This window comes from Bifidobacterium sp. W8103, assembly GCF_016100775.1.
Taxonomy (GTDB): domain Bacteria; phylum Actinomycetota; class Actinomycetes; order Actinomycetales; family Bifidobacteriaceae; genus Bombiscardovia; species Bombiscardovia choladohabitans.
The window spans coordinates 1,659,434-1,717,104 of the sequence record NZ_JACFRV010000001.1; the positions used below are offsets into that span (position 1 = coordinate 1,659,434).

Genomic DNA, 57,671 nt, shown 5'->3' on the forward strand with positions numbered 1-57,671 from the left:
AGGTGCCCTGCCTGGCGTGAGCATGGTCCGCTACCGTGACGAGGCGGATAAGGCCACTGCCCAAGAGGTGGCCAACGTGCTGGGCATCGCACAGGTGGAGCAATCCTCTGTGGCCTCCACTCCGGTGGAAGCCATCCTCATGCAGTGAGGCTCGGCCAACCTGGCAGCGGAAGAAAACGACGGCAAAACATTCAGAGTTTCGGCTCGGCGTTTTGCAATTGCCCCATAAATGGGCCTAAACTGACCTTGCCGACCAGGCAGATGCGGTCAGTCTCGTATCTGTTGTGACGCGGCACCTATGTTAAGGAAGTTAGTTATGGCACAAGGCACTGTGAAATTCTTCAGCGCTGGCAAGGGTTACGGATTCATCAATCCCGACGATGGCGGCGAGGACGTGTTCGTGCACTACTCGGCCATTCAGTCAGATGGCTTCAAGACCCTTGATGAGGGAGATAAGGTCGAATATCAGGTGGAGCAGGGCCCCAAGGGTCTGCAGGCAACCAAGGTCACCAAGCTCTGATTGTCATCTTCTGTATTCGTCATGGGGGCCCCGGTCATTCCGGGGTCCTTTTTTATGGCATCTTGCCTACATCCGGATGCTGAGCCAGGACTGTGCAGTGTGCGGATTATCCGTCGCCGCTACCGACATGTCAGGGCAAACATGACATACAGCCTGCAGCGTATTTTCCCTTCGGGTTGGCACTCGGCCCCATCGAGTGCTAATCTGCTGAATTAGCACTCGAGGTGCGGGAGTGATAACACGACAGCTGACGGTCGGGTTCCGTTCCACGCCGACGGTGGGTCATGAAACCTCAAGCCATGACGGAGGAAGCAACAATGGCAAAAATCATCGAGTATGACGAGGAAGCTCGTCAGGGCATGCTTGCCGGCCTGGACAAGCTGGCCGACACAGTCAAGGTCACGCTGGGCCCCAAGGGTCGCAATGTCGTGCTGGACAAGTCCTACGGCGCACCGACCATCACCAACGACGGCGTCTCCATCGCCAAGGAGATCGATCTGGAGGATCCCTACGAGCGCATTGGCGCCGAGCTGGTCAAGGAAGTCGCCAAGAAGACTGACGACGTCGCCGGAGACGGCACCACCACCGCCACCGTGCTGGCCCAGTCCCTGGTGCATGAGGGACTGAAGAACGTGGCCGCCGGTTCCAACCCCATCGCCCTGCGCCGCGGCATCGAGAAGGCTGCTGACGCCATCGTCAAGGAGCTTGTGGCCCAGTCCAAGGAAGTCGAGACCAAGGATCAGATCGCAGCCACCGCCACCATTTCTGCAGGCGACCCCGAGATCGGCAATGAGATCGCCGAGGCTCTGGACAAGGTCGGCCAGGACGGTGTGGTCACCGTCGAGGACAACAACCGCTTCGGACTGGACCTGGAGTTCACCGAGGGCATGCGCTTCGACAAGGGCTACATCGCTCCCTACTTCGTCACCAACAATGATGACCAGACCGCGGTTCTGGATGATCCTTACATTCTGCTGACCTCGGGCAAGGTCTCCAGCCAGCAGGACGTGGTCCACATCGCCGAACTGGTCATGAAGACCGGCAAGCCCCTGCTGATCGTGGCCGAGGATGTGGACGGCGAGGCGCTGCCCACCCTGATCCTCAACAAGATCCGCGGTACCTTCAACTCCTGCGCCGTCAAGGCTCCTGGCTTTGGTGACCGCCGCAAGGCCATGCTGCAGGATATGGCCATTCTGACCGGTGCACAGGTGGTCTCCGATGAGCTCGGTCTCAAGCTGGACTCCATCGACATGAGCGTGCTGGGCACCGCCAAGAAGGTCATCGTCTCCAAGGATGAGACCACCATCGTCTCCGGTGGCGGTTCCAAGGATGAGGTCTCCGCCCGCGTGGGCCAGATCCGCACCGAGATCGAGAACACCGACTCCGACTACGACCGCGAGAAGCTGCAGGAGCGGCTGGCCAAGCTGGCCGGTGGCGTGGCCGTCATCAAGGTCGGCGCAGCCACCGAGGTCGAGGCCAAGGAGCGCAAGCACCGTATCGAGGATGCTGTCCGTAACGCCAAGGCCGCCATTGAGGAGGGTCTGCTGCCCGGAGGCGGCGTGGCCCTGGTTCAGGCCGCTGCCAAGGCCGAGAAGGATGTCAAGCTGGATGGCGACGAGTCCACCGGCGCCTCCATTGTCTTCCGCGCCATCGAGGCCCCCATCAAGCAGATCGCCGAGAACAGCGGCGTCTCCGGTGACGTGGTCATCAACAAGGTCCGTTCGCTGCCTGCCGGCCAGGGCTTCAACGCCGCCAACAACGAGTACCAGGACCTGCTGGAGGCCGGCGTGGCCGACCCCGTCAAGGTGACCCGTTCCGCCCTGCAGAACGCTGCCTCCATCGCCGGGCTCTTCCTGACCACCGAGGCCGTCGTGGCCAACAAGCCCGAGCCGCCGGCACCTGCCGCAGCTCAGCCTCAGGGCGACATGGGCTACTGATCCCTTGAGGTTCGGCCGCATTCTCGGCTGAACCGGGTGATCGCCAAAGGCGGGGGCCTGCGCATCGGACAATGGTGCGCAGGCCCCTGCCTTTGTTATGTTCGGTCTTTCCATATGCCTGTCAGGTCTGGATCCGATAAGCAATGGACATGCCTTGGTCGAACGGATTCGAGCTGCCTGCATGTATCAGCCAGGCGTTCAGGCTCCGGCGAAGAGGCGGGTGGCCTGGGCCTCGGTGTCCGCGTAGAGAGCCGAGGCCTGGGTCAGGGCTGCCTGGATGCCTTCAAGCGCCTGCTCCATCTGGGCCTGCGAAGCGCGCCACTGCTGGGCCACCGTGGCGAATTGGCTGGCTGCCGAGCCCTGCCAGACGCTTTGGAGATTGTCCAGGTTGGTGTACATCCCCGCCACGGCATCTCTGATGGCCCCTATCGAGCCGCTGACCGCGCCGGAGGCCGTCTGTATCTGATCCGAATCAACTTGGAACCTTGTCATGGTTGTCCTTTCCGTGAATGGCGGTGATGGTGGGGGAGTCCGATGCCGTCAACCGCTACTGTGGACACTATGACAGTGTTCACGCAGTTGCCCCGTCCGCGGACCCATGTGGTCGAACGAGTTCCCCTCCACAGGACGAGTCGGTTCAGCTTTCCTGCCATGCAGCGGGTTCTGGCTCTCCTGCTCTTGATGGTTTTGGCGATCAGCGGCCTTGGATCGACCAGGGCTTTTGCCGATGAACCTCAAAACGGGGCAGGAACCATGACAGATACGATCACCGATCCGCAGAATCTGCTGGGTTCTGATGTGGGCTCCGTCAAGGATGCAATCAAGGAGACTGCAGAGCAAACCGGAGTATCGGTCCGACTGCTCTACCTGCCGCATTTCTATGAGGGCGTCAAGCCGGAGACCTGGGCATCCCGGGTGCTCGAATCGATGAAGCCCGCCCACGACACGGTCATGCTGGCCGTGGCCTCTCAGGACGGCAAATTGGTTGTGGCGGTCTCCAGCAACTCGCAGTCCTGGCTCAAGGACCAGTCCAGCGTGGATCAGCTCTCGCAGGCCGCTCTGGAGCCGGTCACCAAGGGCCGCAATCCCGACTGGGTGGGCTCGGCCAGGGCCATGATGGCCCAAGTGGAGACCCTGAAACAAAACCAGCGACATCATCGGATCATGATTGTCGCTCTTTCGGTGACGGTTGTGGTCCTGGTCATTCTGGTCGTGGTCGTGGCGATCTGGTGGCGTCGCAGCAGCCGAACAGGGGCTCATCATCGCAAGTCCAGCGCAGCGAAGAAGGAACCAAAGTAGACAGAGACGGTCAGCGAACTTTCAGACAATACCCAGAAAGAGGCGGCAAGCTGAAGCCATGAGCAAACCGACGCAAGCACAACTGGTCGTGGTCGACGACGAACCGTCCATCAGGGATCTGCTGGTGGCCTCCCTGCACTTCGCGGGCTTTGCTGTCGAGACCGCGGCATCCGGCTCCGAGGCCATCCAGGTCATCGAACGCATCCAGCCGGATCTGATCGTCTTGGATGTCATGCTGCCTGACATCGATGGGTTTACGGTCACCTCCCGCATCCGTCAGGAGGGAATCGATGCGCCGGTGCTCTTTCTGACGGCCAGGGATGATACCCAGGACAAGGTCATGGGGCTGACTGTGGGCGGCGACGATTATGTGACCAAGCCCTTCAGCCTGGAGGAGGTCGTGGCCAGAATCAAGGCCATACTGCGCAGGACCCGCGAGCACCAGGAGGATGACCCGATCATCCGCGTGGGCGATCTGGAGATCAACGAGGATTCCCATGACGTCACCAGGGCCGGCCGACCCATCGACCTGAGCCCGACCGAATACAAGCTGCTGCGCTACCTGATGGACAATGAGGGTCGCGTGCTCAGCAAAGCCCAGATCCTGGACCACGTCTGGCAGTACGACTGGGGCGGCGATGCGGCCATTGTGGAATCCTACATCTCCTACCTGCGCAAGAAGGTGGATGGCATCACCGTCAGCGACGGACACGGCGGGGAGCGCAAGGTCACCCCGCTGATCGAGACCAAGCGCGGCATCGGCTACATGATCAGGGCTCCCAGGCAGAACGCATCGGATGGCGGCGATGGTGACTAGTCCCCAGGGTCCGGCCCCCAAGACGGAGCCGTCGGCCGCTCCCGACCCGAGGGCGGCTGACGGGTCCAGGTCCTTCATGGGATCGGACTCCGGCAAGACAGCCGGCTCCGTCAAGCCGAGGGGTCGCTCCATGCCTAGGTCGCCTCTGGCTGCCATCCCCCTAAGCACCAAACTTGTGGCCAGCATGCTCATCCTGCTCATCGTGGGCACGGTGGGCGTCTCTGTAGCCATCTGCCAGATGGCCGACGACTATCTGATGAAGCGCACGGACACGCAATTAATCCGCCAGGCCAACCTGGGAATTCGCAACGCCACCCTTCTTCGCCAGGAGGACCTGAGCAAGAACGGCCTGGGTCCAACCGATTACTTCCTGCAGATCCGCGACAACGACCTGCACATCATTTCGGACGATCTGAATCCCATGCAGGTCAACGGGGTCATCTCCCGCCCGCGCCTGCCCGCCGATGGCAGCCTGGGATCGATACCCCTGGGCCAGCCGACCACGGTACCAGCCTACGTGCGCATCTCCAAGCAGGCCTCGCCCGACCGGGACACCATGAAGCGGGCCCGGGCCTCCTGGCGGGTGGTGGCCATGCAGTGGAAGCTGCGGAACGAACTGGACGATTCCGAGATCAGCGGCGTGCTCTTCATCGGCCTGTCCATGAGCGATCAGGACGAGGCTGTGCATGATCTGACGGCTTTCTGCATGATCATCTCCGTCGTGGTGGTCCTTCTGGGAGGAGTCATCTCGGTCCTGCTGATCCAGTCCACCCTGGTTCCACTCAAACGCATCGAGAAGACCGCTGCAAAGATAGCGGCCGGCGACCTTTCCCAACGCATTCCCAGCTTCCCGGAGAATACCGAGGTGGGTTCCCTGGCAGCATCCCTGAATGCCATGCTGACGCGAATCGAGCATTCCTTCGAAGAGCAGCGCCAGACCACCGAGAAGATGAAACAGTTCGTTTCGGATGCCAGTCATGAGCTGCGCACACCGCTGGCCGCCATCCATGGCTATGCAGAGCTCTACAGGATGCAGCGCGACTATCCAGGGGCTCTGGAGCGGGCCGACAAATCCATTCAGCACATCGAGGACTCTTCCACCAGGATGACGGTCCTGGTCACGGATCTGCTCTCGCTTGCACGCCTGGATGAGGGCAGGGGAATCGACACGACCCTGCCGGTCGATCTGACCGGACTGGTGGGTGACGGGGTGGACGACTTGCATGCCCTGGATCCGGGAAGGGATGTGGCTACAGGAAAGGTTTGCCTGGACACCGAGGATCAGCCAGCCCCCCAGGAGGTCCCGGTCGCAGCCAACAAGGGTCTGCCGGGCCTCAAGGCACGCAGCAAGGAGAAAATCACCGTGGGTGGGCACCTTGGTCCATCCGTCAGCCTGGACATCCAGGAGGGCCCCCTGCCCCCGGTACAGGTGACTGGCGACCCCAGCCGCCTGCGTCAGGTGATCACCAATATCGTGGGCAATATCCACCGCTACACTCCGTCTGATTCGCCGGTTCAGGTGGGATTGGGCCTGGTCAAGGCGACCATTGCTCCAGCGGATCTGACCAGGCTGGAGGCCACCGAATCCTCTCTGGGACACCTTACCGAGGCGATCCAGGTGGCTGAGAACAGCCATGTGGGCACTGACTACGCCATCATCCGGGTGGTCGACCACGGGCCAGGCGTCCCGGAGGAGTCCAGGTCCAGGCTCTTCGAGCGCTTCTATACGGCCGACCCGTCCAGGGCTCGGGAGAAGGGCGGCACGGGGCTGGGCCTGGCCATTGTGCAATCGATCGTCAAGGCTCATCAGGGGTTCATCTGCGCCTCGCAGACCCCGGGAGGCGGTTTGACCTTCACCATCGTCATACCCCAGGGCGTCAGGCGGAATCAGGGCGGCGTTGAGGGTTAGGCCAATCCTGCCACCAACCGCCCCGTACGCCTATGACAAGATGGGTCGTCCTGCCCGTCCTGTTCAGGTAAACTGATTTCGGATATACCTGTTCAAGAAGCAACGTAAGGAAGTGGCAGAGCATGCCCAGCGGGAGAGTACGGTGGTACGACGCCAAGCGGGGGTTCGGGTTCATCACGGATGAACAAGGTGGGGATGTCTTCCTGCCCTCGTCAGCCCTGCCTGCCGGGGTATCCACCATACGCAAGGGATCCCGGGTGGAGTTCTCGGTGGCTGAGGGCCGCAAGGGCCCCCAGGCCCTTGATCTGAAGCTGGTGGGGCCGACCCCTTCCATTCTGCGTGCCAAGCGACCCGATCCGGACGATATGGCCGCCATCGTGGAGGATCTGATCAAGCTGTTGGATTCGGCTGGCAACGGCCTGCGTCGGCACCACTATCCGGGTCGGGCCGAATCCGCCAAGCTGGCCATCCTCCTGAGGGCTGTGGCCGATGACTTTGACGTGCCGGACTGAGTGGACGGCGAGAAGAATCCGACGTGGATCGGTTGATCCGGTCCCACTGATGATGAAGGTGTGATAGATGGTTCAAGAGGACCTGGATCCTGAGGAACTGGCCAGGCAGGTGGCTCTGAGCGTGGCTGCCGACAGCGATGAGGTCGGTGCGCTGGTCGGCCGCACCCTGATCGGGGATGGAGTCTGGGACTACCGGTTTGCCTCGGCCATCAAGGGCTACGAGGGCTGGCAGTGGTCGGTCACCCTCTACCGTGATGAGGATGCCGATACCTGGACTGTGGATGAATCGTCTCTGGTGCCCACCGATGCGGCCCTGCAACCCCCGGCATGGGTTCCCTGGAAGGATCGCCTGCTGCCCTCGGATCTGAGCGTGACCGATGCCATGGGAACCGACCCCGACGACCCCAGGCTGACGGCCGGATACAGGCCTGCGCAGGCTGAGCCTAGGAATCCTGAAGTACAGCAGACCCCGGAGGACAATGAAGAGGGCCGGAAAGCATCAGCCTCGGTTGATGCTGACGGTACTGATGGCACTGATGCGGAGACCGACGGTGCGATCTTCCGCCTGGTGGACCGCTCAGGTGACGAAAAAGACGTTCACGGGCAGGAACCGAACGAACAGGTCTCCTTCGATGCCCAGACCTCTTCCGACGACCTGGATGAGGCCGTCGACCGCTTCGCTCTGACTCGTCGGCACCTGATGACCGCCGAGGCCAGGTCCGCCACTGCCAAGCGCTGGTACGAGGGGCAGCACGGCCCCAAGTCCCTGTCGACCCGGACGGCCAAGGGCAAGGCCTGCGAGACCTGCGGCTTCATGATTTCCCTGGCAGGTGATCTGGGGACCATGTTCGGTGTCTGTGCCAATCGTTGGAGCCCGGACGACGGGCGTGTGGTCTCCCTGGATCACGGCTGCGGCGAGCATTCTGAGATCGAGCCCCAGGAGGAGTCCCATCTCTGGGTCCAGTCCGAGCCGGCCTATGATGATCTTCATATCGATGTGGTCAGGCAGAAGCCCCGCGAGGAGCGCCCTGAGGTGGAACTCATGGAGCAGATGCAGTCGGAAGACGGCCCAGAGGACTGATTCCAAGGCCCCGTTGCGTTCAGAGCGCAATCCCCGGTGGGCCGAGAATAAACGTCACCGTAAATCTGTAGAGTGAATTACGGATCAAAGGGAAGGACAAGTATGTTCGAACGGTTTACCGACCGTGCGCGGCGGGTGATTGTGCTGGCGCAGGAAGAGGCCCGCACTCTGCAGCACAATTACATCGGCACCGAGCACCTCCTCCTGGGCCTGATCAGGGAAGGTGACGGTGTCGCCGCCAAGGCCCTGGCCTCCAAGGGCGTGGAACTGGATGCCACCCGCAAACAGGTCGAGGAGATGATCGGTAAGGGCAATGCGGTTCCCAATGGGCACATCCCATTTACGCCGCACGCCCGTCAGGTCCTGGAGCTGTCGCTGCGTGAGGCGCTTCAGCTGGGTCACTCTTACATTGGCACTGAGCACATTCTGCTGGGACTCATCCGCGAGGGTGAGGGTGTCGGCACCCAGGTGCTGATCAAGATGGGTGTGGACCTGGGCGATCTGCGGACCGCCACCATTGACATGATTCGTGGCAACCACGAGGGCGGCGACGCCGGCAAGGGAGATCTGGCCAATGCCGGTGGTGTTGCCAACAAGGGCGGACAGACCGGTTCGGCCATTCTGGACCAGTTCGGCAGGAACCTGACCCAGGAGGCCGCTGAAGGCAAGCTGGACCCCGTCATCGGCCGGGCCAACGAGATTGAGCGGGTCATGGTCGTCCTGTCCAGGAGGACCAAGAACAACCCGGTGTTGATCGGCGAGCCCGGTGTAGGCAAGACCGCCGTGGTCGAGGGCCTGGCGCAGAAGATCCACGAGGGCGACGTGCCCGAGACCCTCAAGGGCAAGCAGGTCTACTCGCTGGATCTGGGCTCCATGGTGGCCGGTTCACGCTACCGGGGCGACTTCGAGGAGCGTCTGAAGAAGGTGCTCAAGGAGATCAAGACCCGGGGCGACATCATTCTCTTCATCGACGAGATCCACACCATCGTCGGCGCAGGTTCTGCCGACGGGGCCTTGGGAGCCTCTGACATGCTCAAGCCTCTGCTGGCCCGTGGCGAGCTGCAGACCATCGGAGCGACCACCACCGACGAGTACCGCAAGTACATCGAGAAGGACGCAGCCCTTGAGCGGCGCTTCCAGCCCATTCAGGTTTCCGAGCCCACCATCGCCCAGACCATCGAGATCCTCAAGGGTCTGCGCGGCCGCTACGAGCATCACCACCATGTCACGATCACCGACAAGGCCCTGCAGTCGGCGGCCGAGCTTTCTGCACGTTACATCCAGGACAGGAACCTGCCTGACAAGGCTATCGACCTGATTGATGAGGCCGGCGCACGTCTGCGCATCAAGCGGCTGACCGCCCCGCCGGAGCTCAAGGAGCTGGATGCCAAGGTGGATCGCATCTCCGCTCAGAAGGACCAGGCCATCAAGGACCAGGACTTCGAGAAGGCAGCTCAGCTGCGCGACAGCCAGGAGAAGCTGGAGGCCGAGCGCAAGGAGAAGGAGCAGGCCTGGCATGAGGGCGAGTCCGATGTCAAGATGGTTGTCGACGAGGATGTGATTGCCGAGGTGGTCTCCTCGACCACCGGCATCCCGGTCTTCAAGCTGACCCAGGCCGAGTCCAAGAAGCTCCTGGGTATGGAGAAGGAGCTGCACAAGCGGATCATCGGCCAGGATGAGGCCGTGTCCGCCCTGTCCCGCTCCATCCGCCGCACCCGTGTGGGCCTCAAGGATCCAAAGCGTCCCGCAGGTTCCTTCATCTTCGCCGGTCCCACCGGCGTGGGCAAGACCGAGCTGGCCAAGGCTCTGGCCCAGTTCCTCTTTGACGATGAGGATGCCCTGATCCGGGTGGATATGTCCGAGTTCTCGGAGAAGTACTCCACCTCTCGTCTCTTCGGCGCCCCTCCGGGGTACGTGGGATACGAAGAGGGTGGCGAGTTGACCGAGAAGGTCAGGCGCAAGCCGTTCTCCGTGGTCCTCTTCGACGAGATCGAGAAGGCTCATCCGGACATCTTCAACACCCTTCTGCAGGTGCTGGACGACGGTCACCTGACTGATGGACAGGGTCGCATGGTGGACTTCAAGAACACCATCATCATCCTGACCACCAACCTGGGAACCCGCGACATCGCCAAGGCGGCCAATACCGGCTTCAACGTGAGTGGCAACACCGAGACCTCCTATCAGAGGATGAAGGACCAGGTGACCAGCGAGCTCAAGCAGCAGTTCAGGCCCGAGTTCCTGAACCGCCTGGATGACATCATCGTCTTCCAGCAGCTGACCGAGCCCCAGGTCCGTCAGATCGTCGATCTGGACATCGCTCAGCTCAACGACCGTCTCTTCGAGCGCCACATGTCCCTGGACCTGACCGACAAGGCCAAGGATCTGCTGGCCGAGAAGGGCTTCGATCCGCTCCTGGGTGCCCGGCCTCTGCGTCGCGTCATCCAGCGGGACATCGAGGATGCCGTCTCCGAGAAGATCCTCATGGGCGACCTTACGGACAATGAGTCCGTCCAGGTCGACGCCGAAGGCGAGGGCATCCTGGGTGAATTCACCTTCACCGGCAAGCCCTTTGAGGGACCCCGGCATGCGGCCAGCTCCGCTGATGGGCAGGACCAGAAGTCTGAACTGGTCGGAGCTTCGGTTGGTTCCACCGACGCTGATGTTCCGCCAGTAGGCGAGGCTGACAGCCGGAGCCAGGATGGTCATGGTCCTGAGCAGTCCGGCCAGAGTTCGCCTGCCAGTGATTGAGACAGAGGGTTAAGTCCTGACGCAGCTTACTGAAGAGGGACTGGAGCACTGTAATGCGCTCCAGTCCCTCTTATTCTGTACTGCTGAGCATTTGCGTTGATTGCTGCGATGTCGTTCCTGGAGCCTCGTTGGGGTATATGGCATCTATTGGCAGAATGAGCTCGCATTCGCTTTTGCCTTACGAGTCCACCGAAGGGCTCGATCATTTCCTTATATGAATCTCAAGTCTGAGATGCAATCGACAGTAAGTGACGCTAGTGTTCCCGAGTCAGCATTCCATTCATAACGGTTCCTTTGCCCGAACAGCCGACAACTCAGCAAGTTGCGTGATTGAGCACTTAGCTAGGCGTGAAGAAGGCCTAGCCGACTGAAAGGACTGCGGGCTAAGCGCTTGGTGCAGCCTTTTTGCTCAGAACAAGGGATGCAGCAGCAGGGCCAGCAGGTAGAAGGCCATGAGAGCGATGAACAGGATGTCCATCCTGCCCAGTCGCAGCAATCGGTAGTGGGTGCGCTCTTGACGGCTGCCTTCATAGCAGCGGGCGTCCAGGGCCCGGCTCAGGTTGTCAGCGTGTCGTAGGGCTCCAGCGAAGACGGGGACCGTGATGGCTATGGCTGCATGAAGGCGTTGTGAGAGCGATCCCGACTCGATGGATCCGCCGCGGGCGGCCTGGGCTTCCACGATGGCCTGAACTTCACGTCCCAGGGTGGGGATGAAACGCAGGGCCAATGAGAGGACCAGGGCAATCTCGTTGGTGTGAATGCCCAGCTTGGACAGTGGGCTCAGCAGGGATTCGCAGGCATCGGTCATCTGTGTTGGGGTGGTGGTCTCCACCAGGAGCGCCCCCAAAAAGATGATCAGCATGAAGCGGCAGGCATAGAGCACAGCCACCCAAATTCCTCCTGTAGTCAGCACAAATGGACCCCAGGCGGCCAGCCTGCGGCCGGTCTGCGTGACCAAAAGATTGAACAGGGCCAGCAGAAGCATGAGGACCAGAAAGCCTTTGACCGAGTTCATAATGGAACGCAGTGGGGCTCGGGCGGCGGCAAAGAGGCCGACAGTGACCACCAGCGCGAGAACGAGCTGCGTCGGCGTGGAAATGGCGAAGGCGGTGAACATGGCTAGGAGGAAGGTCACCAGCTTGGCTCGCGGGTCAAGTCTTGCCAGCAAGGATGGAGGTTTCTGGTCGGTCTGAGCTTGATTCACTTCCTGCTTCGCTGTATCTGTAGTGAGTAGCTGGTGGTAACGTTCCACGACTTCGGCAGTCGGCCCATAGTCCAGCGTTTCCCCATGCTCCAGGAGTAGCGTCTGGTCGGCCAGATCCAGGGCCTCGCGATCGGCGTGGGTGCTCATGACGATGGTGACCCCGCGCTGATGGAGTACACGAAGCAGCCTCATGATGCGTGCGCAGGCCTGGGGGTCGAGACTGGCGGTGGCCTCGTCCAAAACGAGCAGTTGTGGGCTGCAGGCCACAACTCCGGCGATGGCCACCAGCCGCCGCTGACCCCCCGACAGGTCGAAGGGGGAGCGATCAGCAAGATCACTGATGCCCAGCAGTTTCATGGCCTCATCCACCCGTTGCTGCACCTGCTCGGACCCATAGCCCAGGTTGTGCGGGCCATAGGCGATGTCCTGGGCAACGGTATCCGCAAAAAGCTGATGTTCCGGGTATTGCATGACATAGCCGACCTTTTGGCGCAGAAGCTTCAGATTCTGGCGCCGCAGATGCTTGGCCTTGGGTCGGTCGGGCCCGGCCAGGGGCAGGCCGGCCACCTGGATGGAACCGCTGTCTGGGGCGGCCAGGGCACAGATGAGCCTGGCCAGTGTGGACTTGCCGGATCCGTTGCGCCCGATGATGGCCAGGGTCTGTCCTGCCGCCAGCTCCAGATTCACCTGGCTGAGGGCTTTGCTTCCAGCATCCGGAAAACTGTAAGAGACATCCGACAACTTGACCATGGGACTAGTGTGGTTGCCGACTGCGGTTTTGGCGTCCGTATCTGATGTCCTGCTTTGTGTCAGTGGATTTTGGTCAGGTTCGCCAACAAGGGCAAATAGATCCTGACTGTTCAGGATCTGATCAGGTCTTCCGGAGGCCACGATGCGTCCATGGTCAAGTACGAGGACCCGATCGGCCTGTCTGGCCTGCTCGAGCAGGTGGGTGATATGGACGACAGCCGTGCCCTGGGCTGTCAGCCGGCAGAGGATTGATTGGATCTCCTGTCGGCCGGCTGCATCGAGCATGGCACCAGGTTCGTCCAGCACCATCATGCCTGGATTCATGGCCAGGCTGCCGGCCAGGGCCAGTCGTTGCTGCTGTCCGCCAGACATGCGGGTGGGATCATCATTCATCCGCGTCTGCAGATCCACCTGCCTCAGGGCCGCTGGCACGCAGGAGAGCATTCTCTGACGGGGCAGGCCCAGATTCTCGGGTCCGAAGGCCACGTCGTCCTGGACGACAGTGGTCACGATCTGGTCCTCGGGGTTCTGAAAGACCATGCCGATGCTCCGTCGCGCCTGCCGGTAGGCCTCAGTGTCGATCCGGCGGCCCTGGTCCGAGGTATCGGAGCAGACCACCCGGCCCATAAGCTCGACCTGGCCTCGGTCAGGTGCCGTCGCACCCGAGAGTATGCTTCCCAGGGTGGATTTGCCGGAACCATTTGCTCCCAGGATGCACAGGTGCTCGCCTGCATGCACCTCCATGGTCAAGTTGTCCAAGGCCCAGGTCTGGCCTCCGTCATAGGAGAAGGAGACCTGATTCAGGCGGGCGACCGTTGTCTTCGAAACCGCAGAATCCGAGCCTGCGGATTGGGTCATGGATGCTGCCATGACGTTCCGAACCGCCGAGGCTTACTTGTTGATCAGCGTGGAGATGGGCTTGTAGATCAGGAAGGTGACCACGCCGTGGATGGCGAACTTCATCAGGTTGAAGGGCAGGAGGATGGGCACGATCATGGCGACCACCTTGGCCATGGACATGTGCGCATAGAAGGGGGTGATCACCACGTTGCACAGGATGGCTGCGATCACGCCCAGAATGGCGCCGGTGAGGATTCCGATGACCGCTCCCTTGCGGCTGTGCATCCTGCGGTAGACCAAGGCTGCCGGCACACTCAGGGCCAGGGCCACAATCATCGAGATCAGAGCGCCGAACGGGTTGGTGAACAGGTGCGGTACGAATCCCAGGATGGAGATGATGGCTGCAGCCGCCGGTCCGAAGGCGAAGCCGCAAACCAGCACGACGATGCCTGAAGGGTCGTATTTGAGCCAAGGGGCGGCAGGAAAGATCGGGAAGGAGAAGAAGCTCAGAACCATGGCCAGGGCTACGAAAAGCGCGTAGACCGCGATTCGCTTGGTCGACCAGCGTCCTGAACCGCCTGCACCTGTGGAGTGGACATCGTTGAAGCGCGTGTCCTTGTTTGTAGTGGTGTGTGAATGAGAATTGGGCATGCTCATAGAGGGCCTCGTTTCTTCCATCCGGACTGTAACCGTTGGCTTCGGATTTTGACCGATATCCACCGCTTGCGCGGGTCGCGGGCTCCCGGCATTCAGCCGGATACCGCCAGTAAGGACTTTCACCTTCCCTGAAACTGACGCTTTCAATATAGCTGCGCTCCTTGGAATGGTCAATTCCCTCTTGCTGCCGGTGCATTTGCAGACACGCCAGGAAGAAAGTAAAACCATTAAAAATCTAATGGCCGAAGAAGTGCAGCGCGCTTGAAAGTTCCGCCCGCTACTTGTCCTGACTCCCTGCCTGGAAATACTCCATCGAGCTGACCGGGCCCGCCAAGCGGAAGCCGTCATCCCCATAAATCACCTTGGTGACTGCGGTGTTGTCCATGTCAGGGATGGGACAGTGGTCATCGATGGCCACCAGGAACTGTTGCAGGCACATGCCCGAGGAGACCACCAGGACGGGCCCGCCGCCCTCTTCGAGGGCAGACTGGGCGATGCGCGTCAGTGCGCCGATCATTCTGCTACGGACCTGGGCCGTGGTCTCAGCCCGATCCTCTTTCTCCAGTCCTGCGGACAGGACGTCCTGGGCATCCAGCCGATGGAAGGTATCCTGCATATGGACGGGAATGTCCCTGCCGTAGGTTGCCTTGGCTGCGGCGAAGTCCTTGAACCCCATGGCGGCGCAGACCTGGTCCAGAGTGGTGCGCTCGTCCCGGCCCTCGAAACTGCCGAAGTTGTCCTCGCGCAGGTCAGGGTCCACGCCCACACGCAGATCTCCATTGCCGGACATGTCAAGGGCCAGGCGGGCCGTTTCATACTGTCGGCTCAGATTGCCGCTCCAGGCCGCACGGAAACGAATGGGGCGCAGTCCCCGGCCGAACTGGCATACATCCTCACGACCTCGCCTGGTCAGGGGGAAATCGGACCAGCCCTGCATCAGATGCATGACGTTGGCCGTCGTCCTGCCGTGCCGGGTCAGGTAAAGGGTTGTCGAACCTGCTTCAGCGCCCGGTTCGGCGACGGATTGTGATGAAGATGCTCCATTGTTCATAGTTCATCACCCTACACGGCCCCCTTGCCGGGTCACCGGGGTACAGCTATGGTCAGGACCTGATGAAACGGCCCCCGTCGCCCCAGGTCCAGGTGCCGCCGCCGGCTCCGATCTGGAAGTTCATTTTGGCTATGCCCAGGTCGACTGCGGACCCGTAGGAGACCGAGGGGTCCAGGGTGGCGATCGCATCGCCTGAATCCTTGTCCAAGGCGAAAACCACCGGCTGTCCGTTCATGGCCGAAGGAGCCTTGGCGGCGGCAGCCACGCCGGCCTTGAACCATTCCGGAGCATCCCGGCGGTCCTGCGCGCTCATGGCTGAGGTCAACTCCTCATAGCTCTTGGAGGGTCGATGCTCGCTCTGTCGTTGGCAAAGCTTGTCGAAGTCCTGGTTGCCGTAGCCGATCTGGTCAGCCGGATAGCCGATGGTGACCACCAGATAGAGCGACTGGCTGGGGGTTATCCGACAGTGGCGCTCGGCCGCCTTACGATCCCAGCTGCCCGACACCCATCCTGTCCCCAGTCCGTACAGGGTGGCGGCCAGAACCATGCGCTCACCATAGAAGCCGGCTTTTTCCAGGCTTTCCCCTTCATCTTTGGGTCCGACCAGGGCCAGGTAGTTGGCCGCATTGGCCAGGTGACCGGAAGCGTTGTCGGCCGCAAAGGCGTCGGGTTTGCCCAGGACCAGCTGCATGTCCAGGCCACTCAGCGTATTCAGGGCGTTCAGGGTGCTGCCCAGCTGTCTGGCCAGGTCGGGATCGATGGGTTTGGGGTCGTATTCTCTGGTGGTGATGCGCACGTTGACTGCGTCAATAAGCTGTGTATGTTCGGTCATAACCTCATTATCCCACCCAATTCCGCTTCCTGCAGGTGGTGGCACAAAGGCCGGCGGAAGAGTCCACGCCTGGTCCGGTTTGTGCCGCTGCCAGGGGTCGCAGAGGCATGGCTTGGGGTACAATCGCTACCGTGCCGGTTCGGACCCTCATCTTTGATCAGCTAAGGAGCAGCAATGATTGAAACAGCGCAGGCTTTCGGAGTGGATATCGGTGGATCCGGTATCAAGGCTGCCCCTGTTGACCTGACGATCGGCGATTTTGCAGAGCCTCGCAAGAAAATTCTGACTCCCGAGCACTCCACGCCAGAGGCTGTGGGGGTTGTGGTCAAGGAGCTCTTGGATCGATTCGAGGTTTCCTCGGATGTGCCTGTAGGCATCGCTTTCCCGGCTCCTGTCAAGCCTGACAAGCCGCTCGATTTCATGGCCAACCTGGACCAGGCCTGGGTGGGTACCAATGTTCAGGAGGTCCTTTCCAAGGCCTGCGGCAGGCCCGTCAGTGTCGTCAACGACGCGGACGCAGCTGGTCTGGCCGAGGTGCAGTATGGGGCGGCCAAGGGACAGAAGGGTCTGGTCATCGCCACGACACTGGGCACCGGCATCGGCACGGCTCTGATATACAACGGCGTGCTGATTCCCAACAGTGAGCTGGGCCACCTGACGCTGGACGGCAAGGATGCGGAAAAGTACGCAGCCTCTTCGGTGCGCGACCGCAAGAAGCTGAGTTATAAGAAGTGGGCCAACCGTCTGACCAAGTACTACCGACTGCTTGAGCACTACTTCAATCCCGATTTCTTCGTCGTCGGCGGCGGTGTCAGTCGGATGAGCGAGAAGTTCCTGCCTCACATCGACATCAAGACTCCCATCGTTGCTGCCAAGTTGCGCAATCAGGCCGGCATCGTTGGCGCCGCCTATCTTGCTGATCTACGGCAAAAGCATCTGGGGTGAGGCAGGGCTTTTTCTGCGACTGTCCTGTATTGGGCGTTCTGGCGACTGCCGGATCGGAGGAGGAGCTGAAGAATCGTGCATTTTTCTCACCGTACCGGGTCCGACCACCCCAATCGCATTGCTCTGGCCGAGTCGGAGGCACGTTCCCAGGGTCTCAAGCTGGGCAGGTTGAATGATTCCAACCCCACGCACTTCGGGCTGGCCCCCTCATTCCTGTCCCAGGTATATGAGGCGGAACCGAGAGGACCTCGTAAGGCCCGACAGGCCCTAGCCGAGTTTCTGACCGGGCGTCAGGAATTGAGCCAGAGCGAGGACGGTGCGGCGGTCGATCCTGATGACCTCTACCTGCTCTCATCCACATCACAGGCTTATTCATGGCTGATGAAGCTCCTCTGCGACCCGGATGACGCCATTCTGGAGCCCAGGCCCGGATATCCCTTGATCGAATCCATTGCCGGCCTGGAATGCATCCGAACAATCCCATACCGCCTGGCCTACGACGGGTCCTGGGTCCTTGACCTGGCCACGGTCAGGCAGGCCCTGGAGGGACCCGGAGGCGATCGCATCCGTGCTCTGGTCCTTATCAACCCCAACAACCCTACCGGTTCCTACATTCATCCGGAAGAACGCCAGTCACTGATGGAACTCTGTCGACGGCAGGGGGTGGCCATCATAGCGGATGAGGTCTTTTTCGATTACCCTCTGGATCCTCTGCCGGGTCGTGCCCGGTTGGCTGGTGAGGATCGGGTGCTGACTTTTGCCCTGGACGGGTTCTCGAAGAGCCTGGCAGCTCCTCACGCCAAGGTGGGCTGGATCCAGGTTTCCGGGCCGGCCAACCAGGTTGCCGCCGCCAAGCGCCATCTTGACCTGATAGCCGACGATTACCTGCCCATGAGCCTTCTGATCACCAAGGATATGGAAGCCATGCTCTCGGATATCCCTGGCCAGACCAGTCGGGTGGGGGAGCGTGTCAGGGGCAATCTCGAAATCCTCAGACAGACACTGGACCAAAAGCAGTCCTGCGTCTCCCTGCTCAGGCCTGAGGGCGGCTGGAACGTTCTGCTGCGTTTTCCCGAGGTCATCGACGAGGAGGATCTGGTCCTTCGCCTGATTGGGTCATACGGGTTGACCGGCCAGCCGGGATACTTTTTCGACATGCCAGGCAACGGATATCTGGCCCTGTCGCTCCTGCCGGAATCCTCGGAATTCCGCCGAAATGTGAACTCAGTTGTCTCAGCTATAGAAAAAATATTGTGATTATAACCCTCCTCTTGCCTGGTTTGCTCCGATAATAAGTTCTGAACAATTGTCGGTTATGGAAGGGGGAGATTGGCACGGCTCAATGATGAGCCACTGATTGCAAGGCTGCACACGAAGGAGTGATAACGATGATAGACGAGAATAAGGATCGAAGGGGAAATCCAGCCGAGGGGGTTGGTGCTCGAGTCGGGGAAGACATCAAGGCCATGGCCTCTGTAGATGAGACCGGAGGTGCTGTGGCGAATCAAGGCGTGGATCCAAGCCTGGCTCCGGATACGGGCAGAAGGCTCAACAATGCGGAGAAGGTCCGCTTTGCCATTGGCTTCGTCCTGGTATCCCTGCTCTGGGCCGCGCCCTTTACCATGGGGTCCGGGGTCCTCCTGCCTCAGATTTTCAATTCCCTGCATGGAGTCAGCGCTGAAGCGGCTCTGGGGACAATGAATTCGATTGGCTGTGTGTTCGCCCTGGTGGCCAATGTTGTTTTTGGCGCTCTCTCGGATATGTCCAGGTTCCGGGTCGGCAAGCGCACCCCCTGGATCGTGCTGGGCGGCATCATCGGCGCTCTTGGCTTCCTGCTGGTCATCCAGTCCCATACACTTCCCATGATCATCTTCGGCTGGTGCATTGTTCAGGTGGGCATCAACTGCCTGATAGCCCCGGCCGTGGCGGTCCTCTCCGACAGGATTCCCGAGTCGACCAGGGGAACCTATTCGGCACTCTATGGGGCCAGCCAGGTCATCGGCCAGCAATTGGGAACCATCATCGGCAGCTCGTTCATGGCCAACATCCACACCGGCCTGGTGGTCGCCATGATCATCTTCCTCTTTTCTGGTATTCTCACCGTGTTGATCTGGCCCCGGGAGAAATCGGCTGCCAACACGGTCGTGGAACGAACCTGGGCGGATGTCGGCCGGTCCTTCATACCGCCCACCAAAAACAGCCGCGACTTCTACCTGGCGCTTCTGGGCAGGTTCACCTTCGTCGTCGGCTGCTTCATGATTCAGGGCTACCAGCTTTACATACTGCAGAAGTACTGCCACCTGAGCGATGCCCAGGCCGCATCCACACTCAAGGTCATGGCCTTGATTTCGGTGGTGACAACCATCCTGGCGTCCGTGGTCTCGGGTCCCCTCTCGGACTTCCTGCACAGGCGGAAGGTGATCGTAGCCACTAGCTGTCTGATTCTCGCCGTCGGCATACTCTTCCCCTTCCTGATGCCAACCGCCACGGGCATGTACTTCTATGCCGCCCTGGCCGGAATCGGCAACGGCTGCTACATGTCAGTCGACCAGGCGCTGAACGTCGATGTGCTGCCAAACGCCAAGGAGGCCGGCAAGGACCTGGGCATCCTCAACCTGGCCAATACGATCGGCCAGGTGATCGCCCCCGGGTGCACCACGCTGGTTATTGGCCTCTTCGGCGGCTACAGGATGATCTTCCCAGTCGCCATCGCCTGCCTGCTGGTGGGAACCGTCTTCATCATGATGATTCGCAAGGTCAAGTGAGTCTGAAAACCTGTAATCCGGACCTGTGCTGAGCAGTGGCCCGGCTAATCGAACCCGAAAGGAAAAAGACATGACAGAAGAATCGCATACCAAAGCCAAGGATCTGAATCTGCAAGAGGAGGCCTCGCTGACCTCGGGAGCCGACTCCTGGCACCTGCAGGGGCTGCCCGACAAGGGCTATGAAGGCTATATGATCACCGACGGCCCCTACGGACTGCGCAAGGCCACTGGCTCCGATGTCTATGGCTCGGTCCCGGCTACCTGCTTCCCCCCGACCGCTGGACTGGCCTCTTCATGGAACCCAGATCTGACCTACCAGGTGGGCCAGGCCATGGGCGAGGAGTGCATCCAGGAGAAGGTGGCCGTCATTCTGGGCCCCGGCATCAACATCAAGCGTAGCCCGCTGGGCGGCCGAAACTTCGAGTTTTACTCGGAGGATCCTGTACTGGCCGGGCATGAAGCTGCAGGTCTGGTCGAGGGGGTTCAGTCCAAGGGGGTGGGCACCTCTCTGAAGCACTTTGCAGCCAACAATCAGGAGACCGACCGGCTCAGGGTCAGCTCTGACGTGGACGCGCGCACCCTGCGCGAGATCTACCTGCCGGCCTTCGAATATGTGGTCAGGAATGCCAAGCCCTGGACCATCATGTGCGCCTACAACAAGATCAACGGGGTCTTCAGCTCGGAAAACCGCTGGCTGCTGACAGACGTTCTGCGCGGGGAGTGGGGCTACCAGGGCATGGTCATGTCCGACTGGGGTGCCGTCCACAACAGGGTCCATGCCCTGCAGGCCGGGCTCAACCTGGAGATGCCGCCCTCCCGCACTGACGACCAGGTGGTCCAGGCCGTACAGGCTGGCAAGCTGGACAAGGAACAGCTGGACCGGATGGCCCAGGGGATCCTGGACCTGATCGACAAGGCCCGTCCGGCCATGTCCCAGCAGGGTTATCGCTACGATGTCCAGGAACACAACAACATGGCCCGTCGCGCGGCCCAGGAGTCCATCGTCCTCTTGCGCAACGAGGACCGGATCCTGCCTCTTGATCCGAAGGAGAAGGTCGCCGTCATCGGCGAATTCGCCCGGACTCCCCGCTACCAAGGTGGCGGTTCTTCGCACATCACGCCCACTGAGGTCTCCTCGGCCCTGGATGGCTTCAAAGAGGCTGGCATAAATGTGGACTTCGCTCCCGGGTTCACACTGGACGAGAAGGAGCAGGATCCTGCCCTGACCCAGCAGGCGCTTGATGTTGCGCGTGGAGCCGACACCGTGGTGCTCTTCCTGGGTCTGCCTGAATACGCCGAGTCCGAGGGTTTCGACCGCACCAGCATGGATCTTCCCGACAAGCAGGTGGCTTTGCTCAAGGCCGTGTCCGAGGTCAATGACCGGGTGGTCGCCGTCCTCTCCAATGGAGCCGTGGTGACTGTTGCCGACTGGATGGAGAAGACCAAGGGTCTGCTGGAGACCTGGCTGCTGGGACAGGAGGGAGGACGCGCCGTGGTGGATGTGCTGACCGGTGCCGCCGACCCCTCGGGCCATCTGCCTGAAACCATTCCTGTTTGGTTGGAGGACAACCCCACCATCACCTCCTTCCCCGGCGAGGAGGGTCACTCCCGTTACGGTGAGGGCGTCTACGTGGGCTACCGCTACTACGACACCTTCCAGCGTCCGGTGGCCTTCCCCTTCGGATTCGGCCTGTCCTATGCCGACTTCGACTTGGATCAGGTCGTGGTGACCAAGACCGGAGCCAACTCGGCTCGGGTGGAGGTGACCGTGACCAACACCTCGCAGGTGGATGGCGCTCAGACCGTGCAGGTCTATGTGGCCCCCTGCGCCAGCCGGGTGAATCGGCCTAGCCATGAGCTCAAGGCCTTCACCAAGGTCTTCCTGAAGGCGGGACAGTCCAGCCGGGTGAGCATGGACCTGACCGAGCGCGACTTCGCTTACTGGTCGACGGCCATGGATGCCTGGCATGTGGAGGCGGGCACCTACCGCATCCAGGTGGGTACTTCCAGCCGCGATCTGGTTGCAGAAGAGAACCTGCAGGTGGATGGCGACGGCCGGTTCATGCCACTGAATGCCGAATCGACCATGGCCGAGTGGCGCGAGAATTCGATTGGCGGACCTATCCTGCGCGATCGTATCGATCAGGATGGCATACCGCTGCCCGACGATCCCAACACAGCTCAGCTTTTCGACACCATGCCACTGGCCTCGGTCATCACCTTATCGGGTGGCGATGGCAATGGCATCGTGGCTGACATGGTCGACCGGTATCACCAGGCCCTCAAGCAACAGGGTCTGGACTCCTGACATCACTGTCGGCTGGGCTCAGGGTGCTATAAACCAGACGGCTACGTTCATGGCCTGACTGAGGTCGAAGTGCTCCAGCAGGACCATGGCGTTGATGAATGTCAGGACCAGTCCAGCCAGACAGGCCAGTGTTAGCAGGCTCATGACGGCCGCTCCCGCTGTGGAGCGGCCGTCTTCGTATGTTGAGGATGCGGTGGCCATGACCACAACAGCTGCCAGGCAGATCAGCCAGGCGAAATCGATGGTGTAGCGCACCGAGAATCCACCCAGATATGAGTCTGCAACCATGACCAGGACTGCCAGGGCCAGGGCCATGATCGAGGCGGGCATCCATCCCCGACGATGCAGTTCTTTTCGCACCCGAGGCAGAGCAAGAAGAGCAAGGGCCAGTACAAGTACCGGGGTGGTGACCAGAAGCCCGCCCAGGCCGGGTTCGGTGAAGTGCCAGACCCGCATGGGAGCGGGGGAGAATTGCAGGTAGGGGAAGACCGGCAGGGTCGTCAACGGCTGCAGCAGGTAGTAGCCAAAGATCTGCAGCAGGCCGCGGGTGCCGGGATGATAGTTGGTCAGGTCCAGGACGGTCATCTGATACCGGTTGCCGAAGTCCAGCAGGGATCCGAAGCGCCAGCGGTTGTACAAGAGCAGGGGGGCGGCGACCAGGAGGACCGGCAAGAGGCCGCAGACCAGCAGGGACAGCGCCCGCCTCCGAGACAGGTTGGCAGGCTGGTTCCCGCGCGTGAACAGGGCGTTGATGACTGCCCTTATCTCCTTGGCAAACAGGGGCAGCGCCAGCAGTCCGGCAGCCAGGAAGGTTGGTCGGCAGCCCAGGGTGGCAGCCACTGACAGCGATCCCAGGAAGAGCCGTGATCCGGACAGATGCCAGGGTCGGTCCCCATCCTCCACGGTCCACATCCGTGTTGATCCACGACCCGAATGCTCACCGGCGTCCACAGATTGTCGCTGGATCCGTCTGGCCCCCATCCAGAGCCAGAGTCCTGTCATGACCGCCAGCAGGGAGGCATCGAAGGGAATCGTATAGAAGTTGCGGCGGCACCAGAGGTAGACCATGCCGGATCCTCCCAGCATGGTCATGAGGGCCATGCCGACCACGGCCAGGTTGACCCGGGGAAACCAGCGGGCCAGCAGGCGGATGGTGGCCAGGGCGGTCATGATGGTTGCCGCCGCGACCAGCAGGGCCGCAGCCGAGCTGGTGGGCAGGGCATAGCCGCCCGGATGCACCAGGCTGGTTATCACACGGTAGGGCAGGAAGAGCAGCAGCACTGGCAGGACACCGAAGTAGGAGTACCAATGGCCGTTCCGGTAGACGTAGTCCCAATATATGGGTTGCTGGTCCTGGGCCAGCAGCGCGTTGCGGGTGGCTATGTCGAAGGGGTTGGCTGCCTTGGCCAGACCCGGTGCCTGGCCAAGGTCCAGCCAGGGGCGTCCATGCAGCAGGGCCTGGGCCACATGATCGTACTGGTTGAAGTCGTAGACGTATGCATTCGGCTGGTGGTAGGCCATGGGAGTGAAGGTGGACAGATCGTGCTGGATGTTCCAGCAGGACCAGGCTGCCAGCGGAGCCAGAATCAGGGCCAGGGCCAGACGCTGGCTCACCGAGCCGGTGTCCAGCGGGGTCCGCCAGAGGACCGAGCCGGGCAGGTAGCCCAGGATCAGCGCCACCAGACAGGCCAGCATCAGTATCCGCGCCGGGTTGAGGTCCAGGGGGACCACCTTTGCCGGGGTCATTCCGGTCAGCTGCATCCGGGCTCCGATGGGCTCCTGTATCCACAGTCGCATGGCCTGGATCCGGGCTCCGCTGGGTTTGCCTCTGATGCGCAGGTAGTGGCTGCGGGACTGACCGGGGCAGATCAGTCCTCGGGTGCCCTGGGTCCAGCCCTTGTCGCCGGCCAAGCGCAGATCCAGACGTACATGGATCTGCGACAGGAATGAACCCTCGATGTCCTCTGCAAAGTGGGCCTGGACGAAGGATGCCTTTCCATCTGCGACGGGGACATCCACCCAGGCACCAGCCGGATCGGTGATCTTTAATCCTCCGCCGTGCAGCGGGGACAGCCCTGGGCCCAGCCTGTCCGGTCGGGGCTGGATACTGCCCGCAGTCCCTGCCGAAGAGCCCGAGGCGGAACCCGCCAGCGACTGCCAATGAGCCAGGTTGAATACCCCCAGTTCGAGGATAAGCACAACAATAAGTGCTACCAGCAGTCGGATGGTCGTGCCCCTGGCCGGGGTGGGGCGTCGCAGGGCTGGCAGAGTCATCACGGTTTTATTCTAACGGCGACATGTCGGGCTGGATTGGGACAATCAAAGGTATGTCCAAGAACGCGAAGAAGTCCCGGGGGTTCGGGAATCTGTCCGGCCTGGGCCGTTCCATTCTTTCCGCACTGGAAGGACTGGTAGGCTCCTCTCGGCCGACCACAGGGGGTCGTGGGGATCGTCCCCTGGATTCTTCGGTGGCCGACATGGTCGATCTGATCAACCGCACGGGGCGCCATCCTGACGATCGGCAGATGCGCGAATTTCTGGCCTCCCACAGCCGTATTCTGGGTGTCGCCGTCAAGCGCCGGCTTTTTCCCCGCCTGCAGGGCTTGCCCGAGGGGCTGACGCTGGGCTGGGTTCAGTGGCCTGATGCGCCCGGCCGTGGCTTCGCGTTGGGAATCTTTACCGATCGTCGTCACTTTGCTCAGATCGCTCTGGCCGACGACCATGGCAGGGTCTTCATCGGCGAGCAGAGCCGGATGGACCTGCAGAACATGGAGCCTGCCTTCTTGCTGGGCCGGGAGGAGGAGGTGACCCTGGCCGACGGTCGTCGGCTGGGCCGCGATCCGGGTCAGGATTCGGGACCGGTCCGTGCCTTACAGGGTGCTGTGGCAGGCCGTGACGATGCCGGCCATATGCGTTGGTTGGCCTCCTGGCTGCGAGCCGATGGGCGCTATTCGCTTGAGCAGCTGCGTCCACTCCTGCCTCCGGAGATGCGCCTGGACCTGGAGTACCGGGATGCCGTGGCCATCGCCTTTTTCGCCGCCTACCTGCTGCCGCGCATCCAGGGAACCTTCACCGGGTTCGGCTCGGGCAACATCTTCTACCGGCTCAACCGGGAGGCGCCAATGGGTGCCATCCGACGCAGTGTGGGCGACATGATCCAGGCGCGCTCCCACGGACAACGGGTCTCCGGCCTGGAGGATCTGTTCGCCGACCTGATGCGCGAGGCCGGGGCCTTATCACCTGTCTCCGGTCTTGAGGCTGTTCACGGGGCCGAGCCCCTGCATCTGTATGCTTCCTCGTATTCCGGCGCCTACTTCCTGAGCTGGGACAACGGACTGGAGTTCACCGCCGCCCTTGCGGCCCTGCGTATCGAGGGCAATCTCAATAGGTTCGCCGCAGTCAGCGCCTGGCTGGAGCGCAATGCCCGCCTGGGGACGCTGCCCACCGAGGACTCGATCAACCGCGTCCAGGCAACCCGGCTGGACCAGGCTCTGTTGGACGATCCTGCCATTGTCGCCCTGATGCGCCCCGGGGACTATCCGATTCGCTTCGATCCCCTGGAGGACGACGGGCGGACTGCCATCAACGCCATGGTTGACAAGGCTGCGGCTACCGCCGTCATGGTCCGTCAACAGGCTCCCCAGGCTCTGCCGGTGCGAGCGGACGGCCAGGGTCAGGAGCCGGTGCGTTCCGAGTGGGTCTACCGGCAGACGCTGTCCATGCTCATGCGATCCCTCCGGCTGCCCTTCCGCTTCGATGTGGAGTTCAGATCCGATCTCGCCCAGGGGAAGGTGGCCCTGGCTTTCACTGCGGCAGGACGCACCATGATGCCCTCCAGCCGCTATGAGGATCAGTCACGGGCCTGGCGGGACCTGGACGACGGTGAGCGTTCCGCCATGAGCGCTGACTACAACCTGCGCGTCGGACTGATGATGGCTGCCCTGGCATTCGGGGTGGATCCGGCCGTGCGCGAGGTCAGCCTGCAGATCGACTCCATCGGTCTGGAGGAGGCTGTCGACCAGCAGAACTCGGCCATCAGGACCATGATGGGACAGGCCCTGGAGGCCTTTGAGCGCATGCGTTCCGGCGAGGTGGCCCCCACTGGGTCCAAGGCTGATCCCAAGGATGGCGACGTGCATGGCGATCCCACCAAGCCCATCGCCTCCCGTATGGCTCCTGAGCAGCAAGAGGGCAATGAGGAGGACAAGGCCGAGGATCAGGGTGAAAAGGAATCCGTTGATCGAGAATTCAAGGATCTCATGCAGGGTGTGGACCTTGACACTGCAGCCTTTGCGACGCCATCGTCGGCCAATGGGTCCGATGCGGATGAGTCGACCACCGATGAGGCATCCAAGGAGGATGCCTCGGATGAGGATGTCTCTGCGGATCAGACTGGCGACGACGCGTCCCGGAATCCACTCAGCGCCTTGCAGAGCAATCCGACCATCCGCACCCTGGTCTCGGTGGTCTTCAGCAGGGAACTCTTCCTCTCCCGCATCCGTTCGCAGGGTCTGAAAGAACCACGTGGCATATACCGCTTCTTCGATGCGGCCATGCAGGTGGATTCCCAGGGTGGGCTCAAGCCCACTGAGGCCGTGTTCGACATGCGCGATGACCGCTTCAGTCCCCACGGCAGCCAGGAGGAGCCCGAGTTTTCCGAGGTGACCTTTGCCGACAAGTCTGCCAAGGCCCTGGGTGCACATAAGGCCGTGGACCTTTCCATCCAACGGGCCGACCTGCTTCAGAGGGCTGTAGGAGGTTTCCACCAACTGGCCTCGGACCGGACCATGACATCAGCAGCCAAAGCCCAGGAGGCTACAAGCATCATCGAAAGCATCGGCGACCCGGAGCTGGAACAGTTGTCCCCGCAGGTTGCCAGCGCCATGATCGACGGCAGCTCTGTTCCAGACTTTGACTTCTCCCTGTCCTCCCAACTGGACAAGGAGCGTGTCAGGGCCCGCGATCTGCTCTTTTCTGGCGGAGCGGCCCAGGGCATACAGGTGGAGCAAGACGCCATCGCCCATCTGGATGCCGTCTTTGCGGCTGAGGGCCAGGTGCCCCGCTACTTCAATTCATACGCCGAGCGTGTGGTCTATAACCGCCTCTTCGCCACACCGGGGGAGCGGACCCTGCTCATTCCTGACAACCTCTTCTACGCCCACCTGGAAATTGCCGACCTGCTGGCCCAGCTCAAGGAGGATCAGGCTGCCCTCAAGCATCTGAACGCCATGGTGGCCTATGCGCCCGCCTACCCGCTCTCCCACCTGAAGCTGGCGGTCATGCTGGCCAACCGGGAGGACTGGGATTCGGCCCGGGCTGCCACCCTGAACGCCCTGCGGGTGGCCCTGGACCGTGACGATGCCTCCTTCGCTTACTACCGTCTGGCCTATGCCTCATGGATGCGCGATGAGTTCGACGTGGCTGCAGCGGCTTATTTGATGAGCGAGCACATCAGTCCCGACCGGATACCGGCCCTCAAGAGTGAGCTGGCCGAGCTGCAGGCCAGGGCCCGCTCCCAGTGCGTGGTCCTGCCCGAAGACCACCGGCAGGCCCGTCGGGTGCTGGCCGAACATGGCCTGCCGGTCTGGCCTCACACCGAGGTGGCCTCCATAGTGCGCCAGGCCGCGCGCATCTGTGTGGACGGCGGGCTCTTTGTCCCCGCCCGAACACTGTCAATGGCGGCCGCCAGGATGAACGACGACGATAATGAAGGTGTTGATGTGGTACAGGCACAGTTCATGAGGTCGCTCAATGCATGACAAAACAGCTCAGGAAGATAATCGGCAAACCAGTGATGAGGGCGGGAATGCCGAATCCAGGCCCAGGCCGGGTACTGACCGATGGATAGCCTCCCTCCAGCCCGACGATGCTGATGCCATGCGACTGGGGGAGCTTGACCTTGACTCCTTGGGAGCCCAACAGGCCCAGCGCCTCTGGTCCAGGCTGGCCGCCTGGGTCGAGTCCGACCAGGTCGCCTACTATATAGACGATGCGCCGGTCTCCTCCGACGCGGCCTATGACGCCAGGATGCGTTGCCTGCAGGAGCTGGAGTCCCGCTTCCCCAGCCTGGATACCCCCCAGTCGCCGACGCACCGGGTCGGGGGGACCTTCTCCAACGACTTCGCCTCCGTTCGTCACCCCTCCCGGATGCTCAGCCTGGATGACGTTTTCAGTGTCGCCGAGCTGCGCCAATGGTATGACGGGCTTCGCAACGAGCTCGATTGGCCGCAGGACAAGGCCCTGCCCATGACCAGCGAGGTCAAGATAGACGGCCTGGCCCTTAACCTCCTCTACCGCAACGGGGTCCTGGAGCAGGGCCTGACCAGGGGGGACGGGGTGACCGGCGAGGACATCACCCTCAACGTCAGGACCATTCCAAGCATTCCCCAGAACCTGTCGGGCCCGTCCCGCGACATCCCCGAATTCGTGGAGGTCCGCGGCGAGGTCTTCATGCGGTTCGATGACTTCAACGCCTTGAACGGGCAGCAGGAGCAGGAGGGCAAGGCGCCCTTCGCCAACCCCCGCAACGCCGCCGCCGGATCCCTGAGGCAGAAGGATCCACGCATCACGGCCAGCCGTCGTCTGAGCTTCTACGCCCATGGCCTGGGCTCCCTGAGGTGGGGCCCGGCCCATCCCAAGGGGTCCCATGACGAGGTCATCGACCAGTCCCAGGCCTACGACCTCTATAAGCAGTGGGGGATTCCGGTCTCACCCCACAACCGGGTCGTCACCTCCTTCGACCAGATTCTTGACATGATCGACTATTACGGCCAGCACCGCAATGACATCGAGCACGCCCTGGACGGCATCGTGGTCAAGCTTCAGGACCGGGATCTTCAGCGCAGGCTGGGTGCCACCTCCCGTGCCCCCCGCTGGGCCGTGGCCTACAAGTACCCTCCGGAGGAGGTCAATACCCGGCTTCTGGATATCACCGTCCAGGTGGGCCGGACCGGGCGGATCACCCCGGTGGCGGTTCTCACCCCGGTCACCGTGGCCGGGTCCACGGTCTCCAGGACCACTCTTCACAACGCCTCCGAGGTCAAGCGCAAGGGCATTCTGATTGGGGACACGGTGGTGGTCCGCAAGGCAGGCGATGTGATCCCCGAGCTGGTCGGACCGGTCGTCGAAGCCAGGAAGGGGCGCGAGAAGGACCTGAGACCCTTCATCATGCCCGATACCTGCCCCAGCTGCGGCGCTCGGCTGGCTCCGGCCAAGGAGGGCGACGTGGACATCCGCTGCCCCAATGTGGAGTCCTGTCCGGCCCAGCTGACCGAGCGGATCATCCACATGGCCTCGCGAAAGGCCCTGGACATCGAGCACCTGGGGGAGCAGAGCGCCATAGCCCTGACCAATCCGGATGAGAACCGGCCTGATTCCGTTGAAGTCTATGCCCCCGGCCTGCGTGAGGTCCTGGTTGACCAGGGCGGCCAGGCTGCTGCCTACCAGCCGGACCCGGATTTGAAGCTTCCCCCGCGTCAGGATCCGGTCCTGACCAGCGAGGCCGGCCTGTTCGACCTGAAGGTTGAGGACCTGCGTCAGGTCTATGTCTGGCGTGAGGTTCCCCTGATGGAGCAGGTGGAGGTGGAAGGTCGGCAGGGTCGCACCACGACCAAGCGTCGGACTGGCGGCAGCGGTCTCTGGTACCGGGTGCCCGCCTTCTATAACCAGGGCGAGCGGGCCATGAACAGTCATGAGACCCAGGTCCAGGAGGCCGCCCTGGGCACTGCCGATGCCCAACCCTCCAGGAACACCCTGCAGATGCTGGAAGAGATCGACAAGGCCAGGCATGCCGACCTGTGGAGGGTTCTGGTTGCTCTGTCCATTCGGCACCTGGGACCGACCTCGGCCCGGGCCATAGCCACCCGCTTCCCGTCGCTCAAGGCCGTGGAGGAGGCCAGCGTGGAGGACCTGTTCGAGCTGGACGGGGTGGGCCCGGAAATTGCGCACTCCGTCCACGACTGGTTCCAGGGCGCTCGACAGCCCGGCGACTGGCGTGGACGTATCCTGGATGCCTGGCAGGCCGCCGGGGTGGGTGCTCACGTCGAACGCAGCACCAAGCCGCAGACGCTGAAGGGCATGACCGTTGTGGTCACCGGCAGTCTGGAGGACTTCTCCAGGGACTCCGCCAAGGAGGCCATCGTGGAGCGCGGCGGCAAGGCCTCGGGGTCCGTCAGCAAAAAGACCACCTATGTGGTGGTCGGCGCCAACCCGGGATCCAAGGCCGACAAGGCTGAGAGCCTGGGCCTGCCCATCCTGGACGAGGCGGGCTTCCACCGCCTGCTTGACACCGGCGACCCCAAACCGGCCCAAGGTTGATTGTGACATTCGCAATATCCGACCAGCCGTCCCCTGGCAGCCGATGGCTGGGCGCGATATGGTGACGGCATGGAACAAGTAGAGCATCGCAAGGAAGGGACCCGGAATCTGGAGGAGCTGCCTCGAAGAATAAAGGGGGAGGTCTATGAGCGGCTCAGTCGGGTCATCGATCCGGAACTGGGACGGTCCATCACCGATCTGGGCATGATCACCGACATCATCGTCGAGCCAGCCAGGGATGTCCAGGCCGACTATGAGGTGACCGTGCGGGTGGAGCTGACCATCAAGGGATGCCCGCTGTCGACCACCATCACCAACCAGATCAACGGGACCGTGACCTCCTATCCGCGAGCTCGGCTGCGCCCGCATATCGATGTCTCCTCCATGAGTCGGGAGAAGCTGGACAACCTGGTGGCCGACCTCAAGGCGGCCCGGCGCAGCAATCCCTTCTCCAAGCCTGGCGTGGGCACCCGCATCTTCGCCATCGCCTCGGGCAAGGGAGGCGTGGGCAAGTCCTCGGTGACCGTCAATCTGGCGGCCACGCTGGCAGCACTGGGTTATGACACGGCCGCCATCGACGCGGACATCTACGGGTTCTCCCTGCCTGGGCTCTTCGGCGTGCACAGCAGGCCCACCAATCTGCACGGCATGCTGATGCCGGTCACTGCCTGGGGGGTCAAGCTGATCTCCATCGGCATGTTCGCCGGTTCGGATCGGGCCATCCTCTGGAGGGGTCCGCGCCTGCAGCGCTCGCTGGAGCAGTTCCTCTCCGATGTCTGGTGGGGCGACCCCGACGTGCTCCTGCTGGATCTGGCCCCAGGCACCGGAGACATGGCCCTGTCCGTGGCCCAGGCTCTGCCCAACAGCCGACTGATCGTGGTCACCACCCCCCAACCTTCGGCCTCGCAGGTTGCCGTGCGTTCAGGGCTGGTGGCCCTCCAGCTGCCCACCAAGGTCCAGGGTGTGATCGAAAACATGTCCTGGTACGAGCACAATGGCGAGCGTCTGCGCATCTTCGGTCAGGGGGGAGGCCAGCGTGTGGCCGACCAGCTGACCCGGGATCTGGGGTATCAGGTGCCCCTGCTGGAACAACTGCCCCTGCAGACCGACCTGCGCGAGTCGGGGGAGTCCGGACGTCCGGCCGTGCTCAGACCAGATGGTTCCCTGGACGATTCTCCGCTGACCAGACGGTTTGTGGACCTGGCCAAGACCCTGATGGCGGGTTCGGAGCCCGGCGATGCCCATAGGGCAGCCGATGAAGACTGACTCTCAAGAGATAACACGGTCTGCTGGACTGGCCACTGCCGGTATGCTTTCTCGGTCGGGCTTCGAATCAACCACCCTTCAAAGTTTCCAATCCGGTTCCGCGCCTTGCCTGAGGTCAGACGGCGGCCGGGCTCTTCTTGCTGGTGATCTGCTGCGAGGGGATGGCCAGGAACCAGGGGACGGCCAGCACGACCAGGCCGATGGCGCACATGGCCAGGAAGGGAATGGCCTCATGCCCGGCCAGGATGTAAGAGGCGAACATGGGTCCCACGATGTAGCCCAGGGAAGCGGCGGTGTTGAGCAGGCCAAACATGCGCCCGCTGAACGAGGGTCCGGCCAGCTCGGCGGCCACCACCGGCTGGGAGATGCCCATCATGACCTCGCCCAGCCCGAAGATGGTGATGCCCAGGGATGCCACGCTCAGGGCGCCGGCAGTGGAATCCAGGCGCAGGCCCAGGACGATGATCACCCAGGCCGCAGCCCAGAAGACCGGTACGGTGCGCAACATTCGCACATGGTTGGCGTCCTTGAGGCGGGGCAGCAGCACGATGTTCATGATGACCACCGAGAAGGTGTTGACCACATCCACCACCGACAGGGACCAGCGGGGGATGTGCGGATCGGAGATCAGGGTGGTGACCAGGCCGGCGTCGAACTGGGAGTAGCCGAACAGGTCCATGAAGAAGGTGCCCAGGGTCAGCAGGGCCATGGATGCCAGCACCCTGGTCAGTGAGCTGGTCCGCCCTCCGAAGGTGCCGTTGATGGTTGTGTTTTCCTTCCTGTTCGGCTGGCTGGCCTGAAGAGGGTGGGTTGCCCCGGCGGATTCCTTGATGGCCTCCCGCTCCGCCTGGGCCTTGAGCTCGGCCGTCAGGCGACGCAGCTGCCAGTGGCGTTCGATGACCAGCAGGGACAGGCTGAGCAGGGCGAATCCCAGGGCCCTGCCGCCAAAACCAATGCGATAGAGGAAGTCCTGACCGCCCGCGGCCAGCAGTCCGCCCACGGCCGCTCCCAGGCCGATGCCCAGGTTGAGCTCGGCCTGGTTGATTCCGTAGACGATCCGGTGTTGCTCCCTGGTGGAGATCTGTGTCAGAATGCTGGCCCAGGAGGTCTGCATGCCCATCCCCAGGCCCGAGACGAAGGCGCCCGCCACCGCTGCCCGGTAGTCGTGGGCCATGGTGAAGATCAGGGGGCCGATGACCGAGAAGATCATGGCCGTGTGCATGGCCAGCCAGGAGGAGCGACGGTCCGAGACCCATCCGATGATGGGGTTGGAGATCAGGGACCCCACCGAGCTGATGGTCACCAGAAGGGCGGCCTCGCTCATGGTGGCGCCCAGGGAGTGGGTGGCGAAGAGCAACTCAATGGGCATGACCAGGCCGATGCCGAAGTTGCACATGAGGTCCACGATGAGCATGGCTCGCAGATATACGGGCAACTCCATGAACTCACGCAGCCAGCGCATCGGTCTCCACCTCCATCGGATCTGTTTCCATACCTCTCCTCATTCTGGCCTGACCGCCTGCCGGTATGCCGGGGCTGGCGTGTTGCCATCAATGGGCGAATGCCGATGGTTGTGTGACGACGCAAAAGGCCCGATCCCTCAGCAGGAAGAATCGGGCCTTTTGCGACCTGTCCGGTCAGCCGGCCTTGGTCGTCATGCGAACTCAGATGTGGAAGTAGAGCTCGTACTCCAGGGGGGTGGGGGCCAGACGGGTCTGGTCCAGTTCACCGCGCTTCAAGTCCAGCCAGGTCTGGATCAGATCGTCGGTGAAGACGTCGCCCTCGCTGAGGAAGTCGTGGTCCTCCTCCAGGGCGTTCAGGGCCTCCTCCAGGGAGCCGGGCACCTGCTTGATCTGGGCGTGCTCCTCCGGAGGCAGCTCGTAGAGGTCCTTGTCGATGGGTGCCGGAGGCTCGGTGTGGTTGAGGATGCCGTCCAGTCCCGCCATCAGCTGGGCCGAGAAGGCCAGGAAGGGGTTGCAGGAGGGGTCGGGGGCACGGAACTCGATCCGCTTGGCAGCTGGTGAGGTGCCGGCCAGGGGGATGCGGATGGCCGCCGAACGGTTCCGGGCGGAGTAGACCAGGTTGACCGGGGCCTCATACCCGGGCACCAGCCGCTTGTAGGAGTTGGTGGAGGGGTTGGTGAAAGCCAGGACGGACGAGGCATGCTCGATCAGGCCGCCCACATACCAGCGGGCGATGTCGGAGAGCCCGCCGTAGCCATTCTCGTCGTAGAAGAGGGGCTTGCCATCCTTCCAGAGGGACTGGTGGCAGTGCATGCCGGTTCCGTTGTCCCCAGCGATGGGCTTGGGCATGAAGGTGGCCGCCTTGCCGGCCATGGCAGCGGTCTCGTGGACCACGTACTTGTACTTCATCAGGTCGTCGCCAGCGTGCAGCAGGGTGTTGAAGCGGTAGTTGATCTCCTGCTGGCCGGCGCCGCCCACCTCGTGATGGGAGCGCTCCAGAATCAGGCCCACCTTCTGCAGGTTGGCCACCATGTCGTCGCGCAGATCCTGATAGTGGTCAATTGGCGGTACTGGGAAGTAGCCCTTCTTGACCCGGTTCTTGAAACCGATGTTGTCGGAGCCGTCCTCCTCGACATCCACGCCCGAGTTCCAGGGGGCCTCGATGGAGTCGACCTCGTAGAAGGAGCGTTGCATGCTGTTCTCGAAGCGGACCTTGTCGAAGATGAAGAACTCAGCCTCAGGAGCGAAGGAAGCCGTGTCGGCGATGCCGGTGGAGCGCAGGTAGGCCTCGGCCTTGGAAGCGATCTGCCGGGGGTCGCGGGAGTAGGGCTCGTCGGTCACCGGGTCCACGATGGAGAAAGCCACATTCAAAGTGCGGTGGCGGCGGAAGGGATCCAGATAGGCTGTTTCAGGATCCGGAATCAGCTTCATGTCGGACTCGTTGATGGCTTGGAAGCCTTGGACGGAGGAGCCGTCGAAGGCCATGCCGTCCGTGAAAGCCTCTTTGAGGAATTCGCTGGCGGGGACGGTGAAGTGCTGCTGGACCCCGATCAGGTCCGTGAACCTGACTGAGACATATTCCACGCCCTCCTGGTTTATCAGAGCTTCGCAATCGGCCTTTGACTTAAGTTCGCTCACTGAACTGCTCCTTTCGTGGAAACCGTAACGGTCACCCAGTCTAGGGGACCGGTTTTTTCGGCAATTCGCCACTGAGGTTACGGGGGTGTTTCATGCGAAGGTCCCGGCGCCTCCCTGCTGGAAGATGCCGGGACCTTCAAAACATCAGCGCCCGCGCATGGCCTTGCGGCTGACGTGTATCCTGGTCGGATCGATGCCCTTGGGCATTCCCAGGGCGCTCTGCCGCTTTTGCAGGGTGACCAGCCGGTCGTTCAGGGTCTCCAGCTCGGTGGCGGTCAGCTTGATCTTCTTTTTGACCACGGTGCGCTGGAGCTTGTTCAGCGGAACCTGGTCGGGGCCGTGGCCCACGCTGATCCGGTATATGGGTATGGCAGACCCACGGGTGATGCGGCGGATTTTCTCCTCCTCGCGGTTCATGGCCTTGTTGACGCGGTTGTAATCGCCCTCGGCTATCAGGTAGACCCCGGTGCGACCGGTGCCCCTCCAGACGGCATCCTTGGTCTTGGCGTCGATCCAGACGGGTTCCTGGGGGAAGGAGAAGCCTGCCTTGGAGATGCTGCTCAGCACGGCGGCGGCAGCGCCTGGACGACCCTCCATCTTGGCGTAGCCGACCCGGTCGGAGCGTCTGGTCAGGGTCATGGTGGCCAGGAGCAGGCCGACCATGATGCCCAGAAGCACGGTCAGAATCCATGACAGCCAGCCGAAGTGGGCCAGCAGGCAGATTACCACCGCTATCAGTGTGGGTACCAGAATGGCCGCGGCCAGCAGCCAGGGAAGGGCCTTGTCCTCTGCGTAAGTGAATTGGTAGATCTTGATGATTTGACTGATCGTGCTGGTCTTCTTTTTTGCTTTTTTGCCCTTGGTGTCCTCTGTAGCCATGCCATCCTCACTTGGAAACGTTCACTGGTTGACCAGTCTACCGCATGCCTACCGCATGTTCAGGGGTCTGCCGTCAGCCTTGAGCAGGGCCTCTCCAATGGCTTCCGAGAAGGTGGGATGGGGGTGGATGAGCCCGGCCGCCCGGTGCAGGGGGATCTGGTTGCCAACCAGCTGCTGGGCCTCGGCGATGTTCTCGGAGGCCTGGGGGGATACCATCTCCAGACCGACAACCATCTGCTTCTCCATGTCGGTGGCCGGGCAGGCGGTGATCAGGCTGAGGGTTCCCTGCATGCCGCTCATGCGCATGCGCGAGTTGGACATCATGGGGTAGATGGTCTCCTTGACCTGGTTCAGCGATGGATCGTCCTCGGCTTCCTGACGGCTGAAGCCCACAGCTGCGGCCTGGGGGGAGGAGAAGACCACGCGGGGGATGGTGGCCTCGTTGACCGGCTCGGGGTCCAGGCCGGAGGCGGCATCGGCCAGGGTGATGCCCTGCTGGAAGGCCCTGTGGGCCAGATGGTGACCCGGGGTGATGTCGCCCAGGGCCCAGACCCGGTCACGGCTGGTGCGCCCCTGGGAGTCGGTCAGGACCTGGCCATGGTCGTCCAGATCGATGCCCAGCTCCTTCATGTGCTCGGGATCGGTATTGGGGTCCCTGCCGATGGCCACCAGGACCAGATCAGTCTCGATCGTTCCCGCCTGGCCCTTGTCGTCCGTTGGCCGGTAGTCGACCTGAATGCCTCCATCAGCGGGTAGACGGTGCCCGCCCGAACAGCGGGCGTGGGTGATGATCTGAATTCCCTGACGCTCCAACTCCCGGGTCAGAATCTGACCGGTCCGCCGACCCCAGTGGGAGAGCACCCGGTCCCGTCTGACCATCAGGGTCACCTGGCAACCGGCTTGATTCCAAATGGTGGCGAATTCCAGGGCCACAGCCCCTGATCCGATAATCAGAGCCCGGTGGGGGAAAGGCTTGAGGGTCAGGGCCCGGTCGGTGTCGATGACCAGATCATCGAAGGGGAGTTCTTCCAGGGCCCTGGCATGAGAACCGGTGGCCAGGATGGTGTCGCAGGTTGTCAGGCGGGTTCGATTGCCGTCATCGTCGGTCACCTCCACCAGGCCGTCACCGACGATGGTGCCGTGGCCGTGCACCACGGTGATGCCGCGTTGCTTCAGCAGGCTCGACAGGCCGCCGGTCATGGCGTCCACCATTCGGTCCTGATAATCCTGGAGCTTCTGGTAGTCGATGTCTGCCGACTCGATATTAATGCCCATGGCGGCCCCAAGGTCAGCCTGTTCGAGAACCTGGGTGGCGGTCAGCAGGGCCTTGGTGGGGATGCATCCGCGGTTCAGGCAGACGCCGCCGACCACAGGGTCCTGCTCGACCAGGGCCACCCTTCCGCCCAGCTCTGCCGTGCGCAGGGCCGTGGCATAGCCGCCCGGACCGGATCCGATGATGATGGTGTCGTACTGGCGGCTGTTGGCATCCCAGGGGTCCAGGGACTGCGTACCGGGTTGGTTGATCGATTGCTGCATAACAATCAATGCTAGCCGTGGAGGCTGGGAGAATGAAGACCATCAGCAGAATGTGGAGTGAATACGAAGAACGCCCGGAACCTCAAGTGGAACCGGGCGGCGCGGCTAATCGATGGGTCGGTAAGTCAGGACAACCGGCTGTCACTTGGGCCAGTGCCCACGCTTGCTCTGGCTGGGCTTGGGGACCCGCCAGCGCCGGACCATCATAGCCCGCTGCCATGCATAGGAGGCCGAGCGTGAACCCTTGGCCACCGAGCGCTCGCCGAACTTGTCGATCAGCAGCCGCTTGAGCTTGCGCCACATCAGCCAGGTGTCGATCAGGGCCACGATCAGGTAGCCATATAGAAGGATGGTCACCACCATGGTGAAAGTGGCGTAATGCTGCGGACCCACGAACATACCCATCAGGGTGGCCACGAACATGAGGATGATGGCCGGGAAGATCCATTCCAGCAGATTGAAGCGGGCATCCACATAGTCGCGGATGTAGATTCTCCAGGGAAGGCGCTCCGACTTGGGCATGTGGTCGATGTCGCCGGTCCTCATGGCCTCGTACTGGGCATCCTCACGGGCTCGGATCCTGGCCTTGGCGGCCTTGCGTGAGGCCTTGCGGTCCTTGGGGACCAGAGGGCGCAGGTTCCGGGCCTCGGCCTGCTTGCGCTTAGGGGTGGGGCGTCCCTTGCCTCGTGCCTCTTCAGTGGAGGCCTTCTGGTCCGCCTCCGCCTCTTTGTCCCGTCGATCCTTGCGTGAGAAGGGGTTCCATGTCATGCGAACAGGTTACGGTGACGCCTAGACTCGCAAGCATTGATACGCAAGCAATTATAGGAGGTAGCGATGGCGGGACTGGGCCTGGAGACGATCCGCACCCGTGTGCAGGACGATAGAAGCCGGATCGTCGATCTGCTCAAGGACAAGATCGCCCTGGCCTCGGTCTCGGCCAAGGGGATCACCGGGGATCACATGCGCCGCTCGGCCGACTATGTGGCCGGGCAGCTTAGACAGGTGGGCGTGGATGCCCGGGTGGTCCAGGCCACCAATCCTGACGGCACCCCGGGCGCCTTCGAGGTGATCGGATCCCGGCAGGTGGATCCCGATGCCCCGACTGTCCTTCTCTATGCCCATCACGATGTGCAGCCGGTGCCCGATCCCTCCCAGTGGTCCACTGATCCCTTTACCGGTGTCGAGAAGGATGGACGGCTCTACGGACGCGGATCGGCCGACGACGGCGGCGGCATCGCCATCCACTCGGGGGCCCTGCACGCCTTGGACAAGGACCTGCGCGTCAATGTCAAGGTCTTCATCGAGGGTGAGGAGGAGATGGGCTCGCGCAGCTTCATCCCCTTCCTCCAGGCTCATCGGGGCGACTTCGCATCGGACCTGATCATCGTGGCCGACTCGGGCAACTGGTCGGCGGACACCCCAAGCCTGACCACTTCACTGCGAGGGAATGCGGACCTGGATGTCACGGTCACAGCCCTGGAGCATCCGGTCCATTCCGGGCAGTTCGGCGGGCCCATCCTGGATGCCAACACCCTGGCCGCCATGCTGATCGCCTCCATGTATGACGACCAGGGCCAGCTTGCCGTGCCCGGCCTGGAGGGCGGCCAACCCATCGGCGGCCTGCAGCGTGACCTGGACCAGGCCCAGCTGTGTGCCGATGCCGGGGTGGTGGACTCCTACAGGCTGGCCGGAACCGACTCCCTGGCCTCCCGGCTCTGGACCAAGCCGGCGGCGGCGGTGATCGGCTTCGATGCCCACCCGGTGGAGGGGTCCTTCAACGTGCTGGCCGATAAGACCCGCTTCCGCATTTCCCTGCGCACCGCCCCCACCCAGCGGCCCGAGCAGGCCGCGCAGGCACTGGCCGATTTCCTGATTGCCCATGCCCCTCATGGGGCCAGGGTGGAGGTCACGCCCGGCGACATGGGCATGGGATGGGCCATGGATGCCGACAGCCCGGTGGTCCGGCAGGCCGAGGAGGCCATGCGGCAGGCCTTCGGACGCGACCCGGTCAACAAGGGCGAGGGCGGATCCATCCCCTTCATTCCCGAACTCAAGCGGCTCTTCCCTGAGGCTCAGGTTCTGGTGACCGGCCCCGAGGATCCCCAGTCCAATGCCCACAGTCCGAACGAGTCCATCTCCCTGCAGGGGCTGGTCGACAACATCATCACCGAGGCCCTCCTGCTGGATTCCCTTGACCATCGTATGTTCTAGGATGGCAGGTGACACGGGGGCCGTATGCCTGAGGGCGTGCGGCTGAGAGGAGGCTCAGCCTCAACCGGACGAACGTTTACCGGGCAATGCCGGCGCACGGATGTCACTGGACCCGTGCCTGAACGGGATGGCGCTCATAGGGAGCGCCCCGAGGAAAGGCACAAGATCATGACCGATGGTCATTTCATGAACAATACTGCTTCCGGATCAGAGCCGGAGTCCGGGGGGACTCCCTCCCAGGTCAGAATCCCCTCCAAACGGTGGAGGGTGGTGGATATCGCCGTCGCCTCGGTCATCGGTGTGGCTTCCGCCGTCATCTACTGGGTGGTCGCCATGGTGACCACCATTCCCTGGTCCTTCCTGGACGGGGTTGTGCCCGGTCTGGGAGGTATCCTCAACGGTCTCTATCTATTCGCCGGGCCCTTGGCCCTAGTCATCGTGCGCAAGCCGGGGGCTGCCGTCTATGCCGAGTTGGTCGCAGCCATCCTGGAGTCGCTGCTGGGCAGCCTCTGGGTGCCTGTGGAGACCATACTGATCGGTCTGCTTCAGGGCTTCATGGCCGAGCTGGTCTTCATGCTGCTGCGTTACCGGCGCTGGAACATGTCCACGGTGGCGCTGTCCGGTGCGGCAGCTGGTTTCGGCTGCTGGCTGTATTCCTTCTGCACGCACCTGCAGGCCATCAACCTGACCGGTCCCTACGGGGTGATCTATCTGATAGCCACCCTGATTTCGGGTGCTCTGATTGCCGGAGTGCTGGTTTGGTACCTCTATAAGGCCATCGCCGCGACCGGAGCTCTGGACCGCTTCGCCTCCGGCCGCGATATTCGTACGGCCGGGAAGTAGAGGCCCGGGCGTGGACCAGAGCATCCAGGACAACCCCTACCGACCAGCGGCCTTGGAACTGCGCGGCTGGGGTTATCGGCATGCCTACCGGAACCACTTCGCCGTCAGGGATCTTTCCCTGAGCATTCCTGCAGGTCAGCGGGTGCTTCTGCTGGGAGCTTCCGGCATTGGCAAATCGACAATCCTTGAGGGTGTGGCCGGGTTGCTGGGCGATCATGCCCCGCAGAGCAGCCAGGACCAGGTAGAGGATGACGAGGGCGGGGTGACCCAGGGCCAGGTCCTGATTGACGGTAATCCCGCTGTCTCCAGCCGGGGGCGTGTGGGCCTGGTCCTGCAGGATCCGGATGCTCAGGCCATCTTTCAACGGTTGGGTGACAATGTGGCCTTCGGGCCCGAGAACATGGGGCTGCCCCGCCAGGAGATTTGGCCACGGGTGCGGAAGGCCATGGCCGAGGTGGGTTTGGCTGACCTGCAACTGACCCGGTCCACCATGCACCTGAGCGGAGGGCAGATGCAGCGTCTGGCCCTGGCCGGCGCCCTGGCCATGCAGCCTGGGCTGCTCTTATTGGACGAACCTACGGCCAACCTGGACCCGGTCGGCGTCGAGCAGATAGTAGATGCCGTCAGGAAGGTCCTGGACCGGCAAGGCTCCACCATGGTTCTGGTCGAGCACCGGGCAGGACCTTGGATGGACATGATCGACCGGGTCATCGTGCTTGGGCTGGGCGAGGTTGAAGATGGCACCGGCGGTTCGGGTGCTGCGGCCTATCGCAAGACTGTGATCATGGCCGACGGCAGCCCCCAGGAGGTCTTCACTGATTCCGGGTTGGACCTGGCATCCCTGGGTGTCTGGGTTCCAGAAGCCTACAGGAGCGCCGGGGATTCGCTCCCTGAGCTTGGACGGGTCCAGGCCAGGTCAAGGCAATCCTGCTCCGGCCAGGATGGTCATCCCGTCCTGCTGGCTGCTCAGGATCTGGCGGTGGGTCGTCAGGGCAAGGCAGTGGCCGAGCACATCAATCTGGAATTCAGGGCCGGTCAGGTCACCGCCCTGGTGGGGGCCAACGGGGCCGGCAAGTCCACTTTGGCCATGACCCTGGCTGGTCTGCTGGAGCCGGTGACCGGTTCGGTCCTTGCCCGGGATCGCCTGCTTCGGGGACCCCAGGGGCAGATGCCTGAGGAGCCCGAGCCCATCCGGTGGACCTCATCCCAGCTGGCCGCGCGCATCGCCTACGTCTTTCAGAATCCTGAGCATCAGTTCGCCCGGGGTACGGTTCTGGATGAGGTCAAACTGGCCCCTATCCGCACCGGCATGAGCGAGGAGCAGGCCCAGGTTCGTGCCCAGGAACTGTTGGGCCGCTTCAGGCTGAGGCAGTATGCCCGCGCCAACCCCTACACGCTCTCGGGCGGCGAAAAGAGGCGGCTCACCGTGGCCTCGGCCCTGGCCGCTGCACCCCAGGTGCTGATTCTTGACGAGCCCACCTTCGGCCAGGACAGGAACACCTGGGTCAGCATGGCCCAGCTGATTGCAGACCTGCGCGACCAGGGAGCCTGCATCATCCTGGTCACCCACGACCGGGAGCTGGTTCAGGCCCTGGATGCCCGTCTGGTGGAGATGACGCCTCCGGGAGCCCAGAAGACCGTCTGGCCTGCAGCCGGGTCAGATTTGCAGACTCGTCAGAAGACTGTTGCCGCCAGGCTGACCGTCACACCAATGGACCAGCGGGACGAGCCGGTCAAGCCGGCCAGCCGGTCGCCATACATAGCCTCCATCAATCCGGCCTTCCGTCTGATCGGGGCCTTTCTGGCGGCTCTGCCCCTGCTGATCAGCCTGGACTCGGTCTCGGCCACGACGGCCCTGATTCTGGAGTTCCTGCTGCTGGGCTCGGCAGGCTTCACGCCCCTGCGCGTGGTCAGATCCACCTGGCCCATCTTCCTGGGGGCGCCAGGTTCGGCCCTGGCGATCATCCTCTATGGCAAGAGCGGCGGCGCGACCTTCTGGCAGTGGGGAATGATCCACATCACCCAGCGCTCGCTGGATCTGGCCCTGGCCACTGCCTTGCGAATCCTGGCCATCGGAATCCCCGCCATCATCACCGTACTGGGAATAGACGCTACCGACCTGGCCGACGCCTTCAGCCAGGTGCTCCACCTGCCTGATCGCTTCGTCTACGGGGGGCTGGCCGGTATGCGGCTCTTCACTGTTCTCAAGGATGATTGGTCGGCCCTGACCGCCTCGCGTCGCAGCCGTGGACTGGGCGATGAGAACCGTTTCAAGGCCTTTATGCCACAGGCTTTCGCCCTGTTGGTCCTGTCCATCAGGCGTTCGACGACCTTGGCCACGGCCATGGAGGCCAGGGGCTTCGGCGGCAGCACACCGCGCACCCATGCCCGGGTCTCCCAGATCAGACCACGTGATGCGGGCTTCCTGCTCATATGCCTGGCCGTGCCCGCGATTTCCCTTACCGTGGCTGCGCTGACCGGCTCCATCGCCTTCTTCGGCAACTGACTGTCGGGGACTGTCGGCGATTTCTGCAGCAGACTCCGGATATGGAGGGACCCCGGTCCTTTCCGCCTCCCGCAGAGAGGGGAAAGGACCGAGGTCCGCCTGTGGGTGGAAGCGCTGGTCTTTTACCTGGCCAGTGTGGTGTTGATGTTGCGCACCTCGTCAAAGCGCTTGGAAGCATCCTCCCAGTTGACGATGTGCCACCAGGCCTTGACGTAGCTGGCCCGGTCGTTCAGGTACTCCAGGTAGTAGGCGTGCTCCCAGAGGTCCAGCAGAACCAGCGGGAAGATGGTGACGGGCAGGTTGCCCTGGTGGTCGTACATCTGCAGGGTGACCAGGCGCTCGCCCAGGGTATCCCAGGCAAGGACGGCCCAGCCGGAGCCCTGGATGCCTGCGCACATGGACTCGAAGTAAGTCTGGAAGCCCTGGAAGGACCCGAACTGGTCCTCGATGGCGGCCTTGAGCTCGCCAGTGGGCTCCTGGCCGATGGCCGGGGCCATGTTCTTCCAGAAGATGGAGTGGTTCTTGTGCCCGGCCAGGTTGAAGGCCAGGTTCTTCTCCAGCAGGTTGGACTGAGCCACGTTGCCGGACTCGGCCGCGTCGTGGATCTGCTCCAGGGCCTTGTTGGCACCGTTCACATAAGCCTGATGGTGCTTGTCATGGTGCAGCTCCATGATCTTGCCGGACACGTACGGCTCCAGCGCCGAGTAGTCGTAGGGCAGATCGGGAAGTGTGTATACGGGCATATCGTCTCCTCACAATGATTCTGGCCAAGCCAGATGAGTGATGGTCGGTCTGCGCCATACCAACGACGGACGTGGTCGACCCGACCGGTTCTTTCACACTAGCCCCTTGTTCGCCGAGCACAAGGGGCGCAGACCTTTCTTTCAGTGAACTTTCCCACAGATGTAGATTCACCGAGGTGAAGCCGCAGGCTTCTGGACTGCGGGGCTCTCGACTGGCGGGGCTAGAGTGGTGCCCATGCCCTTTGATGACACCCTTCTTGACAATCCCCATGCCCAACGCGTTCATCGCTTGGCTGAACTGCAGGATCGGCGGGCCCGGCATCGTCATGGCCGCTTCCTGATAGAGGGGCCGCAGAGCGTGCGCGAGGCGGTCCGCTGGCGTCCCGACCTGCTGACTGACCTCTATATTCAGGCGGATGAGTCCTCTCCTGCAGCCCAGGGAAGCCGTCTGCGCCCGCTCAACGAGACCGTAGGCGCCATCATGGAGCAGGCCAGGGAGCTGCCTGATTGCTACGGGCACTTCGTCTCCGCCCGGGTCATGCGTGCCATCAGCGGCAATGCCCAGGGGATCCTGGCTCAGGCGCGCACGGACGGATTCCAGGCCCAGCCGACGGACCTTGACGATCCCCGCAGCCTGACCGGGGAGGGGTCCGACCTGGTGGCAGCCTTCTGGCAGATTCGTGATCCAGGCAACGCCGGAACCGTCATCCGCACCGCCGACGCTGCCGGTTGCAGGGCGGTCATTCTCGTGGACCAGTGCGTGGAACCCACCAATCCCAAGGTCATTCGCTCCACAGCTGGATCGGCCTTTCATATACCCCTGATAACTATGGGCACCGAGGACTTCCTGGCCCTGTGCAGACGGCAGGGACGGATCATGGTGGCGGCCGATGTCTATGGCACGCCGGACAAACCGGTCCGCTCCCTGACTGATTTGATGGCAAGCGGCGCCCTGTCACAGCCGGATTCAGCGGGTCAGCCCATGGCCCTTCTCTTCGGCAATGAGGCACGTGGACTGCCCAATGACCTGTTGCAGTCCATGGATCAGATCGTCCGCATACCCATATACGGGCGGGCTGAATCACTCAACTTGGCCACCTCGGCGGCGGTGCTGCTCTACGCCATGGCCATGTCGAGTCGTATTGAAAGAATGTGAAGGCGTCAACGACCGGGATTTCCGCTGATTCGCGGCCCGGACACGGCATTGGCAACAGTGGAAAGGTCCATGGTGGCACAGGAAGAATTCGACCCCGCGGCGATGACCGACGAGGTCAACGAGGGCATCGGCAGGATTCGCGAAGCCTCCGATCTGGAAGAACTCAAGGCGATCAAGGCCAAGTATGCAGGGACAGGTTCAGCCCTGGCCGGATCAGGCCGGATCATCGGACGGCTGCCAGCGGATCAGAAGAAGACCGCCGGGCGTCTGGCAGGCAAGCTCAAGGCCGACTTCGGCCGTGCCTACGGGCTCAAGGAGCGGCAGCTGCGCCAGGAGGAGGAGTCCCGCCGCCTGGCCGCCGAACAGGTGGATATGACCCTGCCGGTCAACCGCCGCCCCCAGGGCGCCCGCCACCCGTTGTCCAAACTCATGGAAGATGTGGAGGACTTCTTCGTCTCCATGGGTTGGAGCATCGCGCAGGGTCCTGAGCTGGAGGCCGAGTGGTACAACTTCGATGCCCTCAACTTCGGCCCTGACCATCCCGCCCGCCAGATGCAGGACACCTTCTACGTCAAGGGCAGTCAGGCCAGGGACGCCGCCGGCTTCGTCGGGTCCAACATGGTTATGCGCACCCATACCTCACCCGACCAGGCCCGTTCCCTGATAACCCGTGGTGTGCCGCTCTACGTGGCCTGCACGGGAAGGGTCTTCCGCACCGACGAACTGGATGCCACCCACACCCCGGTATTCCACCAGTGCGAGGCCATCGCCGTCGATGAGCACCTGACCATGGCCGACCTCAAGGGCACCCTGGACAAGCTCGCCGTGGCCATGTTCGGTCCCGAGGCCCGGACCAGACTGCGGCCCTCATACTTCCCCTTCACCGAGCCCAGCGCCGAGATGGATCTTTGGTTCCCCGACAAGAAGGGCGGTCCCGGATGGATCGAATGGGGAGGCTGCGGCATGGTCAATCCCAACGTTCTGAGGTCGGCCGGCGTGGACCCGCAGCGGTACTCAGGCTTCGCCTTCGGCGTGGGCATGGAACGGACCCTGCTCTTGCGCCACGACATCAACGACATGCACGACCTGGTCGAGGGCGACGTGCGGTTCAGCCAGCAGTTCGAGATGGGGGAGTGATCGTCAGATGCCAATGGTAGATATCGACTGGCTCAAGGAGCATGTGCAGGTCCCTGAGGATCTGACCTATGAACAGCTGGCCAAGGACCTGGTCCGGGTCGGTCTGGAGGAAGAGGACATCCACCAGTCCACGGTGACCGGCCCCATCGTGGTCGGCTATGTGGTGGATGCCGAGCCTGAGCCTCAGAAGAACGGCAAAACCATCAACTGGTGCCATGTGGATGTGGGTGAGCAGTACAACGCCGTGGACGACCAGGGCCGCAAGGTGCCCCGGGGCGTCGTCTGCGGGGCCCCCAACATGGCTACGGGCGAGAAGGTGGTGGTGACCCTGCCGGGAGCCGTTCTGCCTGGGGACTTCCGCATCGAACCGCGCAAGACCTATGGCCACATCTCGGACGGCATGTGCGCCTCCGAGCGTGAGCTGGGGCTGGGCTCGGACCATCAGGGCATTATCCTGCTGCGCGATTACGGGTTCACCCCCGAGCAGTACGATCAGCTCAAGCCCGGGGACGATGCCATGACCCTGTTGCATATGAACAGGCCCGTGCTTGAAATCAACATCACCCCGGACCGTGGCTACGCCTTCTCCTACCGGGGGGTTGCCCGGGAATACCACCACTCCACGGGCGCCGAGTACACGGATCCGGTGATCGAGCTGAACAAGACCGTGCCAGCCTCCGCAACTCAGGAGGATCAGGCTCCGCTGGCCGTGCATGTTGAGGACAACAACCCCATTCATGGTCAGGTCGGCTGTGACCGCTACTATCTGCGGGCCCTGACCGGGTGCGACCCCAAAGCCGCCACTCCCAGCTGGATGCGTCGTCGGCTGGTTCGGGCCGGCATGCGCTCCATCAGCCTGCCGGTGGACATCACCAACTACGTCATGCTGGATCTGGGCCAGCCCCTGCACGCCTACGATCTGGACAAGCTCAGCGGCCCCATCGTCGTCCGCAGGGCCAGGCAGGGCGAGCACCTGACAACTCTGGATGGCAAGGATCGCGAGCTCAGCACCGAAGATCTGCTCATCACCGACTCACCCGAGGGACAAGAGGGCTCCCGCATTCTGGGTCTGGCCGGGGTCATGGGCGGTCTGTATGGGGAGGTGACCGATCAGACGAAGAACATCCTGATCGAGTCCGCCCACTTCGACCAGGTGACCATCGCCCGGACCGCCCGTCGCCACAAGCTGCCCTCGGAGGCCTCCAAGCGCTTTGAACGTGGGGTCGATCCGCAGATGCAGCCGGCCGCCGCGGCCATGGCCGCCGACCTGTTGCATCGCCTTGCCGGTGGCCAGGACCTGGATGCCCCGCTGGATATGGACCAGACCAAGCCCATGCCGGTCATCGACTTCGCGGTCAGCGAGGTGGCACGTCTGACCGGACTGGAGGTGGAGCCCCAACGCATCGTCGCCATCCTGCGTGACATCGGCTGCACGGTCCAGGGTGATCCTCAGGACCGGCTGTCGGTGACCCCGCCAACCTGGAGGCCCGACCTGGGCGAGGGTTGCGACCTGGTCGAGGAGGTGGCCCGTCTGGTGGGCTATGACCGCATCCCCGTCACCGTGCCATCACCCAAGGTGTCCGGTGCGGTTGGTCTGACCGACCGCCAGCAGCGTCGCCGTTGGGTGGCCGACACCCTGGCCGAGTACGGGCTGACCGAGGTCCTGGACTACCCGTTCGTCGGCGATAATGATTTCAAGGCCTTCGGCATGGATCCTGACGAGGTCCATGTCAACAGCGTGGAGCTGGCCAATCCCATGGCCGCTGACCGGCCCTACCTGCGGCAGAGCCTGCTGCTGCCACTGGCCAATACCGTGGAGCGCAACCTGCGCCGCGGTAACACGGACGTGCGCCTCTTCGAGATCGGCTATGTTTTCCGTCGCGACCCTCAGGCTCCTGCTGTGCCCACCCTTCCTGGCGGCGTGCGGCCCAGCGACGAGGATCTGGCCCGACTCGACCAGGGTCTGCCGGAGCAGCGGCTGCATGTGGCGGCCCTGCTGACCGGCCGCGCCCAGGAGGACGGCTGGCTCAAGGACAGCAGGGACGTGGATTGGACCGATGCAGTCGAATCGGCTCGTCGGGTTCTGGATAGGCTGGGCGCCGACTATCGGCTGGAGCAGCCCCCGGCCGAGCAGGTGCCCGATCAGTGGCATCCGGGCCGTACCGCCAGACTGCTCCTTGATGATGGCACGCTTGCCGGTATGGTGGGCGAGCTGCATCCCCGGGTTGATCAGGCTCTGGGCCTTCCTGCCCATTCGGCCGCCTTCGAGCTGAGTCTGGACACGGTGCTGGACCACCTGGACTACACGCCCCTGCAGGCCAAGCCGGTCTCGACCTTCCCGCCGGTCCGTCAGGATCTGGCCTTCACCGTGCCGGACACGGTCTCGGCCGCCGACCTGACTTCCGCCATCAGAGAAGCGGCTGGGTCTAGTCTTGAATCCATCGAGCTGTTCGACGTTTTCACTGGCGATCAGATCGGTGAGCATGCAAAATCGCTGGCCTTCGCAGTCACTTTCCGCGCCCCGGACCGTACATTGACGTCCGAGGACAGCGAATCCCTGCGCCAGGCCATCGTTGACAAGACTGCGGGTCTGGGTGCCGTACTGCGCGCCTGACCGGGCATCAAGGGGACCGAGGGACATGACGGATTCTCAAGAACAGGGCACAGCCGGTGGACCTGACCGCCAGGATCATGATGGGGTCGACCAGCCCTTGTACGGCGCGCGCGCCGATCGTTATCCAGGATGGAATCCGTACATATACGGTCGCCCGGATCCCGAACCCAAGGCCAAGGAATCCGACTCGTCCCAGGGTAGCCCCGCCAACCGGCCCATGCCCATGGCGGGGCAGCCGGGCCCCGGTGGCGGCGGAAATCCTGGCAATCCCCAAACAGCCCGTCCTGGCACTCCTGGATGGCCTGCCCAGGGCATGCCCAATTTGAACGATCCCTCCCAAAATCCTGTCTACGGTCACTGGGATCCCTGTGCCATCATCGCCTTTTTCATGGCCCTCTTTCTTCCAATGCCTGTGGTTCCAGCTCTGCTCGGCGGCATTTCCATGTATCGGACACGTCACCTGCATATGAAGGGCTACGGGCTGGCCATGGCTGCCCTGATCATCAACCTGCTCTTCACCCTGGCTTGGCTCTGGCTGCTGGCCAACGGCATTTCCCTGAACGACTTCTACCAGCAGATGATGCCGTCGCCCTCAACGGGTGGCGGCGGCTCTGGCGGGGATGGCGTCAGCGCCTGAACTCTCAAGGTACAGGTGCCGCCAGTGTCAGCAGAAGTTTGCGCACCTGTGCAAGCTCATACCCCGTGGGCTGAGAGCAAGAAGCTGTGAAAGAGTGCCAGGAAGGACCTGGCAGTTATGGGCCTGGCGGTACCATCGATTGAGGCGGTGATGTCACTTCCCGGAAGTGAGCATTGGCGCCAATGAGTATTCATGCCTGTGCGACTGATGTCAGCCTTGAGACTGATGAGTTGCAGGTCTGCCAGTGGGGAGAGGTTCATTCGAATGGTGCCGGATGTCAATATTGTCGTATTCGACGGATTCGAACCCCTGGATGTCTTCGGGCCCTTTGAGGTTTTCATCAACACAGATGGCGCCTGCGTGCGGATATTCTCCTTGGATGGTCCTGGCGTGAAAGTCAGCGAGGGCGGTGCCAGGGTCGAGGCCCTGGGACCAGAGGAGATCGATCCCAGGGGGGTTCTGCTTATACCGGGCGGGTCGGGCGCGCGCGCCCTGGTTGACGATGACCGCTGGCTAAACAATCTGCGGAGCCTGGTTGCGCAGTCTTCGCAGGTGCTGACTGTCTGCACGGGTTCGGCTCTGCTGGCTGCTGCCGGTGCTCTGGATGGTCGGCGGGCCACCTCCAACGATCTGGCCTTTGACTGGGTGGTCAGCACGGGTGAGAGGGTGGATTGGATCAAAGAGGCCCGTTGGGTGGTCGATGGAAAGTTCCGCACCTCCTCGGGCATCTCGGCTGGCATCGATATGGCCTTGGATTATGTTGAAGATACTTGCGGGCCCGAGACTGCGGACAAGGCCAGCACCCAGATGGAATACATCCGCAACCGGGAGTCCGGTTATGACGCTTTTGCACGGTCGAAAGCATAACGACACGCCAGATTGCATAATTATGCATTTTGTCGCATGACTATTTATGATGGTGCCCGATGAAAGGAGCGTTCATGCACCAATATACAGTGGCCGTGGTGGGAGCCTCCGGGTATGCCGGTTCTGAAATGATCCGGCTCATGGCCGCTCACCCCGCCTTCCGGGTATGCACGGTCACTGGGCGCGATTCAGCGGGTCGACAGCTGGGGGAGTTCTCGCCCAATCTTCCCAATTCACTGGCCTCGCTACGGATTCAGACCACGGATCCGAAGGTCCTGGCTGGCCATGATCTGGTGGTGCTGGCTCTGCCCCATGGTGCCTCTGGTCCCCTGGCAGAACAGCTGGATTCGAAATCCATGCTGATCGATCTGGGTGCCGACCATCGGCTGGAGGATCCGGCCGACTGGCAGGACTACTACGGCGGCCACTTTTTCTCCCCCTGGACCTACGGGATGCCGGAACTATTGACAGCAGAAGGCGTCCGTCAGCGTGAACTGCTCAAACACGCCCGCCGGATAGCAGGTCCGGGTTGCAACGTAACCGCAGTCACCCTGGCTTTCCAGCCGGCCCTGGCTGCCGGTTTGGTGCAGGCCGATGACCTGGTGGCCGACCTTGCCGTGGCTTACTCGGGTGCCGGTCGCTCCAGCAGCAGGATGGATCTGCTCGCGGCCGAGGCCATCAACTCAGCCCATCCCTATTCGGTCGGCGGCACCCACAGGCACATCCCTGAAATCCTGCAGAACCTGCGCAAGGCAGAATCTGCCGATCCGGACCTCGGTGGAGATCGTCAGCCGATTCGCTTGGGGCTGACCCCCATCCTGGTGCCCATGTCACGTGGAATCCTGGCCGTGGTTTCGGCCAGGCTGAACGCGCGTGGACGTGCATTGGGGGCGGAGGGCATTCGCGCTGTATGGGAAAAGGTCTATGCCAAGGAGCCGTTCGTTGATTTGCTGCCCCAAGGCAGGCTCCCCTCCACAGCCGACGTGTACGGTTCGAACCTGGCCCAGGTTCAGGTCCTCACGGACGAACGCGCGGACCGTCTCTATGCTTTCGCAGCCATCGACAACCTGACCCGGGGCACCGCCGGCCAGGCCCTTCAGGCCGTCAACCTGGCCCTGGGTCTGCCCGAGGAAACCGGTCTGACAACCATAGGAGTGGCACCATGAGCATCACCTACGCCGCGGGCTTCCAGACAGGCACCGCCATCGCCCACCGCCCGGGAGGCTCACGTCGCCGCAACCTGGCCCTGGTTGTCAACAAGGGGCCCATGGACACTGCTGTAGGCGTCTTCACTCCCAACCGCTTCCGGGCCGCTCCGGTCATCTGGACCAGCAGGATTTTGGAAGAGGGTCGGGCAGGAGCCGTGGTCATCAACTCGGGCAATGCCAACGCCTGCACTGGTTCCGAGGGTTTGGACCAGGCCAAGGCCATGGCTGAGCGGACAGGCAGGAATCTGGGCCTGCCAGCCGAGCGGGTTGCCGTCTGCTCCACAGGGATCATCGGCCACCTGCTGCACCTGGACCCCATACTGGCCGGCATCGACCAGGCGGCCCAGGAGCTGTCGACCAGCCAGGAGGCAGGCGAGGCGGCAGCCAAGGCCATATTGACCACCGATACCTGCACCAAGACCGTGGCCCTGGACGGCTCCGGCTGGCGGCTGGGCGGCATGGTCAAGGGTTCGGGGATGATTGCCCCGCAGCTGGCCACCATGATCTGTCTGATCACCACTGATGCCGTTGTGGAGCCTGACCAGGCCCGCCGCGCTCTGTCTGAAGCCTGCCGGCTCAGCTTCAACCGGATTGATGTGGACGGTTGCATGTCCACCAATGACACGGTCCTGCTCATGGCTTCGGGCGCTTCTGGCGTTCGGCCTGACCCCGATCAGTTCCAGGAGTTGCTCAGCCAGGCCTGCGGTGAGCTGTCCCGCCGCATTGTGGCCGATGGTGAGGGCAGCCGCCACCGTATCCGCATCCAGGTGGAAGGGGCCGAAAGCGAGGACGCGGCCCTGGCCTGTGCCCGCGCTGTCTCCGGCTCCACCCTGCTCAAGTGCGCCGTGGCTGGCGAGGATCCCAACTGGGGTCGCGTAGTGGCCTCCCTGGGCACCGTGCCGGCCTCGACGGCGGCCTATGATCCTGACCGTGTGGATGTCAGCTTCAACGGAGTCAAAGTCTGCCAAGGAGGCCGCCCCGGCCAGGATCCGTCCCTGGTCGACCTGCACGTGCCCGAGGTCCATATCGATATCGATCTTGGCCAGGGCGACCGCCAGGCCACGGTTTGGACAGATGATCTGACCCACGAATATGTGACCATCAACGCCGACTACCACACCTGATCCGGCACCTGTGCACGAGCGTGAGGCACCGGAGGCAGAAGCGGCAATGAGGAAAGGGAAAAGGATGGCAGATGGCGAGCAGGAGGCAGAAGCCGAACGGGCCCTGGATGATGTCAGCAAGGCCCAGGTGCTGATTGAGGCCCTACCCTGGCTGGAGGAGTTTGCAGGTCAGCGGATCGTGGTCAAGTACGGCGGCCATGCCATGGTTGATGACCACCTGCGCCGGTGCTTTGCCCAGGACATGGTCTTCCTGCGGCAGGTTGGCATGCACCCGGTGGTTGTCCATGGGGGAGGCCCCCAGATCTCTGCCATGCTTCAGGCCCTGGGTATCCCCTCGGTGTTCCGCGGTGGTCTTCGGGTGACCACGCCGGAAATCATGAAGGTGGTCCGCATGGTCCTGACCGGTCAGGTGGGCAGGGATTTGGTCGGTGCCATCAATGCCCATGGTCCCATGGCCGTCGGTCTGTCTGGAGAAGATGCCGGTCTGTTCAGCGCTGCCCGTCGTACCGCTATGGTGGATGGTCACCCGGTGGACTTGGGACTGGTGGGCGAAGTCGTGGCTGTGGATGCTTCGGCCGTGGAGGATCTGATTGATGCCGGGCGGATACCTGTGGTTTCTTCGGTGGCCCCGGACGAGCAGGACGCCACCCAGGTGCTCAACGTGAATGCCGATGCCGCCGCCTCTGCCCTGGCTGCGGCCTTGGGCGCCAGGAAGCTGGTCATTCTCACCGATGTGGAGGGACTCTATGCCAACTGGCCTCAGACCGATTCCCTGGTTTCCAGCATCGGCGTGGACTGTCTGGATGGTCTGCTTGGAGACATGAAGGCAGGGATGCGTCCCAAGATGGAGGCCTGCCTGCAGGCTGTGCGTGCCGGGGTCAGTCAGGCCCACATCATCGACGGGCGGCAGCCGCACTCCATGCTCACCGAAATCTTCACCCAAAACGGGATCGGCACCGTCGTCGTGCCGGGCCATGAAATGGTCATGAGGAGGAGTCATGAATAAGGCTGATCAACATTGCGCCAACGTCGCGGAGCCAGCCGAAACAGTAGAGGGTCCCCGGAGTCGCCAATGGGCCGATCGCTATGACCATGTCCACATGCAGGTCTTCGGAAGGCCGGGCAGGGTCATGGACCACGGCCAAGGCGCATGGATATGGGACGTTGACGGCAATCGTTATCTGGACATGCTGGCCGGGATCGCGGTCAATGCCCTGGGTTACGCCCATCCTGCTTGGAACAAGGCCCTGGCCGAGCAGGCCGGCAAGATGGCCCATATCAGCAACTTCTTCGCCTCCCGGCCTCAGATTGAACTGGCCGAGCGGCTGCTGGAGCTGGCCCAGGCCCCGGATGGTTCACGCGTCTTCTTCTGCAACTCCGGAACCGAGGCCAATGAGGCGGCCATCAAGCTGGCCCGGCTGCATGGCACTCGCATGGGCGGCCATCCCGGGCGGATCCTGGCCCTGACCCACAGTTTTCACGGTCGCAGTATGGGCTCGCTGAGCCTGACCTGGAAGCCTGCCATCCGCGAGCCCTTCCAGCCCCTGGTGCCGGGTATGGGCTTCCTGCCCTCCGGCGACCCCGAAGCCCTGGAGGAGGCCTTCACCGGAGAAGAGGCTTCCGACCAGCCAGTGGTCGCTGTCATACTGGAGCTCATCCAGGGTGAGGCTGGCGTGCTGCCGCTGGAGCCCGACTATGTGCAAAAGGTGCGTGAGCTCTGCAGCCAGCATGGTGCATTGATGATTCTTGACGAGGTGCAGACCGGCATGGGCAGAACCGGCCACTGGTTCGCCTTCCAGGATCAAAGCCTGTCCGGCGGTGCCTGCCCTGATGTGCTCACCTTCGCCAAGGGGGTGGCCGGCGGTTTCCCCATGGGCGGGATGATCACCTTCGGCTCCGGGCCTTCCGGTCTGCTGACCCCAGGTACACACGGGTCCACCTTCGGCGGCAACCCCCTGGGATCGGCCCTGGCGCTGACCACCCTGGAGACCATCCAGCGGGAGGGTCTGCTGGAACGGGCAGAGCGGATGGGGAAGAGGCTGCGCGATGGCATAGCCGCCTGCGGCCACCCCCTCTTCACTTCGGTCAGAGGCAGGGGTCTGCTGGATGCCATCCAGCTGAGGTCCCCCTGTGCCAGCAAGGTGGCCGCCTGGTGCCTGGACCACGGGCTGATAGTCAATCCCGTGGCCCCTGATGCCCTGCGTCTGGCGCCGCCGCTGATCATCCAGGCCGATCAGATCGACCTGGCCGTTGACATTCTTTCCAAGGTCCCGACCCGTCTCGGGGACGTGGATCCGCCGCAGGGTGATCGGTGATTTACAGCATTCAGAGACAATCGTGACGACACCGTAAGGGAGGCAGAGATGAACAGCGGTTTGCGGCACATGCTTCGTGACGACGACCTCAACCACGAGGAGCAGCTGGAGGTGCTTCGGCTGGGCATGGCCTTCAGGGCCAATCCCTATTTGTCCAGGCCTTTCCTGGGTCCTCAAGCCGTGGCGATCATCTTCGACAAACCCAGCACGCGCACCAGAACCAGCTTCTGCGTAGGCGTGGCCCAGCTGGGCGGCTACCCCATGGTCATCGACAGCCCAGGCTCGCAGCTGGGCCGTGGCGAGCCCGTGGCGGACACCGCCAACGTGCTGACGCGGATGACATCCGCCATAGTCTGGCGCACCTTCGGCCAGGATCGGGTGGAGACCATGGCCGCCCATGCCACCGTGCCCGTCATCAATGCGCTGACCGACTCCTTCCACCCCTGCCAGGTCCTGGCCGACTTCCTGACCCTGGCCCAGCACCGGGGCGGGGTCGACGCCCTGGCCGGCATGACCATCGCGTATTTGGGCGACGCAGCCAACAACATGGCCAACTCCTATCTGCTGGGCGGGGCGGTGGCCGGCATGAACGTGCGGATTGCCGGCCCCCACGGCTTCCTGCCAGATCCGAGCCTGGTGGAACAGGCGCGAACCCTGGCCGCTGAAAACGGAGGATCCATTCTGGTCACCACGGATCCGGTCCAGGCCGTGGAGGACGCCGACTGCGTCTTTACCGACACCTGGGTCTCCATGGGCGAGGAGGACCAGTACGACGTTCGCTCCCATCCCTTCCTGCCCTATCAGGTCAACGCCCGACTTATGGCCCATGCCCGCCCGGATGCCCTCTTCCAGCACTGCCTGCCCGCTTACAGGGGCCGGGAGGTGACGGCCGAGGTCATCGACGGCCCCCAGTCCGTGGTCTGGGACGAGGCTGAAAACCGGTTGCACGCCCAGAAGGCACTGATGACCTGGTTGGTGGCCCGCTCCCGGGGTGACGAATCCCTCCTGCAGGGGGTGTGCTGATGCGTCCGACGACCAAGGTGGCCCGGTTGGATGCCATCCGCCAGGCCTTGAACCGACATCGGGTCAACTCCCAGCAGCAGCTGTCCTCCCTCCTGGCTGAGCAGGGCATCGAGGTGACCCAGGCCACCCTGAGCCGGGACCTGGACGACCTGCATGCCACCAAGCTGCGGTATGCAGACGGGAGCATGGCCTACTGGATTCCCGCCACCACCGATCAGCAGGCCATGGAGGCCGCTGCCGCCGAAGGGCCTGAGGTCGAGGGGGAGAACAAGACCGACGCCTACCTGGCCAAGATCCTGACCGGGCTGATCACCTCGGTGGCCCGGGCCCGCAACCTGTTGGTGGTAAGAACCCCGGCCGGCGCCGCCCAGTATGCGGCTTCCGCCCTGGACCGTCAGCCGATCAAGGGCATCCTGGGCACCATAGCCGGGGACGACACGATTCTGATCATCGCAGCCGACGATGAAGCGGCATCATCCCGGGCCGACTGGCTCATGACCATCGTCTCCGGTCAGGAGGACTCCCGGGCCCGATGATCGGTGAAAGCGCGAACTGAATATCTGCAAGTGTGAAATTAGAAGGAAAGAGGATCGCCATGACCGAAAACAATCGCATCGTGCTGGCCTACTCGGGCGGCTTGGACACCTCGGTGTCCATTCCCTACCTCAAGGAGCGCACCGGCAAGGATGTGGTGGCCGTCTCCCTGGATGTTGGGCAGGGCGGGGAGCGTCTGCAGACCATCCGCCAGCGGGCCCTGGACTGCGGGGCCGTCGAGTCAGTCGTGGTGGATGCCCGGGACGAGTTCGCCAGGGATTACTGCATGCTGGCGCTCAAGGCCAATGCCATGTACGAGGGCGTCTACCCGCTGGTGTCGGCCATCTCCAGGCCGCTGATCACCAAGCATCTGGTCCAGGCGGCCCACCAGTACGGTGCCGACACCATAGCCCACGGCTGCACCGGCAAGGGCAACGACCAGGTCCGTTTCGAGGTCTCCATCATGTCCATCGACCCGTCGCTGAAGGCCATCAGCCCCATCCGCGACCTGGGATTGATGCGCGATGTGGAGATCGCCTACGCCAAGGAGCACCACCTGCCCATCGAACAGACCGAGGAGAGCCCCTATTCCATCGACCAGAATGTCTGGGGACGGGCCATCGAGACCGGCTACCTGGAGGATCCCTGGAACGGACCCACCAAGGATGTCTACTCCTACACCGACGACCCGGCCTTCCCGCCGGTCGAGGACGAGGTGACCATCGACTTCGAGCAGGGCATTCCCGTGCGCATCGACGGCAGGGCCGTCACCCCTCTGGAGGCCATCGAGGAGATGAACCGCCGCGCCGGAGCCCAGGGGATCGGACGTGTGGATCTGATTGAGGACAGGCTGGTGGGCATCAAGTCCCGCGAGCTCTACGAGGCTCCGGGGGCCGTGGCCCTGATCACCGCCCACCAGGAGTTGGAGAACTGCTGCCTGGAGCGCGAACAGCACCGGATCAAGCGCGACATCGACAAGCGCTGGGGCGAACTGGTCTACGACGCCCAGTGGTACTCGCCTGCCGTCCGTTCACTGAACGCCTTCATCGAAGAGACCCAACGCTATGTCTCCGGTCGCATCCGCATGGTCATGCACGGGGGACGGGCCGTGGTCACCGGCCGGCACTCCGACAGCTCCCTCTACGACTACAGCCTGGCCACCTATGAGTCCGGCGACAGCTTCGACCAGAACGCCTCCAACGGGTTCATCGCCATCTACGGCCTGGCAGACAAGGTGGCCGCCGCTCGTGACATGCGCTTCGGCAACGGCATCGCACAGGACGGACAAGAACAGGACGGACAAGAGCGGTGAGCAGCGGCGACAAGCCCATGGCCCTCTGGGGCGGGCGTTTCAGCAGTGGGCCCTCGCCGGCCCTGGTCGAGCTCAGCCGATCCACCCAGTTCGACTGGCGGCTGGCCGACGACGACCTGGCTGGTTCCCGAGCCCACGCTCGGGCCCTCAACCGTGCTGGACTGC

The 57,671-nt window shown here is 62.8% G+C and carries 43 protein-coding genes, 3 pseudogenes and 1 riboswitch (2 of these 47 running past the window's edge); of the genes and pseudogenes, 34 read left to right on the forward strand and 12 right to left on the reverse strand.

Features of this window, described 5'->3' with window-relative positions:
- The 3 genes from H3U90_RS06500 to groL all read left to right on the forward strand — a co-directional run.
- Nucleotides 1–148 carry the 3' end of a LytR C-terminal domain-containing protein gene (locus tag H3U90_RS06500; RefSeq protein ID WP_198177499.1) on the forward strand. The gene continues 497 nt to the left of window position 1, outside the view, so 148 of the gene's 645 nt are visible here — the last part of the coding sequence; its start codon lies off the left edge, out of view; it ends in the stop codon at nt 146–148.
- A 168-nt stretch (nt 149–316) separates the two neighbouring features.
- Complete coding sequence (locus H3U90_RS06505) at nt 317–520, forward strand: cold-shock protein (protein WP_015022108.1); 204 nt, start codon at nt 317–319, stop codon at nt 518–520.
- A 317-nt stretch (nt 521–837) separates the two neighbouring features.
- Nucleotides 838–2,457: a chaperonin GroEL gene (gene groL, locus H3U90_RS06510; RefSeq protein ID WP_024626575.1), complete on the forward strand. Its 1,620-nt coding sequence runs from the start codon at nt 838–840 to the stop codon at nt 2,455–2,457.
- 198 nt (nt 2,458–2,655) lie between these two features.
- Here groL and H3U90_RS06515 read toward each other — a convergent pair whose 3' ends face one another.
- A complete protein-coding gene (locus H3U90_RS06515) occupies nt 2,656–2,949 on the reverse strand; it encodes a WXG100 family type VII secretion target (protein ID WP_015022106.1) in 294 nt (97 codons plus the stop codon).
- 261 nt (nt 2,950–3,210) lie between these two features.
- On the opposite strand from H3U90_RS06515, the gene H3U90_RS06520 reads away from it, so the two are divergent.
- The 6 genes from H3U90_RS06520 to H3U90_RS06545 all read left to right on the forward strand — a co-directional run bounded on the left by H3U90_RS06520 (nt 3,211) and on the right by H3U90_RS06545 (nt 10,826).
- Nucleotides 3,211–3,756, forward strand: coding sequence for a TPM domain-containing protein (locus tag H3U90_RS06520; RefSeq protein WP_198177500.1), 546 nt, complete (start codon nt 3,211–3,213; stop codon nt 3,754–3,756).
- A gap of 58 nt (nt 3,757–3,814) precedes the next feature.
- Nucleotides 3,815–4,573 (forward strand): response regulator transcription factor, encoded by a 759-nt coding sequence (locus H3U90_RS06525; protein WP_198177501.1) that lies wholly within the window; start codon nt 3,815–3,817, stop codon nt 4,571–4,573.
- Nucleotides 4,554–6,482 (forward strand): sensor histidine kinase, encoded by a 1,929-nt coding sequence (locus H3U90_RS08360; protein WP_269748820.1) that lies wholly within the window; start codon nt 4,554–4,556, stop codon nt 6,480–6,482. Before H3U90_RS06525 ends, H3U90_RS08360 begins: the two co-directional genes overlap by 20 nt.
- 122 nt (nt 6,483–6,604) lie before the next feature.
- The gene (locus H3U90_RS06535; protein ID WP_198177502.1) at nt 6,605–6,994 is read left to right on the forward strand and encodes a cold-shock protein; all 390 of its coding nucleotides are present in this window, start codon (nt 6,605–6,607) and stop codon (nt 6,992–6,994) included.
- A gap of 67 nt (nt 6,995–7,061) precedes the next feature.
- Nucleotides 7,062–8,075: a DUF3027 domain-containing protein gene (locus tag H3U90_RS06540; protein WP_198177503.1), complete on the forward strand. Its 1,014-nt coding sequence runs from the start codon at nt 7,062–7,064 to the stop codon at nt 8,073–8,075.
- Nucleotides 8,076–8,177: 102 nt separating this feature from the next.
- Nucleotides 8,178–10,826, forward strand: a complete 2,649-nt coding sequence (locus tag H3U90_RS06545; RefSeq protein WP_198177504.1) for an ATP-dependent Clp protease ATP-binding subunit — start codon at nt 8,178–8,180, stop codon at nt 10,824–10,826.
- A gap of 409 nt (nt 10,827–11,235) precedes the next feature.
- On the opposite strand, the gene H3U90_RS06550 is transcribed toward H3U90_RS06545, so the two are convergent.
- From H3U90_RS06550 to H3U90_RS06565, 4 genes are all read right to left on the reverse strand, one after another.
- Nucleotides 11,236–13,650, reverse strand: coding sequence for an energy-coupling factor transporter ATPase (locus H3U90_RS06550; RefSeq protein WP_232340456.1), 2,415 nt, complete (start codon nt 13,648–13,650; stop codon nt 11,236–11,238).
- A 21-nt stretch (nt 13,651–13,671) separates the two neighbouring features.
- Nucleotides 13,672–14,298 carry an ECF transporter S component gene (locus H3U90_RS06555; RefSeq protein WP_415873745.1) on the reverse strand — a complete coding sequence of 209 codons (627 nt, stop codon included), beginning with the start codon at nt 14,296–14,298 and terminating at the stop codon, nt 13,672–13,674.
- A riboswitch (FMN riboswitch) is annotated at nt 14,283–14,417 on the reverse strand. Its footprint overlaps the gene before it by 16 nt.
- A 137-nt stretch (nt 14,418–14,554) precedes the next feature.
- Nucleotides 14,555–15,328 carry a histidine phosphatase family protein gene (locus tag H3U90_RS06560; protein WP_198177506.1) on the reverse strand — a complete coding sequence of 258 codons (774 nt, stop codon included), beginning with the start codon at nt 15,326–15,328 and terminating at the stop codon, nt 14,555–14,557.
- A 52-nt stretch (nt 15,329–15,380) separates the two neighbouring features.
- Nucleotides 15,381–16,160 (reverse strand): nitroreductase family protein, encoded by a 780-nt coding sequence (locus H3U90_RS06565; protein ID WP_198177507.1) that lies wholly within the window; start codon nt 16,158–16,160, stop codon nt 15,381–15,383.
- 174 nt (nt 16,161–16,334) lie between these two features.
- On the opposite strand from H3U90_RS06565, the gene ppgK reads away from it, so the two are divergent.
- From ppgK to H3U90_RS06585, 4 genes are all read left to right on the forward strand, one after another.
- The gene (gene ppgK, locus H3U90_RS06570) at nt 16,335–17,105 is read left to right on the forward strand and encodes a polyphosphate--glucose phosphotransferase (protein WP_024626544.1); all 771 of its coding nucleotides are present in this window, start codon (nt 16,335–16,337) and stop codon (nt 17,103–17,105) included.
- A 75-nt stretch (nt 17,106–17,180) separates the two neighbouring features.
- Nucleotides 17,181–18,362: a pyridoxal phosphate-dependent aminotransferase gene (locus H3U90_RS06575; RefSeq protein WP_198177508.1), complete on the forward strand. Its 1,182-nt coding sequence runs from the start codon at nt 17,181–17,183 to the stop codon at nt 18,360–18,362.
- 131 nt (nt 18,363–18,493) lie between these two features.
- Complete coding sequence (locus H3U90_RS06580) at nt 18,494–19,870, forward strand: MFS transporter (RefSeq protein ID WP_232340455.1); 1,377 nt, start codon at nt 18,494–18,496, stop codon at nt 19,868–19,870.
- Nucleotides 19,871–19,940: 70 nt separating this feature from the next.
- Nucleotides 19,941–22,178, forward strand: coding sequence for an exo-alpha-(1->6)-L-arabinopyranosidase (locus H3U90_RS06585; RefSeq protein ID WP_198177509.1), 2,238 nt, complete (start codon nt 19,941–19,943; stop codon nt 22,176–22,178).
- An 18-nt stretch (nt 22,179–22,196) separates the two neighbouring features.
- Here the strand turns inward: H3U90_RS06585 and H3U90_RS06590 are convergent, their stop codons facing one another.
- On the reverse strand, nt 22,197–24,455 hold the full coding sequence (locus tag H3U90_RS06590) for a hypothetical protein (protein ID WP_198177510.1): 2,259 nt from the start codon (nt 24,453–24,455) through the stop codon (nt 22,197–22,199).
- Between the two features lie 50 nt (nt 24,456–24,505).
- Between H3U90_RS06590 and H3U90_RS06595 the strand changes: the two genes are divergently transcribed.
- The 3 genes from H3U90_RS06595 (at nt 24,506) to H3U90_RS06605 (ending at nt 31,760) form a co-directional block, all read left to right on the forward strand.
- Nucleotides 24,506–27,937 carry a tetratricopeptide repeat protein gene (locus H3U90_RS06595; RefSeq protein WP_232340454.1) on the forward strand — a complete coding sequence of 1,144 codons (3,432 nt, stop codon included), beginning with the start codon at nt 24,506–24,508 and terminating at the stop codon, nt 27,935–27,937.
- Entirely contained in the window at nt 27,930–30,494 is a 2,565-nt protein-coding gene (gene ligA / locus H3U90_RS06600; RefSeq protein ID WP_198177511.1) for an NAD-dependent DNA ligase LigA, read from the forward strand. The genes H3U90_RS06595 and ligA overlap by 8 nt, the downstream gene beginning before the upstream one ends.
- A gap of 69 nt (nt 30,495–30,563) precedes the next feature.
- Entirely contained in the window at nt 30,564–31,760 is a 1,197-nt protein-coding gene (locus tag H3U90_RS06605; RefSeq protein WP_198177512.1) for an Mrp/NBP35 family ATP-binding protein, read from the forward strand.
- Nucleotides 31,761–31,875: 115 nt separating this feature from the next.
- On the opposite strand, the gene H3U90_RS06610 is transcribed toward H3U90_RS06605, so the two are convergent.
- From H3U90_RS06610 to H3U90_RS06630, 5 genes are all read right to left on the reverse strand, one after another.
- Nucleotides 31,876–33,222 carry an MFS transporter gene (locus tag H3U90_RS06610; protein WP_198177513.1) on the reverse strand — a complete coding sequence of 449 codons (1,347 nt, stop codon included), beginning with the start codon at nt 33,220–33,222 and terminating at the stop codon, nt 31,876–31,878.
- 202 nt (nt 33,223–33,424) lie between these two features.
- Nucleotides 33,425–34,861, reverse strand: coding sequence for a type I glutamate--ammonia ligase (gene glnA / locus H3U90_RS06615; protein ID WP_198177514.1), 1,437 nt, complete (start codon nt 34,859–34,861; stop codon nt 33,425–33,427).
- A gap of 144 nt (nt 34,862–35,005) precedes the next feature.
- Nucleotides 35,006–35,740, reverse strand: a complete 735-nt coding sequence (locus H3U90_RS06620) for a DUF4191 domain-containing protein (RefSeq protein WP_198177515.1) — start codon at nt 35,738–35,740, stop codon at nt 35,006–35,008.
- Nucleotides 35,741–35,788: 48 nt separating this feature from the next.
- Complete coding sequence (locus H3U90_RS06625) at nt 35,789–37,276, reverse strand: dihydrolipoyl dehydrogenase family protein (protein WP_198177516.1); 1,488 nt, start codon at nt 37,274–37,276, stop codon at nt 35,789–35,791.
- A gap of 141 nt (nt 37,277–37,417) precedes the next feature.
- Nucleotides 37,418–38,044: a DUF3043 domain-containing protein gene (locus H3U90_RS06630; RefSeq protein ID WP_198177517.1), complete on the reverse strand. Its 627-nt coding sequence runs from the start codon at nt 38,042–38,044 to the stop codon at nt 37,418–37,420.
- Nucleotides 38,045–38,110: 66 nt separating this feature from the next.
- On the opposite strand from H3U90_RS06630, the gene H3U90_RS06635 reads away from it, so the two are divergent.
- The 5 genes and pseudogenes from H3U90_RS06635 to H3U90_RS08485 all read left to right on the forward strand — a co-directional run.
- Nucleotides 38,111–39,487, forward strand: coding sequence for a dipeptidase (locus H3U90_RS06635; protein WP_198177518.1), 1,377 nt, complete (start codon nt 38,111–38,113; stop codon nt 39,485–39,487).
- A gap of 168 nt (nt 39,488–39,655) precedes the next feature.
- Nucleotides 39,656–40,330 (forward strand): ECF transporter S component, encoded by a 675-nt coding sequence (locus H3U90_RS06640; protein WP_232340453.1) that lies wholly within the window; start codon nt 39,656–39,658, stop codon nt 40,328–40,330.
- A gap of 10 nt (nt 40,331–40,340) precedes the next feature.
- A pseudogene (locus H3U90_RS08475) lies at nt 40,341–40,901 on the forward strand (energy-coupling factor ABC transporter ATP-binding protein); the annotation flags it as partial.
- Nucleotides 40,902–41,114: 213 nt separating this feature from the next.
- Nucleotides 41,115–41,798: pseudogene (locus H3U90_RS08480) on the forward strand (energy-coupling factor ABC transporter ATP-binding protein); the annotation flags it as partial.
- Nucleotides 41,799–42,107: 309 nt separating this feature from the next.
- Nucleotides 42,108–42,836, forward strand: a pseudogene (locus H3U90_RS08485) (energy-coupling factor transporter transmembrane component T family protein); the annotation flags it as partial.
- Between the two features lie 122 nt (nt 42,837–42,958).
- On the opposite strand, the gene H3U90_RS06650 reads toward H3U90_RS08485, so the two are convergent.
- Nucleotides 42,959–43,579: a superoxide dismutase gene (locus tag H3U90_RS06650; RefSeq protein WP_015022073.1), complete on the reverse strand. Its 621-nt coding sequence runs from the start codon at nt 43,577–43,579 to the stop codon at nt 42,959–42,961.
- A gap of 235 nt (nt 43,580–43,814) precedes the next feature.
- Between H3U90_RS06650 and H3U90_RS06655 the strand changes: the two genes are divergently transcribed.
- From H3U90_RS06655 to argH, 13 genes are all read left to right on the forward strand, one after another.
- A complete protein-coding gene (locus tag H3U90_RS06655) occupies nt 43,815–44,735 on the forward strand; it encodes a TrmH family RNA methyltransferase (RefSeq protein WP_198177520.1) in 921 nt (306 codons plus the stop codon).
- 69 nt (nt 44,736–44,804) lie between these two features.
- Nucleotides 44,805–45,872 (forward strand): phenylalanine--tRNA ligase subunit alpha, encoded by a 1,068-nt coding sequence (gene pheS, locus H3U90_RS06660; RefSeq protein WP_045935521.1) that lies wholly within the window; start codon nt 44,805–44,807, stop codon nt 45,870–45,872.
- Between the two features lie 7 nt (nt 45,873–45,879).
- Complete coding sequence (pheT, locus tag H3U90_RS06665; RefSeq protein WP_198177521.1) at nt 45,880–48,486, forward strand: phenylalanine--tRNA ligase subunit beta; 2,607 nt, start codon at nt 45,880–45,882, stop codon at nt 48,484–48,486.
- 25 nt (nt 48,487–48,511) lie between these two features.
- Nucleotides 48,512–49,123 (forward strand): DUF4190 domain-containing protein, encoded by a 612-nt coding sequence (locus H3U90_RS06670; protein WP_198177522.1) that lies wholly within the window; start codon nt 48,512–48,514, stop codon nt 49,121–49,123.
- A 225-nt stretch (nt 49,124–49,348) separates the two neighbouring features.
- Nucleotides 49,349–49,990 (forward strand): DJ-1/PfpI family protein, encoded by a 642-nt coding sequence (locus tag H3U90_RS06675; protein WP_198177523.1) that lies wholly within the window; start codon nt 49,349–49,351, stop codon nt 49,988–49,990.
- A gap of 74 nt (nt 49,991–50,064) precedes the next feature.
- Nucleotides 50,065–51,156 carry an N-acetyl-gamma-glutamyl-phosphate reductase gene (gene argC, locus H3U90_RS06680; RefSeq protein ID WP_198177524.1) on the forward strand — a complete coding sequence of 364 codons (1,092 nt, stop codon included), beginning with the start codon at nt 50,065–50,067 and terminating at the stop codon, nt 51,154–51,156.
- Entirely contained in the window at nt 51,153–52,322 is a 1,170-nt protein-coding gene (gene argJ, locus H3U90_RS06685) for a bifunctional glutamate N-acetyltransferase/amino-acid acetyltransferase ArgJ (protein ID WP_198177525.1), read from the forward strand. The genes argC and argJ overlap by 4 nt, the downstream gene beginning before the upstream one ends.
- Before the next feature lie 64 nt (nt 52,323–52,386).
- The gene (gene argB, locus H3U90_RS06690) at nt 52,387–53,328 is read left to right on the forward strand and encodes an acetylglutamate kinase (RefSeq protein ID WP_198177526.1); all 942 of its coding nucleotides are present in this window, start codon (nt 52,387–52,389) and stop codon (nt 53,326–53,328) included.
- On the forward strand, nt 53,321–54,637 hold the full coding sequence (locus tag H3U90_RS06695) for an acetylornithine transaminase (RefSeq protein WP_198177527.1): 1,317 nt from the start codon (nt 53,321–53,323) through the stop codon (nt 54,635–54,637). Before argB ends, H3U90_RS06695 begins: the two co-directional genes overlap by 8 nt.
- Before the next feature lie 48 nt (nt 54,638–54,685).
- Nucleotides 54,686–55,660 (forward strand): ornithine carbamoyltransferase, encoded by a 975-nt coding sequence (gene argF, locus H3U90_RS06700; RefSeq protein ID WP_198177528.1) that lies wholly within the window; start codon nt 54,686–54,688, stop codon nt 55,658–55,660.
- Nucleotides 55,660–56,196, forward strand: coding sequence for an arginine repressor (locus tag H3U90_RS06705; protein ID WP_198177529.1), 537 nt, complete (start codon nt 55,660–55,662; stop codon nt 56,194–56,196). Before argF ends, H3U90_RS06705 begins: the two co-directional genes overlap by 1 nt.
- A 59-nt stretch (nt 56,197–56,255) precedes the next feature.
- The gene (locus tag H3U90_RS06710; RefSeq protein WP_198177530.1) at nt 56,256–57,506 is read left to right on the forward strand and encodes an argininosuccinate synthase; all 1,251 of its coding nucleotides are present in this window, start codon (nt 56,256–56,258) and stop codon (nt 57,504–57,506) included.
- A protein-coding gene (argH, locus tag H3U90_RS06715) for an argininosuccinate lyase (RefSeq protein WP_198177531.1) crosses the window boundary here: on the forward strand, nt 57,503–57,671 show its start. 1,298 nt of this gene lie beyond the right edge of the window; only the first 169 of its 1,467 coding nucleotides appear in the window; its start codon is at nt 57,503–57,505; its stop codon lies beyond the right edge, outside the window. Before H3U90_RS06710 ends, argH begins: the two co-directional genes overlap by 4 nt.

Bases quoted from the DNA above. Each gene is read 5' to 3' on its own strand.
- H3U90_RS06505 (WP_015022108.1), top strand. From the start codon at position 317: ATGGCACAAGGCACTGTGAAATTCTTCAGCGCTGGCAAGGGTTACGGA.
- groL (WP_024626575.1), top strand. From the start codon at position 838: ATGGCAAAAATCATCGAGTATGACGAGGAAGCTCGTCAGGGCATGCTT.
- H3U90_RS06515 (WP_015022106.1), bottom strand. From the start codon at position 2,949: ATGACAAGGTTCCAAGTTGATTCGGATCAGATACAGACGGCCTCCGGC.
- H3U90_RS06520 (WP_198177500.1), top strand. From the start codon at position 3,211: ATGACAGATACGATCACCGATCCGCAGAATCTGCTGGGTTCTGATGTG.
- H3U90_RS06525 (WP_198177501.1), top strand. From the start codon at position 3,815: ATGAGCAAACCGACGCAAGCACAACTGGTCGTGGTCGACGACGAACCG.
- H3U90_RS08360 (WP_269748820.1), top strand. From the start codon at position 4,554: ATGGCGGCGATGGTGACTAGTCCCCAGGGTCCGGCCCCCAAGACGGAG.
- H3U90_RS06535 (WP_198177502.1), top strand. From the start codon at position 6,605: ATGCCCAGCGGGAGAGTACGGTGGTACGACGCCAAGCGGGGGTTCGGG.
- H3U90_RS06540 (WP_198177503.1), top strand. From the start codon at position 7,062: ATGGTTCAAGAGGACCTGGATCCTGAGGAACTGGCCAGGCAGGTGGCT.
- H3U90_RS06545 (WP_198177504.1), top strand. From the start codon at position 8,178: ATGTTCGAACGGTTTACCGACCGTGCGCGGCGGGTGATTGTGCTGGCG.
- H3U90_RS06550 (WP_232340456.1), bottom strand. From the start codon at position 13,650: ATGGCAGCATCCATGACCCAATCCGCAGGCTCGGATTCTGCGGTTTCG.
- H3U90_RS06555 (WP_415873745.1), bottom strand. From the start codon at position 14,298: ATGGAAGAAACGAGGCCCTCTATGAGCATGCCCAATTCTCATTCACAC.
- H3U90_RS06560 (WP_198177506.1), bottom strand. From the start codon at position 15,328: ATGAACAATGGAGCATCTTCATCACAATCCGTCGCCGAACCGGGCGCT.
- H3U90_RS06565 (WP_198177507.1), bottom strand. From the start codon at position 16,160: ATGACCGAACATACACAGCTTATTGACGCAGTCAACGTGCGCATCACC.
- ppgK (WP_024626544.1), top strand. From the start codon at position 16,335: ATGATTGAAACAGCGCAGGCTTTCGGAGTGGATATCGGTGGATCCGGT.
- H3U90_RS06580 (WP_232340455.1), top strand. From the start codon at position 18,494: ATGATAGACGAGAATAAGGATCGAAGGGGAAATCCAGCCGAGGGGGTT.
- H3U90_RS06585 (WP_198177509.1), top strand. From the start codon at position 19,941: ATGACAGAAGAATCGCATACCAAAGCCAAGGATCTGAATCTGCAAGAG.
- H3U90_RS06595 (WP_232340454.1), top strand. From the start codon at position 24,506: ATGTCCAAGAACGCGAAGAAGTCCCGGGGGTTCGGGAATCTGTCCGGC.
- ligA (WP_198177511.1), top strand. From the start codon at position 27,930: ATGCATGACAAAACAGCTCAGGAAGATAATCGGCAAACCAGTGATGAG.
- H3U90_RS06605 (WP_198177512.1), top strand. From the start codon at position 30,564: ATGGAACAAGTAGAGCATCGCAAGGAAGGGACCCGGAATCTGGAGGAG.
- H3U90_RS06610 (WP_198177513.1), bottom strand. From the start codon at position 33,222: ATGCGCTGGCTGCGTGAGTTCATGGAGTTGCCCGTATATCTGCGAGCC.
- H3U90_RS06620 (WP_198177515.1), bottom strand. From the start codon at position 35,740: ATGGCTACAGAGGACACCAAGGGCAAAAAAGCAAAAAAGAAGACCAGC.
- H3U90_RS06625 (WP_198177516.1), bottom strand. From the start codon at position 37,276: ATGCAGCAATCGATCAACCAACCCGGTACGCAGTCCCTGGACCCCTGG.
- H3U90_RS06630 (WP_198177517.1), bottom strand. From the start codon at position 38,044: ATGACATGGAACCCCTTCTCACGCAAGGATCGACGGGACAAAGAGGCG.
- H3U90_RS06635 (WP_198177518.1), top strand. From the start codon at position 38,111: ATGGCGGGACTGGGCCTGGAGACGATCCGCACCCGTGTGCAGGACGAT.
- H3U90_RS06640 (WP_232340453.1), top strand. From the start codon at position 39,656: ATGACCGATGGTCATTTCATGAACAATACTGCTTCCGGATCAGAGCCG.
- H3U90_RS06650 (WP_015022073.1), bottom strand. From the start codon at position 43,579: ATGCCCGTATACACACTTCCCGATCTGCCCTACGACTACTCGGCGCTG.
- H3U90_RS06655 (WP_198177520.1), top strand. From the start codon at position 43,815: ATGCCCTTTGATGACACCCTTCTTGACAATCCCCATGCCCAACGCGTT.
- pheS (WP_045935521.1), top strand. From the start codon at position 44,805: ATGGTGGCACAGGAAGAATTCGACCCCGCGGCGATGACCGACGAGGTC.
- pheT (WP_198177521.1), top strand. From the start codon at position 45,880: ATGCCAATGGTAGATATCGACTGGCTCAAGGAGCATGTGCAGGTCCCT.
- H3U90_RS06670 (WP_198177522.1), top strand. From the start codon at position 48,512: ATGACGGATTCTCAAGAACAGGGCACAGCCGGTGGACCTGACCGCCAG.
- H3U90_RS06675 (WP_198177523.1), top strand. From the start codon at position 49,349: ATGAGTTGCAGGTCTGCCAGTGGGGAGAGGTTCATTCGAATGGTGCCG.
- argC (WP_198177524.1), top strand. From the start codon at position 50,065: ATGCACCAATATACAGTGGCCGTGGTGGGAGCCTCCGGGTATGCCGGT.
- argJ (WP_198177525.1), top strand. From the start codon at position 51,153: ATGAGCATCACCTACGCCGCGGGCTTCCAGACAGGCACCGCCATCGCC.
- argB (WP_198177526.1), top strand. From the start codon at position 52,387: ATGGCAGATGGCGAGCAGGAGGCAGAAGCCGAACGGGCCCTGGATGAT.
- H3U90_RS06695 (WP_198177527.1), top strand. From the start codon at position 53,321: ATGAATAAGGCTGATCAACATTGCGCCAACGTCGCGGAGCCAGCCGAA.
- argF (WP_198177528.1), top strand. From the start codon at position 54,686: ATGAACAGCGGTTTGCGGCACATGCTTCGTGACGACGACCTCAACCAC.
- H3U90_RS06705 (WP_198177529.1), top strand. From the start codon at position 55,660: ATGCGTCCGACGACCAAGGTGGCCCGGTTGGATGCCATCCGCCAGGCC.
- H3U90_RS06710 (WP_198177530.1), top strand. From the start codon at position 56,256: ATGACCGAAAACAATCGCATCGTGCTGGCCTACTCGGGCGGCTTGGAC.